Annotated in this window: 57 protein-coding genes, 2 tRNA genes and 1 pseudogene (1 of these 60 running past the window's edge); 16 read left to right on the top strand and 44 right to left on the bottom strand. The window is 63.3% G+C overall.

The genetic code is table 11. From position 1 onward, the window contains the following. The 5 genes from OEZ49_RS19055 to OEZ49_RS19035 all read right to left on the bottom strand — a co-directional run. On the bottom strand, positions 1-221 hold the start of the coding sequence (locus tag OEZ49_RS19055; protein ID WP_263389781.1) for a saccharopine dehydrogenase family protein. 886 nt of this gene lie to the left of the window's left edge; only the first 221 of its 1,107 coding nucleotides appear in the window; the start codon lies at positions 219-221; its stop codon lies beyond the left edge, outside the window. 114 nt (positions 222-335) lie between these two features. Continuing rightward, on the bottom strand, positions 336-764 hold the full coding sequence (locus OEZ49_RS19050; protein WP_263389780.1) for an Lrp/AsnC family transcriptional regulator: 429 nt from the start codon (positions 762-764) through the stop codon (positions 336-338). Between the two features lie 54 nt (positions 765-818). Continuing rightward, the gene (locus OEZ49_RS19045) at positions 819-1,802 is read right to left on the bottom strand and encodes a quinone oxidoreductase family protein (RefSeq protein WP_263389779.1); all 984 of its coding nucleotides are present in this window, start codon (positions 1,800-1,802) and stop codon (positions 819-821) included. Positions 1,803-1,882: 80 nt separating this feature from the next. Further along, on the bottom strand, positions 1,883-2,866 hold the full coding sequence (locus OEZ49_RS19040) for an NAD(P)H-quinone oxidoreductase (RefSeq protein ID WP_263389778.1): 984 nt from the start codon (positions 2,864-2,866) through the stop codon (positions 1,883-1,885). A gap of 63 nt (positions 2,867-2,929) precedes the next feature. After that, a complete protein-coding gene (locus tag OEZ49_RS19035; RefSeq protein WP_263389777.1) occupies positions 2,930-3,610 on the bottom strand; it encodes a COQ9 family protein in 681 nt (226 codons plus the stop codon). A gap of 109 nt (positions 3,611-3,719) precedes the next feature. On the opposite strand from OEZ49_RS19035, the gene rpsU reads away from it, so the two are divergent. Beyond that, positions 3,720-3,926 (top strand): 30S ribosomal protein S21, encoded by a 207-nt coding sequence (gene rpsU / locus OEZ49_RS19030; protein WP_008207378.1) that lies wholly within the window; start codon positions 3,720-3,722, stop codon positions 3,924-3,926. Between the two features lie 159 nt (positions 3,927-4,085). Here the strand turns inward: rpsU and OEZ49_RS19025 are convergent, their stop codons facing one another. Both OEZ49_RS19025 and OEZ49_RS19020 read right to left on the bottom strand, forming a co-directional pair. Next, a complete protein-coding gene (locus tag OEZ49_RS19025; protein WP_263389776.1) occupies positions 4,086-5,741 on the bottom strand; it encodes an AAA family ATPase in 1,656 nt (551 codons plus the stop codon). 122 nt (positions 5,742-5,863) lie between these two features. Then, positions 5,864-6,865, bottom strand: coding sequence for a DMT family transporter (locus OEZ49_RS19020; RefSeq protein WP_263389775.1), 1,002 nt, complete (start codon positions 6,863-6,865; stop codon positions 5,864-5,866). Positions 6,866-7,181: 316 nt separating this feature from the next. On the opposite strand from OEZ49_RS19020, the gene OEZ49_RS19015 reads away from it, so the two are divergent. After that, on the top strand, positions 7,182-8,378 hold the full coding sequence (locus tag OEZ49_RS19015) for a CAP domain-containing protein (RefSeq protein ID WP_263389774.1): 1,197 nt from the start codon (positions 7,182-7,184) through the stop codon (positions 8,376-8,378). Positions 8,379-8,399: 21 nt separating this feature from the next. On the opposite strand, the gene OEZ49_RS19010 is transcribed toward OEZ49_RS19015, so the two are convergent. Beyond that, entirely contained in the window at positions 8,400-9,557 is a 1,158-nt protein-coding gene (locus OEZ49_RS19010) for a cytochrome P450 (RefSeq protein WP_263389773.1), read from the bottom strand. 107 nt (positions 9,558-9,664) lie between these two features. Between OEZ49_RS19010 and OEZ49_RS19005 the strand changes: the two genes are divergently transcribed. Further along, positions 9,665-10,177 carry a MarR family winged helix-turn-helix transcriptional regulator gene (locus OEZ49_RS19005; RefSeq protein ID WP_263389772.1) on the top strand — a complete coding sequence of 171 codons (513 nt, stop codon included), beginning with the start codon at positions 9,665-9,667 and terminating at the stop codon, positions 10,175-10,177. A 79-nt stretch (positions 10,178-10,256) separates the two neighbouring features. Here the strand turns inward: OEZ49_RS19005 and OEZ49_RS19000 are convergent, their stop codons facing one another. The 3 genes from OEZ49_RS19000 to OEZ49_RS18990 form a co-directional block, all read right to left on the bottom strand. Continuing rightward, on the bottom strand, positions 10,257-11,120 hold the full coding sequence (locus OEZ49_RS19000) for a DUF302 domain-containing protein (RefSeq protein ID WP_263389771.1): 864 nt from the start codon (positions 11,118-11,120) through the stop codon (positions 10,257-10,259). Positions 11,121-11,244: 124 nt separating this feature from the next. Continuing rightward, positions 11,245-12,135: a polyphosphate kinase 2 gene (gene ppk2 / locus OEZ49_RS18995; protein ID WP_370462757.1), complete on the bottom strand. Its 891-nt coding sequence runs from the start codon at positions 12,133-12,135 to the stop codon at positions 11,245-11,247. Positions 12,136-12,325: 190 nt separating this feature from the next. Continuing rightward, complete coding sequence (locus OEZ49_RS18990; protein WP_164129702.1) at positions 12,326-12,784, bottom strand: Lrp/AsnC family transcriptional regulator; 459 nt, start codon at positions 12,782-12,784, stop codon at positions 12,326-12,328. Between the two features lie 139 nt (positions 12,785-12,923). Here OEZ49_RS18990 and ald point away from each other — a divergent pair, with 139 nt between their 5' ends. Beyond that, complete coding sequence (gene ald, locus OEZ49_RS18985; protein WP_263389770.1) at positions 12,924-14,048, top strand: alanine dehydrogenase; 1,125 nt, start codon at positions 12,924-12,926, stop codon at positions 14,046-14,048. Between the two features lie 81 nt (positions 14,049-14,129). Here ald and OEZ49_RS18980 read toward each other — a convergent pair. The 4 genes and pseudogenes from OEZ49_RS18980 to mscL all read right to left on the bottom strand — a co-directional run bounded on the left by OEZ49_RS18980 (position 14,130) and on the right by mscL (position 17,564). Further along, positions 14,130-15,750, bottom strand: a pseudogene (locus OEZ49_RS18980) (GMC family oxidoreductase). A 233-nt stretch (positions 15,751-15,983) separates the two neighbouring features. Beyond that, a tRNA-Met gene (locus OEZ49_RS18975) sits at positions 15,984-16,060 on the bottom strand. 186 nt (positions 16,061-16,246) lie between these two features. After that, positions 16,247-17,053, bottom strand: a complete 807-nt coding sequence (locus OEZ49_RS18970) for a mechanosensitive ion channel family protein (protein WP_263389769.1) — start codon at positions 17,051-17,053, stop codon at positions 16,247-16,249. 79 nt (positions 17,054-17,132) lie between these two features. After that, a complete protein-coding gene (gene mscL / locus OEZ49_RS18965; RefSeq protein WP_263389768.1) occupies positions 17,133-17,564 on the bottom strand; it encodes a large conductance mechanosensitive channel protein MscL in 432 nt (143 codons plus the stop codon). Positions 17,565-17,807: 243 nt separating this feature from the next. On the opposite strand from mscL, the gene OEZ49_RS18960 reads away from it, so the two are divergent. Further along, entirely contained in the window at positions 17,808-18,509 is a 702-nt protein-coding gene (locus OEZ49_RS18960) for a glutathione S-transferase family protein (protein ID WP_164129676.1), read from the top strand. 6 nt (positions 18,510-18,515) lie between these two features. On the opposite strand, the gene OEZ49_RS18955 is transcribed toward OEZ49_RS18960, so the two are convergent. The 3 genes from OEZ49_RS18955 to OEZ49_RS18945 all read right to left on the bottom strand — a co-directional run bounded on the left by OEZ49_RS18955 (position 18,516) and on the right by OEZ49_RS18945 (position 20,893). Continuing rightward, positions 18,516-19,673, bottom strand: coding sequence for an MFS transporter (locus tag OEZ49_RS18955; RefSeq protein ID WP_263389767.1), 1,158 nt, complete (start codon positions 19,671-19,673; stop codon positions 18,516-18,518). A gap of 73 nt (positions 19,674-19,746) precedes the next feature. After that, positions 19,747-20,196 (bottom strand): YtoQ family protein, encoded by a 450-nt coding sequence (locus OEZ49_RS18950; protein WP_263389766.1) that lies wholly within the window; start codon positions 20,194-20,196, stop codon positions 19,747-19,749. Positions 20,197-20,260: 64 nt separating this feature from the next. Continuing rightward, positions 20,261-20,893: a class I SAM-dependent methyltransferase gene (locus OEZ49_RS18945; RefSeq protein ID WP_263389765.1), complete on the bottom strand. Its 633-nt coding sequence runs from the start codon at positions 20,891-20,893 to the stop codon at positions 20,261-20,263. An 84-nt stretch (positions 20,894-20,977) separates the two neighbouring features. On the opposite strand from OEZ49_RS18945, the gene OEZ49_RS18940 reads away from it, so the two are divergent. Then, positions 20,978-21,874 carry a LysR family transcriptional regulator gene (locus tag OEZ49_RS18940; protein ID WP_263389764.1) on the top strand — a complete coding sequence of 299 codons (897 nt, stop codon included), beginning with the start codon at positions 20,978-20,980 and terminating at the stop codon, positions 21,872-21,874. Here OEZ49_RS18940 and OEZ49_RS18935 read toward each other — a convergent pair. From OEZ49_RS18935 to OEZ49_RS18915, 5 genes are all read right to left on the bottom strand, one after another. Then, the gene (locus OEZ49_RS18935) at positions 21,871-22,311 is read right to left on the bottom strand and encodes a GNAT family N-acetyltransferase (RefSeq protein WP_263389763.1); all 441 of its coding nucleotides are present in this window, start codon (positions 22,309-22,311) and stop codon (positions 21,871-21,873) included. The two genes, OEZ49_RS18940 and OEZ49_RS18935, sit on opposite strands and share 4 nt — an antisense overlap. Before the next feature lie 2 nt (positions 22,312-22,313). Next, a complete protein-coding gene (pheT, locus tag OEZ49_RS18930) occupies positions 22,314-24,710 on the bottom strand; it encodes a phenylalanine--tRNA ligase subunit beta (protein ID WP_263389762.1) in 2,397 nt (798 codons plus the stop codon). 322 nt (positions 24,711-25,032) lie between these two features. Continuing rightward, positions 25,033-25,395: a DUF2513 domain-containing protein gene (locus tag OEZ49_RS18925; RefSeq protein WP_263389761.1), complete on the bottom strand. Its 363-nt coding sequence runs from the start codon at positions 25,393-25,395 to the stop codon at positions 25,033-25,035. Next, a complete protein-coding gene (gene pheS, locus OEZ49_RS18920; RefSeq protein WP_164129663.1) occupies positions 25,392-26,465 on the bottom strand; it encodes a phenylalanine--tRNA ligase subunit alpha in 1,074 nt (357 codons plus the stop codon). Before pheS ends, OEZ49_RS18925 begins: the two co-directional genes overlap by 4 nt. 104 nt (positions 26,466-26,569) lie before the next feature. Further along, on the bottom strand, positions 26,570-27,286 hold the full coding sequence (locus OEZ49_RS18915) for an AraC family transcriptional regulator (RefSeq protein WP_263389760.1): 717 nt from the start codon (positions 27,284-27,286) through the stop codon (positions 26,570-26,572). Positions 27,287-27,408: 122 nt separating this feature from the next. Between OEZ49_RS18915 and OEZ49_RS18910 the strand changes: the two genes are divergently transcribed. Next, on the top strand, positions 27,409-28,011 hold the full coding sequence (locus OEZ49_RS18910; RefSeq protein ID WP_263389759.1) for a pyridoxamine 5'-phosphate oxidase family protein: 603 nt from the start codon (positions 27,409-27,411) through the stop codon (positions 28,009-28,011). 118 nt (positions 28,012-28,129) lie between these two features. Then, positions 28,130-29,302: an adenylate/guanylate cyclase domain-containing protein gene (locus OEZ49_RS18905; RefSeq protein WP_263389758.1), complete on the top strand. Its 1,173-nt coding sequence runs from the start codon at positions 28,130-28,132 to the stop codon at positions 29,300-29,302. Positions 29,303-29,433: 131 nt separating this feature from the next. Here OEZ49_RS18905 and rplT read toward each other — a convergent pair whose 3' ends face one another. The 5 genes from rplT to pyk all read right to left on the bottom strand — a co-directional run bounded on the left by rplT (position 29,434) and on the right by pyk (position 33,225). Continuing rightward, entirely contained in the window at positions 29,434-29,799 is a 366-nt protein-coding gene (rplT, locus tag OEZ49_RS18900) for a 50S ribosomal protein L20 (protein WP_011049278.1), read from the bottom strand. A 15-nt stretch (positions 29,800-29,814) separates the two neighbouring features. After that, positions 29,815-30,015 carry a 50S ribosomal protein L35 gene (gene rpmI / locus OEZ49_RS18895; protein WP_011049279.1) on the bottom strand — a complete coding sequence of 67 codons (201 nt, stop codon included), beginning with the start codon at positions 30,013-30,015 and terminating at the stop codon, positions 29,815-29,817. A 124-nt stretch (positions 30,016-30,139) separates the two neighbouring features. Next, positions 30,140-31,450, bottom strand: a complete 1,311-nt coding sequence (gene murA, locus OEZ49_RS18890) for a UDP-N-acetylglucosamine 1-carboxyvinyltransferase (protein WP_263389757.1) — start codon at positions 31,448-31,450, stop codon at positions 30,140-30,142. 75 nt (positions 31,451-31,525) lie between these two features. Beyond that, positions 31,526-31,750 carry a hypothetical protein gene (locus OEZ49_RS18885; protein ID WP_263389756.1) on the bottom strand — a complete coding sequence of 75 codons (225 nt, stop codon included), beginning with the start codon at positions 31,748-31,750 and terminating at the stop codon, positions 31,526-31,528. A 29-nt stretch (positions 31,751-31,779) separates the two neighbouring features. Continuing rightward, a complete protein-coding gene (gene pyk / locus OEZ49_RS18880; RefSeq protein WP_263389755.1) occupies positions 31,780-33,225 on the bottom strand; it encodes a pyruvate kinase in 1,446 nt (481 codons plus the stop codon). A gap of 117 nt (positions 33,226-33,342) precedes the next feature. Between pyk and OEZ49_RS18875 the strand changes: the two genes are divergently transcribed. Both OEZ49_RS18875 and OEZ49_RS18870 read left to right on the top strand, forming a co-directional pair. Next, entirely contained in the window at positions 33,343-34,080 is a 738-nt protein-coding gene (locus OEZ49_RS18875; RefSeq protein WP_263389754.1) for an N-formylglutamate amidohydrolase, read from the top strand. Between the two features lie 67 nt (positions 34,081-34,147). Beyond that, a complete protein-coding gene (locus OEZ49_RS18870) occupies positions 34,148-34,462 on the top strand; it encodes a DUF1244 domain-containing protein (protein ID WP_164129650.1) in 315 nt (104 codons plus the stop codon). Here the strand turns inward: OEZ49_RS18870 and OEZ49_RS18865 are convergent. The 6 genes from OEZ49_RS18865 to dgcN all read right to left on the bottom strand — a co-directional run bounded on the left by OEZ49_RS18865 (position 34,446) and on the right by dgcN (position 41,399). Beyond that, complete coding sequence (locus OEZ49_RS18865; protein ID WP_263389753.1) at positions 34,446-35,639, bottom strand: CaiB/BaiF CoA transferase family protein; 1,194 nt, start codon at positions 35,637-35,639, stop codon at positions 34,446-34,448. The two genes, OEZ49_RS18870 and OEZ49_RS18865, sit on opposite strands and share 17 nt — an antisense overlap. A gap of 152 nt (positions 35,640-35,791) precedes the next feature. Further along, entirely contained in the window at positions 35,792-37,540 is a 1,749-nt protein-coding gene (locus OEZ49_RS18860; RefSeq protein ID WP_263389752.1) for an adenylate/guanylate cyclase domain-containing protein, read from the bottom strand. A gap of 40 nt (positions 37,541-37,580) precedes the next feature. Then, entirely contained in the window at positions 37,581-38,441 is an 861-nt protein-coding gene (locus OEZ49_RS18855; RefSeq protein ID WP_263389751.1) for a D-amino-acid transaminase, read from the bottom strand. A 50-nt stretch (positions 38,442-38,491) separates the two neighbouring features. Beyond that, positions 38,492-39,340, bottom strand: a complete 849-nt coding sequence (locus tag OEZ49_RS18850) for a DUF6544 family protein (protein WP_263389750.1) — start codon at positions 39,338-39,340, stop codon at positions 38,492-38,494. Positions 39,341-39,352: 12 nt separating this feature from the next. Continuing rightward, a complete protein-coding gene (gene dgcA / locus OEZ49_RS18845) occupies positions 39,353-40,318 on the bottom strand; it encodes an N-acetyl-D-Glu racemase DgcA (protein ID WP_263389749.1) in 966 nt (321 codons plus the stop codon). Positions 40,319-40,397: 79 nt separating this feature from the next. Further along, positions 40,398-41,399, bottom strand: a complete 1,002-nt coding sequence (dgcN, locus tag OEZ49_RS18840) for an N-acetyltransferase DgcN (protein WP_263389748.1) — start codon at positions 41,397-41,399, stop codon at positions 40,398-40,400. A gap of 297 nt (positions 41,400-41,696) precedes the next feature. On the opposite strand from dgcN, the gene OEZ49_RS18835 reads away from it, so the two are divergent. Beyond that, on the top strand, positions 41,697-42,659 hold the full coding sequence (locus OEZ49_RS18835) for an L-malyl-CoA/beta-methylmalyl-CoA lyase (RefSeq protein ID WP_164129636.1): 963 nt from the start codon (positions 41,697-41,699) through the stop codon (positions 42,657-42,659). A 64-nt stretch (positions 42,660-42,723) separates the two neighbouring features. Next, entirely contained in the window at positions 42,724-43,344 is a 621-nt protein-coding gene (locus OEZ49_RS18830; RefSeq protein WP_263389747.1) for a hypothetical protein, read from the top strand. 14 nt (positions 43,345-43,358) lie between these two features. Here OEZ49_RS18830 and OEZ49_RS18825 read toward each other — a convergent pair whose 3' ends face one another. Then, entirely contained in the window at positions 43,359-43,940 is a 582-nt protein-coding gene (locus OEZ49_RS18825; protein WP_164129632.1) for a PA14 domain-containing protein, read from the bottom strand. A gap of 134 nt (positions 43,941-44,074) precedes the next feature. Further along, entirely contained in the window at positions 44,075-44,527 is a 453-nt protein-coding gene (locus OEZ49_RS18820; protein ID WP_263389746.1) for an Lrp/AsnC family transcriptional regulator, read from the bottom strand. Positions 44,528-44,599: 72 nt separating this feature from the next. Between OEZ49_RS18820 and OEZ49_RS18815 the strand changes: the two genes are divergently transcribed. Together OEZ49_RS18815 and OEZ49_RS18810 are read left to right on the top strand one after the other, a co-directional pair. Then, positions 44,600-45,196, top strand: a complete 597-nt coding sequence (locus OEZ49_RS18815) for a LysE family translocator (RefSeq protein ID WP_263389745.1) — start codon at positions 44,600-44,602, stop codon at positions 45,194-45,196. 88 nt (positions 45,197-45,284) lie between these two features. Continuing rightward, positions 45,285-46,247 carry an acetyl-CoA carboxylase carboxyltransferase subunit alpha gene (locus OEZ49_RS18810; protein WP_263389744.1) on the top strand — a complete coding sequence of 321 codons (963 nt, stop codon included), beginning with the start codon at positions 45,285-45,287 and terminating at the stop codon, positions 46,245-46,247. A gap of 94 nt (positions 46,248-46,341) precedes the next feature. Here OEZ49_RS18810 and OEZ49_RS18805 read toward each other — a convergent pair whose 3' ends face one another. The 7 genes from OEZ49_RS18805 to OEZ49_RS18775 all read right to left on the bottom strand — a co-directional run bounded on the left by OEZ49_RS18805 (position 46,342) and on the right by OEZ49_RS18775 (position 53,464). Next, the gene (locus OEZ49_RS18805; RefSeq protein WP_263389743.1) at positions 46,342-47,481 is read right to left on the bottom strand and encodes a lytic murein transglycosylase; all 1,140 of its coding nucleotides are present in this window, start codon (positions 47,479-47,481) and stop codon (positions 46,342-46,344) included. Positions 47,482-47,521: 40 nt separating this feature from the next. After that, on the bottom strand, positions 47,522-48,310 hold the full coding sequence (locus OEZ49_RS18800) for an ABC transporter permease (protein WP_164129622.1): 789 nt from the start codon (positions 48,308-48,310) through the stop codon (positions 47,522-47,524). Then, a complete protein-coding gene (locus OEZ49_RS18795; protein WP_263389742.1) occupies positions 48,303-49,070 on the bottom strand; it encodes an ABC transporter ATP-binding protein in 768 nt (255 codons plus the stop codon). The genes OEZ49_RS18800 and OEZ49_RS18795 overlap by 8 nt, the downstream gene beginning before the upstream one ends. Before the next feature lie 6 nt (positions 49,071-49,076). Then, positions 49,077-50,090 carry an ABC transporter substrate-binding protein gene (locus OEZ49_RS18790; RefSeq protein ID WP_263389741.1) on the bottom strand — a complete coding sequence of 338 codons (1,014 nt, stop codon included), beginning with the start codon at positions 50,088-50,090 and terminating at the stop codon, positions 49,077-49,079. Positions 50,091-50,159: 69 nt separating this feature from the next. Next, positions 50,160-50,813, bottom strand: coding sequence for a GntR family transcriptional regulator (locus OEZ49_RS18785; protein ID WP_164129616.1), 654 nt, complete (start codon positions 50,811-50,813; stop codon positions 50,160-50,162). Positions 50,814-50,857: 44 nt separating this feature from the next. After that, on the bottom strand, positions 50,858-52,720 hold the full coding sequence (locus OEZ49_RS18780) for an adenylate/guanylate cyclase domain-containing protein (protein ID WP_263389740.1): 1,863 nt from the start codon (positions 52,718-52,720) through the stop codon (positions 50,858-50,860). Between the two features lie 63 nt (positions 52,721-52,783). Next, on the bottom strand, positions 52,784-53,464 hold the full coding sequence (locus OEZ49_RS18775; protein ID WP_263389739.1) for a M48 family metallopeptidase: 681 nt from the start codon (positions 53,462-53,464) through the stop codon (positions 52,784-52,786). A 101-nt stretch (positions 53,465-53,565) separates the two neighbouring features. On the opposite strand from OEZ49_RS18775, the gene OEZ49_RS18770 reads away from it, so the two are divergent. Further along, complete coding sequence (locus tag OEZ49_RS18770; RefSeq protein ID WP_263389738.1) at positions 53,566-53,889, top strand: TIGR02300 family protein; 324 nt, start codon at positions 53,566-53,568, stop codon at positions 53,887-53,889. Positions 53,890-54,075: 186 nt separating this feature from the next. Then, positions 54,076-54,151: transfer RNA gene (locus OEZ49_RS18765), tRNA-Ala, on the top strand. A gap of 234 nt (positions 54,152-54,385) precedes the next feature. Here the strand turns inward: OEZ49_RS18765 and OEZ49_RS18760 are convergent. Further along, on the bottom strand, positions 54,386-54,617 hold a 232-nt coding region (locus OEZ49_RS18760; RefSeq protein ID WP_263389737.1), incomplete at its 5' end, for a hypothetical protein.

The following is a 54,617-nucleotide window of genomic DNA, read 5'->3' as shown; positions in this document are numbered from 1 at the left end:
GCTGCCGAAATGACCGCGTCGAAGCCTTTCAGCCCCTCGGCCAGCCCGGCCTCGTCCTTGGCGTCGATCTGCTTGGTGGGCACGCCCATCTTGTTGAGCACCGACAACGCCGCCAGATCGTGATCGGCCACGGTGACGGTATAGTTGGGCGAAGTCTTGAGCAAAGTGGCGATCATCTGGCCAATCTTCCCGGCCCCGACGACGCAAATATTCCAGCGCATGGCACGTCTCCTTGTTTGCGCAACAGGATGACGCTTTTGCTGTTCGATCTGTAGGGAGCAGAGTGTCGGAATGACTCCTCATTCCGTCAATTTGACGGCAAACCTAACTTTTTGTCAGATCCGGTCGATACGCCGCCCAAAGACGACAAAGGTGTTCGTCCGTTGAATCCCCGGAATCGCACCCAGTTCATCGACAAGGATATCGAGGTCCTCGATCCGCGGCGCCTCGGCCGACAGCAGCAGGTCGAACTCGCCATTGATCGACAGGCATAGCTTGATCTCGGGATAGGCCTCGAGCCGCTTGATGATGCGCGCGGTCTCCTTCTGCTGCACTTCCAGCAGCACCACGACCTGCACCTTGCTGTCATCCTGCGGCTCGCGCAGAACTACGGAATAGCCCGCGATCAAGCCGCGCGCCTCCATCCGGGCGATGCGTTCGTGCACGGTGGTGCGCGCCACACCCAGTCGCGCGGCGATCTTGGTCGTAGACTCGCGAGCATTGTGTTGCAGTGCCGCGACAATCTGGCGGTCGAGCTTGTCCATGTTTCTTCCTTGCCCCGCCACATGGGGCGGGTGCAAGAAAATACATACGCGACTTCATAGCTCCAGGATGGTCGACCCGGTGGTCTGCCGCGCCTCAAGCGCGCGGTGGGCATCGGCGATCTGTTCCAGCGGAAAGCGCTGGTCGATGCGGATCTTGACCTCGCCCCCAGTCACCTTGCCGAACAGCCGCCGTGCCATCGCCTGGCAAGCCGCATGGTCGGCGATATGGGTGAACAGCGTCGGGCGCGTGATCTTCAGGCTGCCTTTCTGCCCCAGAATACCGATGTTCACCGGCGGCACAGGCCCTGAGGCATTGCCGAAGGAAATCATCATGCCCAGAGGTTTCAAACAGTCGAGCGAGCCTTCGAACGTATCCGCGCCCACCGAATCCATCACCACATCGACGCCCTTGCCACCGGTCAGTTCGCGCACCTTTTCGGTAAAGTTCTCAGCGCGGTAGTTGATCACATGGGTCGCGCCATGTGCCTTGGCCAGTTCGCATTTCTCGTCGGACCCGGCGGTGCCGATCAGGGTGATGCCTTCGGATTTGGCCCATTGGCAGGCGATCAGGCCGACACCACCGGCAGCGGCATGAAACAGCACCGTATCGCCCCGGCTGAGTGGCGTCGTGCGATGGAACAGGTAGTCGACCGTCAACCCCTTGAGCATCATCGCCGCGCCTTCGTCGAAGCCGATCTCGTCGGGCAGCGGACAGACCTGTGCCGCCGGCATCACCCGCGCCTCAGTATAGGCACCTGGCGGGGCCGAGGCATAAGCAGCCCGGTCACCCACGTTCAAGTGCGTTACACCCTCGCCCACCGCCTCGACCACGCCCGAGGCTTCCATGCCCAGCGCATGCGGCAATTGCAGGGGATAAAGACCCGTGCGCTGATACACGTCGATGAAATTCAAACCACAGGCCTTGTGCCGGATCCGCACCTGCCCCGGTCCCGGCTCGCCCACGGGCCGGTCCTGCAATTGCAAAACCTCCGGGCCGCCGAATGTTTCGATCACTACGGTTCTTGCAGTTTCACTCATGTCTTTCCTCCCGCTTTGCGCATTACCTAGCAGGCAGAAGGACGTCGGCAAGGGCGCAGGCAGAAGGGAATGAGCCAGACTCAACCGACCCTGAGTACGATCTTGCCGATATGGCCCGAGCTTTCCATCCGAGCATGCGCAGATGCCGCATCCGCCAGGTCAAACTCGCTGTCCATCACCGGCGCGACCCGGCCTGCCTCGATCAGCGGCCAGACCGCCTCCAGCAGGTCCTGGGCGATCTGTGCCTTGGCCAGGTCGCTTTGCGGGCGGAGCGTACTGCCGGTTATCGTCAGGCGGCGCACCATCATCAGGGCAAAGTTCAGCTCGACCACCGGCCCTTGCAGGAACGCGATCTGTACCAGCCGCCCATCGTCGGCCAGAGCCTTGATATTGCGCGGAATATAGTCGCCGCCCACCATGTCGAGGATCAGGTCGGCGCCGCCTTCGGCCCGCAGGATCTTGACGAAATCCTCGCTGCGGTAGTTGATCGCGCGCTCGGCTCCCAGGTCCAGGCAAGCCTGGCATTTCTCGTCCGACCCGGCGGTGGTGAAGACCCGGGCGCCAAAGGCGTTGGCAAGCTGAATCGCGGTTGTCCCGATGCCGCTGGACCCGCCATGCACCAGAAAACGTTCACCGGCCTTAAGGCCACCGCGCGAAAACACGTTGGACCAGACGGTAAAGAAGGTTTCCGGCAGGCATGCCGCCTCGCGCAACCCCATACCCTGGGGCACCGGCAGACAATGCGCGGCGGGTGTGGCCACGAATTCGGCATAGCCGCCCCCGGGCAGCAGGGCGCAGACCATGTCGCCACGCGCCAGAGAATCGACACCGGGGCCGACCGCGACCACCTCGCCCGAACACTCCAACCCCGGCAGGTCGCTGGCACCAGGCGGCGGGTCATAGGCCCCCGCCCGTTGCAGCGCGTCGGGCCTGTTCACTCCGGCATAGGCGACCTTGATCACCACCTGCCCATGCCCTGGCACCGGCATCGGGCGGTTGGTGAGTTGCAGAACTTCCGGCCCGCCGGGCTTGCTGATTTCAACCGCGCGCATCTGCTCGGACATGGAACCTCCTCAGGTCGGTTTGATCGCGAAGACCTTGGCCGGCCCCGCAAGTTATCGTTTCGTTCACCCCAGCGATCCGGGCAGGTCACCATCACGACGGGGTGCGCGCAGCTGCCCGGCCAGCCAGTTGGGACCGGCAAGAAAGGGCTTCAGCAACGGGTTCTTCTGGATATCCGCCTTGAACTTCTCGAACTGCATCACGTTGTCGATGCGACGGTCCAGAAACTCCCATGTTGCCTGGTGATCCGGGCTTTCGTCCCCCAGCCAGTAGAGCACGGTGGAAGAGTAAACCGCTGAAAGCGTTGCTCTTTTCGTGTACCAATTGACATCTTCCGAGGTGTCGCCCAGTGCCGTCCAGATCGCGTCGCAGGTACCCCAGATCGCCTTGGCGCCGTCGGCCGCATAGGCGGGCAAGGCAAACAGGGTGGCGCCGCGGCGCACCGCCTCCTTATCCGTCACGGCCTCGAGTCGGAAGCGGACGGCGGTGGCGATCCGGTCGCGAAAGCGCAGCTCGGACAGGTCCTCGGCGGCGAGGCGGTCCAGCATCGCGGCATCGCCGCGCGCGTGATAGGCCAGCGCCAGATCGACCGCGCCGCGCGGGCAGAGCGCGCGGGCGTACCCGGCGTCCAAACCGGTGTCGGCTACCGCCGCGCGAAAGGTTTCGTCGGTCCAACCGTCAAAGGCCACATGGGTCAGGGCGGCGTCCAGCAGCCGGTCCTTGGCCTGTTCATAGGACATGGTCATGGCACATCTCCTTGTTTCACCCCCTATCTAGACAAGTTGTTCCCGCTTTGCTATACGCCGGGCTCCTGCAATTCCTTGCAACTCAACTTAGAAAGGTGGTGAAAACCACATGCAGGTTAGTGTTCGCGACAACAACGTCGATCAGGCGCTCCGCGCCCTGAAGAAGAAGCTGCAGCGCGAAGGCGTTTTCCGTGAAATGAAGCTGAAGCAGCATTTCGAGAAACCGTCCGAGAAAAAAGCGCGCGAGAAGGCTGAAGCGATCCGCCGTGCCCGCAAGCTGGCACGCAAGAAAGCACAGCGCGAAGGCATGCTCTGAGGCATTCGCTCTCGTCCGGCTTTGGATGACACTATTTGACGACCCCCGCGGCCCAGCCCCGGGGGTTTGTCGTTCGTGGGGGTTTTGACCGTTTTGTACGCGCTCCGGCAGGTGGATTGACCGTTTTGTACAAAGCCTTTTGATCAAAGCCCGGTAGATTCAAACCTCGAAAACCATCCCTTTTCGCGCAGGATCAGCGAACCACGACCGTGCTCGACCGAGGAAGCCCCAGACGTCTGCGTCCCCCGGTTTTACATAGTTCGCGTCATTGGGGTCAGAGCCCAAAGCGTCGAAGATGCTTCGAAGCCAACCATGCTTATCACGATCAACTTCGATGTTGGACAGCCAACTTTCCAACTCACCTTGGGACACAACAAGTAGCCCGTAATCCTCCACATCAGACAACAAAGCTTCGGCCGCGTCTTTCTCCCCACCAGACAACAGGGTCACACCGCCACGCTGCTTGTAGTTCTTCTGCTTGCCGTCTGTGCTGACACCTCGCAACAGCTCAAACACGCTCTGTCGGGCTGTCTCGAACGTCCGCCGTCTCACCTCTGGCACACCCACTGCCCGCATTTGTTTCGCCCAGTTTTCTCCGCCTTCCGCCAATACATCGAGGTCGACGATGCCGATAGTCGGTACCCCCATATGCCGCAAAGGTTCGACCAAACGGGGTACCGTCGACTTTTCATGAGCATTCAGGAACAGAGCGTTGTCGATACCGCGCGGATCCTTCGCGGAAAGAAGACGGTTGTTGATTTCCTGATAAAACGCTCTGTCAGCGTCCGCTTCGGTAACCACAACAGCCTGAGCAAACAATCCGGACAGAACATTGGCCGACCGCATCATCGGATCATTCATCAGGCGGCGCAGGGTGTCGTTGTCCAGCAATCGCGCAGTTGAAACCCCAGCATGATATTGCAGGCGCACAATGCGTATCGGCACACCGGATTCGACCGCGCCCATCAGAAAATCAGCGCTGTGTGTCGCGATGTAGACCTGTTTGTCACCGGCTTTTTCAGCAACTTGCCTGCCTAATGTGCGCGCGAGTGTCGGGTGAAGAAACGCCTCGGGTTCATCAATCAAGATGACTTTGAAGTCGCTGGCATGAAGCGCGCCGAGCATTCCAGTGTAAGCGTTGAAACCATCACTGGCATGTTCTGCCGGAAGTGCTGTCTTCAAGTAATCAATCAAGCTTTTGTTCAGAGAACGCTCGGTCTCGGCGTCGGGTGCAGCACTTGCAAACGCCAGTTTCAGCGTCCCGTACCGCGATACAGTGTCAATAACCGGGTAATAGTCGATACCTGCTTTGGCAGCTGTCTGGAAACCTTTTCGCCTGGTATCGTCAGTCAACAGCCTGGCGAGGGGGCCAGAGGGGGATTGCAAGTCCGCGCCTTCTTCAGCGGGCAACATCGCCAGTCTTTTTGCGCCATTCATCCAGACGCAAAGCGGTTCGCGAAAAACCCCACCCATGTATTCATTCCATTGACGTGGACTCATTTTTGAGAAATCCATTCGCGAGTAATGCCCTCTAGGAAAGAAGACTGTTTCTTCTTCTTCTTTCCCAGCTAATGCAGGATGATCATCAAGAATTTTGTTTTCAAAGGCATGAAGTCGCACCTTTTTCAATGCGGATTTCTTTAGCTCCTGAGGACTGTGGCCTGAACCGGAGAACGCATAGTGGATCGCTTCCAGTAAAGCTGTTTTCCCGCAGTTGTTTGGCCCGACAAAGAGTGTAACGCCGGCCTGGCCCTCCAAACGCAATGGCGCTGCGCCATCTACCGGCCCGCAATTCAATTCAACTGCTTCGATCACTTGCACCGCCTTCACAAGAAAAAGGTTTTTCGTCGTCAACGGTCGCAAAAGTAGATGCCATCGGCAAGCCTTCAATCATAGGCTTAGGCACGGCTTTGCGAGATGCTATGAACTGTTAGTCTTTACCGCTGCCGCATGACGCCCAGACCCCGGCGGCGGACGAGGCGGCGGCCGCGTATGGTTTCGCGGAACAGGATCAGGAGGCCCGAGCCGACGATCAGCGTCAGCCCGATCCAGGTGGACAGGCCCGGAAGCACCCCGAACACCACATAGCCCCACAGCACCGCCCAGGGCAGGTAGGTGTATTCGAACGGGGTGACGACGCTGGCCTCGGCCATGCGATAGGCCTGGCTGAGCGCGAAGAAGCCGATGCCCGAGGTGACCCCCAGCGCCGCCAGCGCCAGCCAGTCCATCGGCGCGGGCGCGATCCAGTCGCGGTAGAGAAAGGCCAGGCTGGGGTGCGGCGAGGCGGTTTCCAGCCCCGAGAATACAAGCCCCAGCACGGTGCCGCCGACGATATAGACCAGCAGGGTTACCAGCGTCATGGTGCCGCCATTGGTACGGCTGCCCAGACGCCGGGTGGCGATGATCGAGACCGCATAGAACAGCGCCGCAGCCAGTGCCAGCAACGCCGCCGGCTCGAACACCGCCGCCCCCGGTTGCACGATCACCAGTACGCCGACCATTCCGAGGAGCACCGCCAGCCAGCGCCAGATACCGATCCGCTCGCCCAGGAACACCGCCGCCAGCAAGGTGACGAAGATCGGGGTGGAGAAGGTGATGGCCGCCGTCTCGGCCAGACCAATGGCGGCCAGCGCCATGTAATAGACGAGATAGGACGAAAACGCCGCCACCGCGCGGGTCAGTTGCAACGGCCATGAACCGATCTTGAGCGGCCAGAGCGCGCCTTCGTACCGGGCCATGGCCAGCGCCACCGGCAGGGCGAAGACCGAACGCCAGAACACGATCTGATGCACCGCGAAATCGCTGCTGAGGCCTTTGATGATCACGTCCTGGATCGGAAAGATCGTGGTGGCAAGCAGCAGGAACAGGATGCCGGTCAAAGTGGTCGCGCCCTCGGGCTGATCCGCACCCGCGGAGATATTCGGATCGGCAGCGGTCATCTTGTTCTTCCCTTGGCACCTGCCGCATTTCGCCCCGGATCGAATCGGCGGTCTTGTCGGCGGGCGACAAGCGCGTCGCGAACCGGCCCGGAGAATGCGGGCAGGCTCCGAATTTCCGCCCAAAAGCCAGGCTGCTGCATGCGGCGATCCGCTGGCGGTGAAACGCTGGGCTTGGCCGTGCGCCTTCCCGCCCAAGCCGCCAGCGTCCTTTGGCAAGGCGGCGCCACGAATCCCTATCCACAGCCATCCCATCTTTGCCACTTTCCGGTCCCGCGCCATGACGAGGGCACTGAACGCAGCAACAGGATGTTTGAGAATGTCACAAGCAAGTAGTCTCGAAAGACAAATGCTGGATCTGATCAATGAAGAGCGTACGTCACGGGGGTTGAACCCGGTCCAGCTTGAACTCAGGTTGAACGATGCTTCGGAGGATCACAGTAGGTGGATGCTGGAGCGCGACGTGTTCTCGCATACCGGGGTCAACGGTAGCTCTCCGGGGGATCGTATCGAACAGACCGGGTTCAAGTTCGAAGGCAATTCGATCGCGGCCGAGAACATCGCCTGGCAAAGCGAACGCGGCGCGCCGGGCTTAGCGGATGATGTGAAGGACCTGCACGATGGCCTGATGAACAGCCCTGGGCACCGGGCCAATATCCTGAACCCCGATGTGACACTGGTGGGGATCGGGATCGAACGCGGCGAGTTCGAAGGGCATGACGCCGTGATGGTGACCCAGAACTTTGCCCGCACCGATGCGCAGGTGGAACTGGATACCGGGGTGCCCGTGCCCGAGCCGGTACCGACACCGGAACCGACCCCAACACCGGAACCCACACCTGAGCCAGAACCCACGCCGGAACCCGAACCGGCGCCGGAGCCAGAGCCGACGCCAGAACCTGAACCAACGCCAGAGCCGGAGCCAATGCCCGAGCCGGAGCCAATGCCCAAGCCCGGTGACCCATGCGGCGGCAGCGATGGTCCGGACCTGATCTTTACCGACAATCGCAGCGGTCAGATGCACGGCAATGGTGGCGACGACATCATGTTCGGGGGCCGTGGCGTGGATATCTTCTGGGGCGATGCCGGGAATGACATCCTGATCGGCGGCCGTGGCAAGGACCAGCTGTCTGGCGGGGATGGCAACGACCTCCTTGTCGGGGGGCGCGGCAAAGACATGCTTGACGGCGGCATGGGAGACGACCTTCTCCTTGGCGGACGCGGCAAGGATGTGCTGGATGGTGGCGAAGGCGACGATCTGATGCTGGGCGGCGCCGGCGCGGACACGTTCCTCTTCTCGACCGGCATGGATACCGTCTTTGACTTTGGTGGCCGGGGCGAGGCGGACCTGATCGGCCTTGGCATGGCAGATGGCATCGCCGATTTCGACGATCTCAGGGCCAACCACCTGAGCGAGGTGGACGGCGATGCGGTGATCACCGATGCGGCGGGCAACAGCTTGACCCTGGTTGGCGTTCAGATGGATATGCTGGACACGCAGGACTTCCTGTTCTGATTACCCAAGGTGCGGTGCCCGTCACCAGCGGACCGGCACGGTGAGCGGCCCCCGAAAGGCCCAGCCGCCGAACCGGGCCTCGCCGTCCAGGGCGAGGCCCGGGAACCGTTCGAAAAGGAGCGGCAGCGCCACCTCTCCGATCAGCGCCTTGGATGCCCAGGCTCCGGCGCAGAAATGCGGCCCGGCGCCGAAGGAGATCGCCGGTGCGATATCCTGATCCAGATCGAAGCGGTCGGGATTGGTGAAAACGCTCTCGTCGCGATTGCCCGATCCGAACATCAGGAATACCCGGTCCTCGGGTTCCAGCGTCACGCCCTGCACCGTGGCGCGCTGTACCACCCGGCGCGGCGACATGCCGATGGGCGAGATCCAGCGGGCATATTCCTCGAACCCGCGCAACCAGGGCACCGCGCCCGATTGCAGCCGTGCCAGCGCCTCCAGGTGGCTGAGCACCGCCCAGGCGGTGCCGGCGATGGCATCGCGCGGCTCGTTCTGGCCGCCGGAGATAGCGAGCTTGATATTGGCGCGGGTCTGCGCATCGCTCAGACCCGCGCGGCGCTGCACCGAGAGCAGCGAATGGTCGGGTGCGGCATCCAGCACCGGGATCATCGCGTCGATATGGGCATCGATCGAGGCGGTGCAGTCATGACAGCGCGCCTCGACCGCTGGATCGCCCGCGTAATTGGCGCAGCCGTCGATCATGCCCTGGCTCACACGGTCCATCTCGGCCGCCGCCATGTTGGTCAGCCCGGTGATCGCCTTGAGCGCCTCGGCCGAGACGGGCATGGCATAGTCGCGCACCAGATCGCAGGTGCCGCGCGGCGCCAGATCGTCGAGTACCCGCTCGGCGGCGGCGCGGAACTGTGCGGTCCAGACCTGTTTCACCGTCTTGGGCGAGACGGTGGGAAAGATCGCCTTGCGCTCGGCCATGTGCGCCCCGCCATCCTTGCGCATCATGTTCTGGCCCATCAGCACGGTCATCAGCCCCTGCGGCTGGTCCGAAGAGAACACCTCGACCCGCTTCTCCTGCTCGAAAATGTCGTCGCGCCGGGTGATCAGCGTCGCGCCCAGTTGCGGCACATAGGCAATGGGCGCCTCGGCCCGCATCCGTTTCAGATCGGGATAGGGATCGGCCCAGAAGGCACCCGGGTCGATGTCATAGATGGGTGCATCCGACATGGCGCGACTCCCTGTTGTCATGTCAACATGCAGGTCACTCTGCGCAAAGCCTGTTGTCGTGTCAACACATTCGCTCTAGGCTGCGGTGGCATCAGGATCAGGAGCCCATGACCATCGACCTTTCCGACGACCTGTTCCTTGTCCACCCCGACGGCACGGCTGACGGCCCCGCCGCCGCCACGCTCAGTTTTACCCGCTCGCCGACGGTCCTGCTCACCTTTGCCGGGAACCGGTTCACCCGGGCGGCAGCACGGCATTACCAGTCGGAATTCGGCATCGGTGCGATGGACTGGCGCATGCTGGTGATGCTGACGCGCGAGCCGGACAGCTCGGTCTCGCATGCCGCGCGCACCATCGGCATCGACAAGGCGGCGGTCAGCCGCTCTTTGCGACGTCTGGAAACGCTGGGGCTGGCTGCGGCCCGGGACGGCGACGAACGGCGCCGCCACTGGACCCTGACCGAGGCCGGGCGCCGGATGCATGGCCGCATCCTCGACAGCGCGCTGGAGCGCCAGCGCCGCCTGCTCAACGGCTTCACGCCAGAGGAAGTCGAGGCGTTCACCACCTATCTGCGCCGGATCCTCGACAATATCGAAACGCTGGGCGCCACCGATCCCTGAACCCACCCGTCCCTTCATTTCGCTCAAAATACTCCGGGGGGAGCGCCGCAGGCGCGGGGGGCAGCGCCCCCTGCCCGGCCTATTCCAGCGCCTTGGCAAAGGTCGCGGTCAACCGCTCGTCCAGCATCGCATGCGGCGGCGCCGAGGCGCCGTAGTGTAGTTCGGCCAGCGCCACGATGCTGTTGAACAGCACCACCGAACCGCCTGCGGGCGCGGCATGGACAAAGAGTTTCTGGTAGAACGCATCGACCCCGATTGACGGGAACTTGGCCATGGCCACGCCACCGGGCGCCGGGCCGCCAAAGAGCAGCAGCACCGCGGGCGGCAGATCGACGCCAAGCGCCGCCGCCTCGGCGGTGAAATCGATCTCGCCGAACCAGACCGTATCGGATTGCACCGCAACGATGGCGCGCAGGCGGGCAACGGTTTCGGGCACATCGTGGCGGCTTTGCAGCGCGAGAATGCCGTAGTCGGCGGCCAGACCTTGGGTCGGCACCGGCATCGGCGTGATCCCGTCCAGCCCGTCAAGCGCCGGGGCAAGCGCGGCATCAAAGGCGGCCAGCGCCTCGGCATCCTGGAGGCCATAGCGGCGTTTCAGGAAATCGGCGGATGTATAGACCACCTGCACCGCGTCCGCCCCGGCATAGGCCAGTGCCCGGAACGGCAGGTCAAGCCCGGCGCGGATGTCCTGCGCCAGCAGGGTCGTGTTGACCGCCGGGTCCGAGAAGATCTGCACCCGGGCGGGCGGCATCTCGACCCCTTCGGCGGCGGCCAGCCGGGCGTGGTCGATCGCGACAACCGGGGCAAGACCTGCGTCGGCCGCTGCGCTTACGATCTGGTCAAAGGCCGTATCGACCCCCTCTTGCAGCGGCGCGGTACTGGCCGGGGCCGCGAAGAATGCGATGGCCAAACCGGCCGCAGTCAGGAAACACCTGTGAAACATCTGTCTTCCACGTCGTTGCAAACTGGCAGGGGCGGCACCTCGGCACGGCCCCCGCCAGCTTACGGCGCGGGGCGTCAATCGGAAGAAAAAATTGCCTCCGGTCCACTCTCTTTGGAATAGCGGATCAGTAGACCTTGGGCACGTAGAGCTCGTCCGGCAGCACCCGGCGTTCGTAATCGGGGTTGTACCTGCGGTCCGGGAGCGTGACCTTTTCGTGCGGGATGTCGTGATAGGGAATCTTCGACAGAAGATGCTCGATACAGTTCAGCCGTTCGCGTTTCTTGTCGTTGCCCTCGACGATGTACCACGGCGCCTCGGGGATGTTGGTGCGCTCGAACATCGCCTCTTTGGCCTTGGTGTACTGTTCCCAGCGGATGCGGCTTTCCAGATCCATCGGCGACAGTTTCCACTGTTTCATCGGATCGTGGATGCGCATGAGGAACCGCATCTGCTGTTCCTCGTCGGTGATCGAGAACCAGTATTTCAGCAGGATGATGCCCGAGCGCACCAGCATGCGTTCAAACTCGGGAACGTCCTGAAAGAACTGTTCCACCTGATCGTCGGTGGCAAAGCCCATCACCCGTTCGACGCCCGCGCGATTGTACCAGGACCGGTCGAACAGCACGATCTCGCCCCCGGCGGGCAGATGCGGCACGTAGCGCTGGAAATACCACTGGCTCTGCTCGCGGCGCGAGGGCGCGGGCAGCGCCACGACACGGGCCACGCGCGGATTCAGCCGCTGGGTGATCCGCTTGATCACACCGCCCTTGCCGGCGCTGTCGCGCCCTTCCATCAGGATGCAGACCTTGGCGCCGGTATGTTCGACCCAGTCCTGGACCTTGATCAGTTCGGCCTGAAGCCTGAGCAGGTTGCGGAAATAGGTCTGCCGGTCCAGCATGTCGGGATGCTGGTCCTTGTAGATCTTGCGGATCTCCATCGAGAGCATCGGCTCGCTGAACTCGATTTCGATATCCTCGTCCAGCGAATCCTCAAGTTCGGCCTCGAGCCATTCCATCGACGGATCGTTGGTGTCATTGGTCAAAATGATTTCCTTTCGGCTGTCTAACAAATCTGACCCGTATGCGGGCTGAATGAAGATCTCATGTCACGGCTGCGGGCGTTTGTCGTTGCGGGAAATCAAACCGCGCGAACCGGGGCCTGCGATTGTAGATGGGAGATCCTGCGGCCGCTGCAAGGCACCCTCTTCAGACCGGCAGCGCCGTTGTCTTGAACACGGTCCGGAGCGCGAAAGAGCTTTGCATCTGTGCCACCCCGGGCAGGCGGGACAGGTACTGGCGGTGAATGCGGGCAAAATCCTCGGTGTTCTCGGCCACGACTTTCAGGATGTAATCGGCGGTACCCGCCATCAGGTGGCATTCCAGCACGTCCGGGATACGCGAAACCGCCTTTTCAAAGGCGTCGAGCAGCTCGTCGGCCTGGCCCTGAAGCGTGATTTCGACAAAAACCGTGGTCGGCAGCCCCATCTTGCGCGCATCCAGCAGGGCCACGTAGTCGCGGATGTAGCCGTCGGCCTCCAACCGCTGGACCCGCCGGTGGCAGGCAGAGGGGGAAAGGTTGGCCCGTTCCGACAGGTCCGCGTTGGACATCCGGCCCCGTGTTTGAAGGGCCGCGAGAATCTTTCGATCTGTCGCATCAAGGCTCATGCGCGCACATCCTTTGCGTATTGATGATTATAGTTCGAAGAATATCGCAAAAAACATGCAAATGACGAGTGGAGTTTCACAGAAATTGTTTACGGGACCTGCCAAAATATTAGGCAGATTGCGAATGGAGGACGCAAAAATGAAAATCGGTTGCCCCAAGGAAATCAAACCCCAGGAATTCCGGGTTGGCATGACCCCGAACGCGGCGCGCGAAGCGGTTGCGAACGGTCACGATGTCATCATCGAAACCAAGGCCGGTGCGGGCGCCGGGTTCGAGGATGCGGATTACATCGATGCCGGCGCGCGGGTCGTGGACACCGCCGAAGAGGTGTTTGCCACCGCTGACATGATCGTTAAGGTTAAGGAGCCCCAGGCTGTCGAGCGCAAGATGCTGCGCGAGAACCAGCTGCTGTTCACCTATCTGCACCTGGCGCCGGATCCGGACCAGACCCATGATCTGCTGGCCTCGGGCGCGACCTGCATCGCGTATGAGACCGTCACCGACCGCAACGGCGGTCTGCCGCTGTTGGCGCCGATGTCGGAAGTGGCCGGCAAGCTGGCACCGCAGGTTGGTGCCTGGACCCTGCAAAAGGCCAATGGCGGCCGCGGTGTTCTGATGGGCGGCGTGCCCGGCGTGAACCCGGCCCGCGTCGTGGTGATCGGCGGCGGCGTTGTCGGCACCCATGCGGCCCGCGTGGCTGCAGGCATGGGCGCGGATGTGACCGTGCTGGACATGTCGCTGCCGCGTCTGCGCTATCTCGACGACACGATGCGCGGCGAGTTCAAGACCTCTTACGCGTCCAAGGGTAACACCGCCGAGCTGGTGGCGCAGGCCGATATGGTGATCGGTGCGGTTCTGGTTCCGGGCGCGGCCGCGCCCAAGCTGATCAGCCGCGCGCAACTGTCGACCATGAAGCCCGGCGCGGCGCTGGTGGACGTGGCCATCGACCAGGGCGGCTGTTTCGAGACCTCGCGGGCGACCACCCATGCCGACCCGATCTACGAAGTGGACGGGATCATGCATTACTGCGTCGCCAACATGCCGGGCGCGGTTGCGCGCACCTCGACCATCGCACTGGGCAACGCCACCATGCCGTTCATGCTGGCGCTGGCCAACAAGGGCTGGAAACAGGCCTGCGCCGATGACGTTCACCTGCTGAATGGCCTGAACGTGCATGCCGGCAAGCTGACCTATTACGCTGTTGGCGAAGCGCTGGGCCTGGACGTGGTGTCGCCGCAACTGGTGGTCAAACAGGCGGCCTGATCCGACCTGCAAGACCCGAATTTTGGACCCTCGTCGGCAATGTCGGCGGGGGTTTTTTCTTTGCCTGGGGCGCCCTCGCGATCAGGCGGCGTGATCGGCCTTGATCATGTCGGCGCATTTCTCGCCGATCATGATCGAAGGCGCGTTAGCGTTGCCGGATACCAGAAGCGGCATGATCGAGGCATCGGCCACGCGCAGCCCGTAGAGCCCACGCACCCTGAGCCTGGGATCGACCACAGCCATGTCATCGACGCCCATCTTGCAGGTGCCAACCGGGTGATAGACGGTGTCGGCGCGGTTGCGGATGTGCTGTTCCCATTCGGCATCGGTTGTGGTGTCGTGCACGCCAAACAGTTCTTTGTGCCGGTATGGTGCCATCGCGGGCGCTTCGAGCACGGCGCGGGTCATCTTGGCGCCCTTGATCAGGGTTTGCAGATCGCGGTCATCGCTGAGGAATTTCGGGGCGATGCCGGGGTCAGCCATCGGGTCGCCCGAATGCAGGAAGACCTCGCCGCGCGAATGCGGGCGCAAGACGCAGACATGGCAGGAACAGCCATGGCCCAGGTGCAGTTTGCGCGCGTGATCGTCGACGATCGAGATCACGAAATGGGTCTGCACGTCGGGCCGGTCGAGGCTTGGGTCGGTCTTGAAGAAACTGCCCGCCTCGGCGATGGACGAGGCCACCATCGAGTTGCTGTCCTTGCGCCATTTCAGGATCTCGCCCACCAGCTTCCCCGTCGCCCGCAGACCGATGCCGATTTTGTCGGTATCGCGGGTCTTGTAGGCGAGGATGAAGTCGATGTGGTCCTGAAGGTTCTGGCCGACGCCGGGCAGGTCATGCACCATGTTGATCCCGTGCGGGGTGATGTCCTGCGCCCGACCAACCCCGGACAATTGCAGCAGTTGCGGCGACTGGAACGCGCCGCCGCAGAGGATCACCTGCTTGCCCGCAAGAACCTGTTTGTCCTGCTTGCCCTAACGATAGGCGACGCCTGTGGCGCGCTTGCCTTCGAACAGGATGCGGGTCGCGCGGGCCTTGGTGATGACGGTCAGGTTGGGGCGCTTGTCCATCACGGGATGCAGATAGGCGGCTGCCGCCGAACAGCGTTCGCCGTTCCTGTCGGGGGAATGAAAGATGCTGATCTGGTAGAGGCCCGCGCCTTCGTTATTGCCGGTGTTGAAGTCCTCGGTCCGGCGGATCTGCATCTGGTTGCTGGCGTCGATGAACGCCTTTGAGATCGGGCGGGGCGCCTTCTGGTTCGAGACGTGCAGCGGGCCGCTGTCGCCATGCATTGCGTCGGCACCGCGCACGTTGTTTTCGGCACGTCTGAAATAGGGCAGGACGCTGTCCCAATCCCAGCCGTCGTTACCCAGATCGGCCCAGCTGTCGTAGTCCTGTTTTTGGCCACGGATATAGAGCATTGCGTTGATCGCCGAGGAGCCGCCCAGCGGCCCTGCCGCGCGGCTGATAGCCCTGACGCCCGTTCAGACCGGGTTATGGCACCGTCTTGAAGGCCCAGTTGTTAATCTTGCCATAGCCCGGCAGCATCGCCACTACACCCAGCGGCGCGCGGATCAGGAAGTCGCAGCCACCGCCGCCCGCCTCGAGCAGGCAGACCTTGACCTTGGGATCCTCGCTGAGGCGCGATGCGAGCGTCGCGCCTGCGGAGCCGCCGCCCACGATTACGAAATCATAGCTCATTTTCTCGCTTCCACCCCGAGCGACCCGACGACAGGAAGAAGCGCAGATCTGCATGATCTGCTGTGATGCGGCGGATCGCATAGTGCGAGTTAGCAACGGATTCTGGACGTCTGTCCAGTTTATCCGACGCGGGCCTTGGGCGGAGGTGAAGAGATCGCGAAAACCGCCGGCGACGGATCGGCAGGTCTGATACTGCACGCTTGCGCGAAACGTGTTTCTGTGAGGAGGGAGGGTGGTAGCGTGAGGCGGACTTGAACCGCCGACCCCAGCATTATGAGTGCTGTGCTCTAACCAACTGAGCTATCACGCCGCAACCACGGGCGGTGACTACCCAAGCGCGGCGGCGGTGTCAAACGGATTCCGGGGCATGTCCGGCAAAATTTACCCGACCGGTTTTCGGGTGTCTCCGAGGGTCGGGGGCGCTGCCCCCACCGCCGCAAGCGGCGGTTCCCCCGGAGTATTTGAAGCGAAATGAAAAGCCTGCTCCACAGGGGGATCAGCCCTTTTTCTTGATCTCGACTGTGTGCGGATAGGGAATCGAAATGCCGCCCGCATCGAAAGCTTCCTTGATCTTGCGGGTCAGCTCGAACTTCAGTTCCCAATAGTCGTCGGCCTTGCACCAGAGCCGGGCGGTGAGATCGACGGAACTGTCGCCCAGATTGGTGACGCGGACCCAGGGCTCGGGGTCGGACAAAACCCGGGAATTGGCGCGCGCGGTCTTTTCTATGATCTTCATCGCCGTGCCGGCATCGTCGCCGTAGTCGATGCCGAACACCAGATCGACCCGGCGCGTGTCATGGGCGGAGAAGTTCATAATGATCGACCCCCAGGCCTTGCCGTTGGGCATGATGATCTGGACATTGTCCGGGGTGACCAGTTCGGTGGTGAAGAGGTTGAGGTCGCGCACCGTACCCGCGGTACCGCCGATATCGACATACTGGCCAAGCTTGTAGGGCCGGAAGATCACCAGCATGACCCCTGCGGCAAGATCGCTGAGTGTGCCCTGGAGCGCCAGCCCGATGGCCAGCGAGGCAGCGCCCAGGATAGCCACGATACTGGTGGCCTGAATGCCGAAGATGCCCAGGACCGCAACCAGCACCATGGCCAGGATGCCCCATTTGACGGTGCTGGCCAGGAAATTGCCCAGTGTCGGGTCGATATGAGGTGTCGCGTTGATCCGCCGTCGCACCATGCCGGCTACCGCTCCGGCGACGATCCAGCCAACGATGAGAACGACAAGCGCCTTGCCCGCGCTCAGAACCAGCGGCCAAAGCATATGGGCCTGATCCATGTATTCCTGCATTGTTTTCCCTCTGTAAGACTTTGGCCAAAAACTTGGGGCCGCCCTCGCCCGGAGAGCGGCCCCGAGGCTTGTGTGGTGATCAGCGCTTCAAAGCATCGCGGATTTCAAGCAGAACATCCAGTTCCGAGGGCCCTGCGGGGGCTGCGGGTTCAGCCGCCGCCTCTTCCTTGGCAGCCGCGTCCTTGGCCCGGTTCACTGCCTTGACCAGCAGGAACACCACCCAGGCAATGATCAGGAAATTGATCACCGCCATGAAGAAAGCACCGTAGGCAAATACCGAGGCGCCTGCTTCGCGCGCAGCAGCAAGCGAGTCGTAGGTGGTGCCATCGCTGCCCAGCACCGCGAAGTTGTTGGTGAAATCCGCCCCACCAGTAAACAGGCCGACGATCGGGTTGATCAGGTCGTCGACCAGCGATTTTACGATTGCCGTAAAGGCGGCACCGATGATGATGCCGACCGCCATGTCCATCACGTTGCCCTTGGCGATGAACGCCTTGAATTCCTTGAGCATGATCCGTTCCCCTGGATGTTCCATTCTTGTTGCAGACACTTTGGCCCAGCGCAGGATTAACTGCTGGCGCCCACAAATCACGGGGAAAAATCGCATTCCAGGTATAGCTTTTCCGTTTAGGCGGAAAACTGTGTTCGCCAGAGAACAACAGGTATGGAGCGGCGCACAGACCGGGGCCTTAAACCGGCGGAGCGGCGCCCCTAGCTTGAGGCAACGAGAATCCGGGATAAGGAGCCCCCTGCCATGTTCGATCTCAACGAATTCCCCGTAAGCCGCCGCTGGCCGTCGCAGAACCCTGACGTGTTGCAGCTTTACTCCTTTCCCACGCCGAACGGGATCAAGGTCTCGATTCTGCTCGAGGAGCTGGGCCTGCCTTATGAGGCGCATACCGTCACCCTGTCGGACGCGGATGTAAAAAGCCCCGAGTTCCTGTCGCTGAACCCCAACAACAAGATCCCCGCGATCATCGACCCGGACGGGCCGGACGGTCAGCCGCTGGCGCTGTTCGAAAGCGGCGCGATCCTGCTGTACCTGGCGGAGAAGACCGGGCGTTTCATCGGTGAGACCGCCGCAGACAAGGCGCGCGTCGTGCAGTGGCTGATGTTCCAGATGGGTGGGGTCGGGCCGATGTTCGGCCAGCTTGGGTTTTTCTACAAGTTTGCCGGAGCCGAGATCGAGGATCCGCGCCCGCGTGACCGCTATATCGCCGAGGCACGGCGGATTCTGGCGGTGCTTGACGGGCAGCTGGCGACACGGGACTGGATCGCGGGTGAATACTCGATCGCGGATATCGCCATCGCCCCCTGGCTGCGGGGGCTCGACTATTACGGCGCGCGCGAGGTTCTGGGCTGGGACGGTTTCCCGAATGTCGTGGCCTATCTCGACCGGTTCCTGGCGCGGCCTGCGGTGCAGCGCGGGTTGACGATCCCGGCGCGCGAGGGGTGATCCCAATCAGACCCGGCGCGACAGGGGTAGAAAGACAAATACGCCCAGTATCGCCAGCACGATGACAAAGGCGGCAAATTCGAAAGCGGCGGACACAGTTCCGGCGCTTTCGGCCCATTTGCCGCCCAGACCGGGCAGGATCGCGAAACAGGCGTAATAGACGGTGTAGAACAGGCCCATGCCGATGGCCCGTTGCTCGGGTTTCAGAACGCGGGCGGGCAGGCTGATCAATCCCGCGACCGGTATGCCCGACAAGAGACCGATCAAGGCCATGGTGATCAGCATCGGCGGGACGCGGGGAAACAGGAACAGGGCGAGACCAAAGAGGCTGAGGCCGGTCAACAACACCATCGCGGGCCGCCCGGTGCGATCTGTCAGCCAGCCGCCAAATGTACCGGTCACGACAACGGTCCAGGACACGATGCTGATCGACAGGCCCGCCAGTTCCAGCGACATCCCCCTGTCGACAAGCGATGTGGAACCAAAAGACAGCAAGGCGGCGAGGCTGGCGTTGAACGCGCCCCAAGAGAACCCGGCAACAAGCACCGCGCCAAGAATAGCACCCTGCGGCACGGCCCGGGCAGGCGTGCCTGTGGTGACGGGCTCTGTGTCGGGGCGGCGATAGAACAGGAAAAAGGCGGCCAGGGCCGTCGCGATCAGGCCGGTTTCGACCGCGAACGGCAGGGCAACGCCACCCTGGGCCGCCAGCCAGGGCTGTACCACAAGCGACAGGCCGATACCGGCAGGCCAGGAGTTGATGAAGATCACCATGGCGGTTGCGATCTGGCGATTGGCGAACCAGTCGAGCACCAGCTTGCTCATCAGGACGTTCATCAGGATGCCGCCGATACCGGCCATCAGCCGGGCGGCGCTGAACACGCTCAACGGCGGTTGCAGCGCCATGATCAACGACCCCGCCGTCATCAGCGCCAGTCCGAAGAGGATCACCCTTTCATCGCCGAACCGGCGGGCGATGCTGCCACCCGGCAAGGCCACCACCACGCCCGGCAGGAAATAGAGCCCCACGATCCAGCCGAGCCCGGCGATATCCAGCGTGTAGGAGTCAGACAACAACGGACCGATGCCACCGATGGTCGCGAACTGAAAGGCCATGGTGCAGCGCACCAGAAACAGCAGGATAAGAATACGCCAGTGCAACGCCATCGTTCCCCCTCCGACAGCAAATGCAACCAGCTTTAGTATAATCCGTTGTCCGTCAACGAAAATCGCGTGAGGGTCAGGCGGGCAAGGTCCCGGTCAGCACATAACGCAAGACGGCGACCACCTGCGCGGGCGTCTCGGTGACGGCGAGCGCAGCAGCGTGCACCTCTTTCAGCGCGTGCTGGTGTTCGGGCGGGCTGAGCACGATGATCGACTTGCCCAGCGCGGCGGCATAGCCCGCGTCAAAGGCTGCGTTCCACTGCTTGTACTTGTCGCCAAAGCGGACCACGACCACATCCGCCTCGGATATGCCCTTGCGGGTGCGGATGGCGTTGACCATGGCGCCCTTGTGATCGTGCCAGTACTTATTGGGTTCGGCACCAAGGATCGCCACACCGCAATCGTCGCTTGCGGCATGGTCGGTGACCGGGCTGGCAAAGCTGACATCCAGCCCCTTGGCACCCGCCACGATCTGTTCGCGCCAGTCGGTGTGAATCTCGCCCGAGAGGTAGATTTTGAGGGTCATCAGGGCCTCCTTTCCGCTGGCCCCGACCCTAGGGTCAGGGGCTGGCGGGGGCAACCCCGGCCGGTCAGCGGCGGCGGGCGACAAGGAAGCGGCGCGGGTCCTTGGCCGGAAAACGGTCCTGTTCGATCAGGTCGAACCCGGCGCGGATCACGGCCCGGTCCAACTGTTCCTCCGTCAGAAAGCGCACGGGTGGCGCCTTGCCCAAGAGTTGCATCACCGGCAGGGCCAGACGGATCGCGTAGAGCTTGAAACTGTTTCGACCGGTTCCGACACAGAAGGTTTTCGAGATGAAGAGCCCGCCGGGTTTAAGCCGGTCACGGATCGCGGCAAGGCTTGCATCCAGATCGTCGACCAGATGCAGCAGGTTGAAGGCGAGCACCGCATGGAACGGCCCCTCGGGCGGGTTTTCCGCCGCCGCCTCGACAAGGTACATGTTGGTCACGCCCTGTTCCGCCGCCTTGCGCCGCCCGACCGCCAGCATGGCCGGGGCGCTGTCACTGGCAACGATCTCGGCCACGTTCGGGGCCAGCCGCAAGGCAGTGGTGCCGGTGCCGCAGCCCAGTTCCAGAACCCGGTCGCCCGGGTTCAGGTGGGCCGCGGTGCGTTCGATCGTATAGTCATAAGATGCCATGTCCGCGATCGGGGTGCGGGCGTATTTCTCGGCGATCCGGTTCCAGAATGTGACGCTGTCAACCATGGGTGTCTCCTTTTGCCGGCAGAATAGATATGCGCAGAGCCATTAGAAATTGCCGAAATTCGCAGTTTGCTTATACAGGGATGCATGAGCGATCTGACCAAGCTGGACTGGAACCATATCTGCGCCTTTCTGAAAACCGCCGAGGCGGGGTCTCTGTCGGCTGCGGCGCGGCGGCTGGACCTGACACAGCCGACCCTCAGCCGCCAGGTGGCCGCGCTTGAGCAGGATCTGGGCGTTCTGCTGTTCGAACGGATCGGGCGGACACTGGTGCTGACCGAGGCGGGGGCCGACCTGCTGGAACATACGCGCGCCATGGGGGCGGCGGCGGACCGGGTGGCGCTGGCAGCCTCGGGCCAGGCGCAATCCATCGAGGGGCGCGTGCGGATCACCGCCAGCGACGTGATGTCGGCCTATGTGCTGCCCGAGGCGCTGCGCCGCATTCGCGCACAGGCGCCCCGGCTGGAGATCGAGGTCATCGCCGCCAACGATATCCGCGACCTGATGCGGCGCGAGGCCGATATTGCCATCCGCCATGTGCGCCCCGAGCAGCCCGACCTGATCGCCCGGCTGGTGCGCGAGGCAACGGCGCATTTCTATGCCGCCACCCGCTATCTCGACCGGCGCGGGCGGCCAGTGACCAAGGCTGATCTGGCGACGCATGATTTCATCGCCTTTGGCGATGTAACCGAGATGCTCGGCCATTTGACGCCGATTGGCCTGCCGCTGACGCGCGCGAACTTCCGCCTTGGCTCGCAAAGCGGGGTGGTGGCCTGGGATTACGTGCGGCAGGGTTTCGGCATCGCACCGATGGGCGATGATGTGGCCGCGTTGACCGAAGACGTGGAGCGGGTGTTACCAGAGATGGACCCGCTGGTATTCCCGGTCTGGCTGACCGCGCATCGCGAGGTACACACCAGCCGGCGCATCCGGCTGGTGTTCGATATATTGGCGGAATACCTGTCCGAGTCCGGCAAGGGTTAGAGCAAAAGCTCCAGGGTCACTTTAGACTGCGAGGTCGAACTGACCTGCCACCCCAAGTGCCGGTACATCGCCAGGTTGCCCGACATGGCCGGATGGGTGGCCAAGCACAAGCGATTGCAGCCCGCCCGTCGTGCCGTTTCGATGGCAAACCGGATCAGCGTCCCGCCAAGCCCGGTTCCACGCATGGCGGGGTCAACGCCGACATTGATCAGATGCGCTGACGGCGTCGCTGCTGAAAGGTTCAGAAAACCGGTCAGACCACCCTGCCCGCGCGTGACCCAGATCCGCCCCGCGGCGATTTCCGCATCCAGACCGGATGTCATGTCCGGCAATACCAATCCCTGTTGCGCATAGCGCCTGTAGGCGGCCTCGATCAAAAAGATCAGAGCCGCCTCGTCATCCGGAGCAGCTCTGGTCGGGGTTGGCAGTCCGGTCACGGTCAGCCGCGCAGGGTGCCGCCGGTGGCCTTGGCGACCTTTTCGACGATCTTGGCGCTTACGGCCTCGATATCCTTTTCCTTGAGCGTGGTCTCGGTCGGTTGCAGGCGCACGGTGATGGCGAGCGACTTCTTGCCCTCGCCCAGCGAACCGCCGATGAACTCGTCAAAGACGCGCACATCCTCGATCAGCGCCTTGTCGGCCCCGGCGGCGGCATTGACCAGTGTCAGCGCCTCGACGCCTGCGTCGACCACAAAGGCGAAATCGCGTTCCACCGCTTGCAGGTCGCGCAGCGCCAGCGCCTCGCGCGTGGTGCCCGATTTACGCGGCAGCGGCACCTCTTCGGGCCAGAGTACAAAGGCCACCGCCGGTCCCTTGACATCCATCGCCTGGAGCACGCGGGGGTGCAGCTCGCCAAAGATACCCAGCACCTTTTTCGGGCCCAGGCAGATGCGGCCATGACGGCCCGGATGCCACCAGCCATTGGCCCCGCGCAGGATCTGCACCTTGGCGGGCGCGCCCATCGCGGCCAGCACCGCTTCGGCATCGGCCTTGGCGTCATAGAGGTCGACGGCGCGCGCGGCGCCATGCACGTCCTTGGGTCCGGTACGGCCAACCAAGAGGCCCGCGATCTGCGCCCGCTGCTCACCCGGCTCGCCGCCATGGAACACCGGTCCTGCCTCGAACAGGGCCAGATCGGCGAAACCGCGCGCCTGGTTGCGGGCGGCGGCAGCCAACAGGCCCGGCAACAGGTCGGGGCGCATATGGCTCATTTCCGACGAGATCGGGTTTTCCAGCATGGTGGCGTCGGTGCCGCCGCCGAACAGGGCCGCGGCGGCCTGGTCGATGAAGGTGTAGCTGACGCATTCGTTGTACCCCAGCGAGGCCGCCGTGCGACGCGCCATCGACAGGCGGCGTTGTTGCGGGGTCATCACCGGTTTCGGCACGCCAGAGGTCAGACGCGGCAGAGGCTTGCCCACCAGCTTGGTCAGCGACGCGATACGGGCCACTTCCTCGACCAGATCGGCCTCGCCCTGCACATCGGGGCGCCAGCTGGGCACATGCGCCATGTTGCCTTCGAGCCGGAAGCCGAGGCGCGTCAGCGTCTGGCGCTGCTCGCTTTCGGGGATGTCCATGCCGACCAGCGACCGCACCCGCTCGGCGTCCAGCTTATAGGCGCGGGAATGATCGGGCTCTGCACCCGCGATCACCACATTGGATGCCTCGCCGCCGCAGATGTCGAGGATCATCTGGGTCGCGTGCTCCAGCCCTTCGAGCGTATAGGCCGGATCGACGCCGCGCTCAAAACGATAGCGCGCGTCCGAGTTGATTTTCAGCGCCCGGCCCGCCAGCGCGATCTGCACATTGTCCCAATAGGCGCTTTCGAGGAAGACGTTCACCGTCTCCTCGGTGCAGCCGGTGGCCTCGCCGCCCATGATACCGGCGATGCTCTCGGGCCCTTCGTCGTCCGAGATCACCATCATGCCGGGCTGGAAGGTGTATTCCTTCTCGTCCAGCGCCTTGAGCGTCTCGCCCCCCGCCGCGCGGTGGATGCGAAGGTTGCCCTTGACCTTGTCGGCGTCAAAGACGTGCAGCGGGCGGTTGTGGTCATAGGTCATATAGTTGGTGATATCGACCAGCGCCGAGATCGGGCGCAGGCCGATGGCGCGCAGCTGGTCCTGCAACCATTGCGGGCTGGGGCCGTTGCGAACGTCGCGGATCAGGCGGCCGGTGAACAGCGGGCAGCCGTCGCGTGTATCCTCGTCGATGGTGACCTTGATCGGGCAGTCGAAATCGCCCGGCACCGGCGCATAGGCGCGGGTTTTCAGCGTGCCAAGGCCGCGCGCGGCCAGGTCACGGGCGATGCCCGCCACGCCCAGCGCATCGGGGCGGTTGGGGGTGATCGCGATCTCGATCACCGGATCGACCTTGGCCGGGTCGTTTTCGGCCAGCCAGTCGATGAACAGCTCGCCCACCTCGCCCGAGGGCAGCTCGATGATGCCGTCATGTTCTTCGCTGAGTTCCAGTTCGCGTTCGGAACACATCATGCCGTGGCTTTCGACGCCCCGGATATTGCCGACCGAGAGGGTCACGTCGATGCCGGGCACATAGTCGCCCGGTTTCGCCAGCACCACGGTGATGCCTTCACGCGCGTTGGGGGCGCCACAGACGATCTGCTTCTCGCCCTCGTTGGTTTCCACCACGCAGACGCGCAGGCGATCAGCATCGGGGTGCTGGCTGGCCGATTTGACATGAGCCAGGGTGAAGCCCGCCAGCCGCGCGGCGGGGTTTTCGATGCCTTCGACCTCGAGCCCCAGATCGGTCAGCGCCTCGGCAATCTCGTCCACGCTGGCGGTGGTGTCGAGGTGGTCTTTCAGCCAGGAGAGGGTGAATTTCATAGTTCCAGTCCAGTCCTTGATACGAGGTCAGCCCGCCGCCGTTCCGGTACGCTGCTGCCAAGGTTCGTTTTGGGTCACAAGGGGCTTTAGCGGATTAGAGCAGGCGGGAAAAGAGTGCTTGGCGTCTTGTGGAGTGCCGCGCAAGCGCCAGACCGCGGGATGGCGATCCTTGGGTCGTGCGGGGCAGTTTATGCCAGCCAAGTCCGTATGACCGTCGAAGGGCGCGCTGGCGGCCCCATATCGCCAGCCCGTGCGGGCGGTCTGGCGATTGCGCGGCGGCCTGCGGCCTTGATTCCGCGCTGAATTTAGGCTCATCGTCCGCTCAAATGTCGATCCCGGTGTGTTGCGAAATCTTCTTCTTTGCAAATCCAACAGCAAGGCTCTTGAATATTTCCAGTGTTGCACTTCCTCCAGTTTCAGACACGGCCTTCTTGGTTTGCTCCCAAACACCTTTATCGCGAATAGCGCCTAAGTAGTCGTGCCCCTCCCAAGAGAGATGCACCTTCTTCTTTGCGGAACTACGAACTGCACCTACTTCATTAAGAAGATTTGCACCCAGCAGTAAGTCGATGTGATGACGCTTTTCAACGGAAAGGTTGTTGTATTCGTAGACCATAGACCTGCCATCGCTTTTTGCTTCAACTTCAAGAAGAATTTCGCGGATCAGGTCTAAGTCACGCTTCACCGACTAAGCCCCCCATGCAGGTTCGGCATGTCCAGCGCGGCAAAGCCGTAGTGACGGAGCCAGCGCAGGTCAGAATCGAAGAAGGCGCGCAGGTCGGGGATGCCGTATTTCAGCATCGCTAGACGGTCGATGCCGATGCCGAATGCAAAACCCTGATACACATCCGGGTCGATGCCACCGGCAGCGATTACCTTGGGGTGCACCATGCCGGAACCGAGGATCTCCAGCCAATCATCGCCTTCGCCGATCTTCAACTGACCGCCTTCCCAGGAACAGCGGATGTCGACCTCGGCCGAGGGTTCAGTGAAGGGAAAATGCGAGGCGCGGAAGCGCAGCTCGACATCGTCCACCTCGAAGAACGCCTTGACGAACTCCTCGAGCGTCCATTTCAGGTTCGCCATCGAGATGCCCTTGTCGATGGCCAGCCCCTCGACCTGGTGGAACATCGGGGTGTGGGTCTGGTCATAGTCGGCGCGGTACACACCGCCCGGGCAGATGACGCGGATGGGCGCGCCCTGCAACTCCATCGAGCGGATCTGCACCGGCGAGGTATGGGTGCGCAGCACATGCGGCGGGCGGTTGTCGCCCTCGGCGCGCGCCATATAGAACGTGTCCATCTCGGCCCGCGCCGGGTGGTGGCCGGGGATGTTGAGCGCGTCGAAATTGTACCAGTCGGTCTCGATCCGGGGTCCTTCGGCGACGGCGAAACCCATCTCGGCAAAGATCGCGGTCAGTTCCTCGCTGGCCTGGCTGATCGGGTGTAACGTGCCCTGACGGCGCGGCCGGGTGGGCAGCGTCACGTCGAGCCATTCGCTGCGCAAACGCTCGTCGAGCGCGGCATCGGCCAGCGCCGCCTTCTTGGCGGCCAGCGCCGAGTTGATCTCGTCTTTGAGCGCGTTCAGCGCCGGACCGGCGGTCTGGCGTTCCTCGGGTGTCATCTTGCCCAGTTCGCGCATCATCAGGGCGATCTCACCCTTTTTGCCCACGGCGGCGACACGGATCGCCTCGATCGCGGCCTCGTCGGCGGCCTCTGCGATCTGGCCCAGATATTTGGCTTTAAGATCGTCCATGACGGTCCCCTGAAATTGGTCCAGAACCTGCTATCGGCCAATGGGCGCGATTGCAAGACGGGCCGGGTGGTTTGACCCGGCTGTTACCGGGATAACGCGGCCAGTCAGGTGATGCGCCGCATCATCGCCGCCATGGTATAGGCATTTGCATAGCCCAGGTCGCGGGCGACGCGGGCGGCGGGCCTGCCCTGGGCCAGACCGCGCAACGCCGCCTGACAGCGCAACCGCTGTGCCCATTTGCCGAAACTCACGCCGGTTTCCATCTGGAAATGGCGGCTGAAGGTGCGGCGGCTCATCCCCGCCTCGGCCGCCCAGTCATCCAGGCTGCGCGGGCTGGCGGGCGTGGTGATCATCGCGTCGCAAACCCGGCGCAGGCGCGGGTCCGTGGGGTAAGGCAGCGCCAGGGGCGAGACCGGGGCGGCCAGCAGCTCGATCAGGATCAGCTGGCTCAGATGCAGTGCGCGGGGCGGCATCGGCCAGGGATTGCCCATCCCGCAAAGCGCGGCGATCAGCTGCGCCAGCAGCGGCGAGACCGTGACGAGGCGGCATTGGGCCAGCGCCTCTGCCCCCGGCAGATCCGCACGGACATAGAGCGATTGCAGACGTACCGCGCCAATCATGCGGGTCTCGTGCGGCTGTTCTGCCGGAACGATCAGCCCATAGCCAGGCGGGATGGCATAGGAGTTCGCCTCGGTCTCGGCCATCATCAGGCCCGAGATCGCGTAAAGCAACTGATGCCGGGGGTGCCGGTGCCAGGTCGAGACGTAGCCGACAGGATAGTCGCGCGCATAACCGACCACCTCGTGCGGCAGGGATTGCATGCGATCCGCCGAGGAGTCCCGAAGTTGGATCTGGTTGTCAGCTTGGCCCATTTGCAAAGATTTTGACCTCATTCCTTGAAAAGGACAAGATATCATAGAGGCAGACACAACAGGAGATGCCGATGCGCCCCATTACCGAAATGGCCGAGCTTGAAGGCCTTTATGACGCGGCGGTGCCCGCCTCGCTGACAAAGGTTCGCACCCGGCTAAGCCCGCTTTATCGCCAATGGATCGAGACAGCCCGGTTCTGCGTGGTGTCCACGGTCGGCCCCGAAGGCACCGATGCCAGCCCGCGCGGCGATGACGGTCCGGTGGTGCGCATTGTCGATGACACCACCCTGTGGCTGCCCGACTGGCGCGGCAACAACCGGATCGATTCCCTTCGCAACATCCTGCGCGACAACCGGGTCAGTCTGATGTTCATGGTGCCTGGCTGCCAGAACGTGGTGCGGGTGAACGGCACCGCTTTTCTGACCGCCGACACCCAGGCCCGCGCCAGTTTCGAGCGCAAGGGGCGCCAGCCTGCAACGGTCATCGTGGTCACGGTGGGAGAGCTTTACTTCCAATGCGCAAAGGCACTGATGCGCTCGGGCCTATGGACGAGCGGCGACGAGAGCGGGCTTGTGCCGACGGCGGGCCAGTTCCTGCGCGAACAGGACGCCGGTTTCGCCGCCGAGGAGTATGACGCGGGCTATGCCGAATATGCCAAGCCGCGGATGTGGTGAGAGGCGCGCGGCCAGCGGGGCAACACGGGTTACGACATCCGCGAGCCTGATGTCGACGTCATACTGTGCCGCGCCGATGAGGCTTTGCTTCAATCTCGCCGTGAGATAGTCAGAGGTGATGGAAGCGGCTGCCGCACTCAACAATTGGATGATGACGACCGGGCGCCGCTCGGGTGATCCGGTCGGAATTGTCTCGCATTTCTGCGCGACGCTGGTCGCTGCCGGTGTCCCGCTCTGGCGCGTGAACATAGGCCAACGCTTTGCCAATCCCTTGCTGATCGCCTGGGGCGTGGTTTGGACGCCGGACGGGACCGAGGTCTATGATGTGACACATGCGCGGATGCTGACCGACGGGTATATCGGCAGCGCGTTTGAATACATTCTGGAAAACCAGCGCCCCCTGCACAAAAGCCTGCGCGACCTGGACCCGGCGCGCGACCATGTCTCGTACCTGGAGTTCGCAGCCGAGGGCGGGACGGACTACTATGCAACCTTGCTCGACTATGGAGACGGTTCGCAGCACGGCTGCACCTTTGCGACGCGGGTCGAGGATGGGTTTTCACCCGAGCATCTGGCCCTGATCGAGGCGGTAAAGCCGGGACTGTCCTCGGCGCTGGAGCCGATCACCATGCGCAAGTCCACCCAGAGCCTGTTGCGCACATATCTGGGCGATGGCCCCTCCAAGGCGGTCTGGAACGGCGCCATCAAGCGCAGTGAACGCAGCACGCTTGAGGCCGTCATCATGTTTTCCGATCTACGGGGGTTCACGGCCTTTTCCGATACGCAAAGCGAGCAGGACGTATTCGACGCGCTAGACGGCTATTTCGAAGTGGTCGTGCAATCCGTTGAGGAAAACGGCGGTGATGTGCTCAAGTTCATGGGTGATGGTGTTCTGTCGGTCTTCCCGATCTCTGGTTCTGCGGAAACGGCCGAGCGATGCCGCCAATCCGCTCTGGCAGCGCAGGCTGTGCTTGCCGGGCTCGCCGTGTTGAACGGGCGGCGCGGCGCCGAGGGCAAGCGGGCGCTGGAAGTCGGCATCGGTCTGAATGCCGGTCAGGTCAGTTATGGCAATATCGGCAGCCAGGGCAGGCTGGATTTCACTGTGCTTGGCGGAGCGGTCAATGTCGCCAGCCGGGTCGAGGGATTGACCAAGACCGTCGGCGCCCCGGTTCTGGCCACGTCGTCGGTGGCGCGGCATGCAAGCGACCTGTTCGTTTCGCGGGGTCGGCATGCGGTACGCGGACTGAAGGATCCGGTTGAGATCTTCGGTCTTGTCGAAACCGCCTCTTGAGGCATGGCTACGCTTTCGCGGCTTGAAGGCCGGAACCGGCGGCCGCCGAGATGAGCCACCCTTCTCCGAAAACGAAAAGACCGCCCCGAGGGGCGGCCTTTCCTTCACTGTCTCTCGTCTGATGCGAGGTATCAGGCGGCCAGCGCGGCCTGGGCCTGGGCGACGATGGCGCCGAAGGCTTCGGGCTCGTGCACGGCCAGGTCGGCCAGGACCTTGCGGTCCACTTCAATGCCGGCCAGGTTCAGGCCGTTGATGAAGCGCGAATAGGTCAGCGCCTCGTCATGGCTGCGCACGGCGGCGTTGATCCGCTGGATCCACAGCGCGCGGAAGTTCCGCTTGCGCGCCTTGCGGTCACGGGTTGCATACTGGTTGGCCTTGTCGACGGCCTGGGTCGCCACCTTGAACGAGCTCTTGCGGCGGCCATAGTAACCTTTGGCAGCCTTGAGAACTTTCTTGTGACGGGCGTGGGTTACGGTTCCACCTTTAACGCGGGACATCTCTCAAATCTCCTCTTAGCGATCGTAGGGCATGTAGCCCTTGACGATCTTGGCGTCGGGGGCGGACAGGGTGGTGGTGCCACGGGCGTCGCGGATGAACTTGGTCGTGCGCTTGATCATGCCGTGGCGTTTGCCGGCCTGACCTGCCATGACTTTACCCGTTGCGGTCACCTTGAAGCGCTTCTTGGCGCTCGACTTGGTCTTCATCTTGGGCATTTCCGTCTCCTTTTTGGGTTCGGTTTGCGCGCGACTCGGCATGCCACACCGGCCGGTCGCGCGAATAGAGGCGCCGTTTACGCAGAAAGCGGGGGCGAGGCAAGCCCTTTTTGGCCGCAGGCCCTCAGTCGCGCGGCGGGTTGCGGGTGATCCGGGCGCCCAGCGCGTTCAGCCGCTCGTCGATCCGCTCGTATCCGCGTTCGATCTGCTGGGCGTTGTTGATGATCGAGGTGCCCTCGGCCCCCATGGCGGCGATCAGCATGGCCATGCCAGCCCGGATATCGGGGCTCTCCATCCGGGCAGCGCGCAGCTTTGCCGGGCCCGAGACCACAGCCCGATGCGGGTCGCACAGCACGATGCGGGCGCCCATGGCGATCAGCTTGTCGACGAAGAACATCCGCGATTCGAACATCTTCTCGAACATCAGGACCATGCCGTCACACTGGGTGGCGGTGACGATGGCGATAGACATGGTGTCGGCCGGAAAGGCGGGCCAGGGCTGGTCCTCGATCTTGGGCACGTGGCCGCCGAAATCGGGAACGATGCGCATCTCCTGGTTCGCCGGGATCAAGAGGTCGCCCCCCTCGGTGATGCAGCGGATGCCCAGGCGTTCGAACCCCATCAGGGTCGAGCGGAGATGCTCTACCCCCGCGCCCGCGATGCGCAGATCAGAGCGGGTGACGGCAGCGAGACCGATGAGTGAGCCTACCTCGATATGGTCCGGCCCGATCCGGTGTTCGACAGCGCCAAGGCTGTGACCGCCGTGAATGGTCATGCAGTTGGTGCCGATGCCTTCGATCTCGGCCCCCATGGCTATCAGGAAATGGGCCAGATCCTGCACATGCGGTTCGGATGCGCAGTTGCGCAGCACGGTGGTGCCGCGCGCAGCCACTGCGGCACAGAGCGCGTTTTCGGTACCCGTGACCGAGGGTTCATCGAGGAAGACATCAGCACCCACCAGATTGCGCGCGGTCAGCACATAGGCGTCGTTCAGTTCGATCTCGGCACCAAGCTGGCGCAGCGCCAGGAAGTGCGTGTCGATGCGGCGGCGTCCAATCACGTCGCCGCCCGGCGGCGGCAGGGTGATCTGACCGCAGCGTGCCAACATCGGGCCAGCCAGCAGGATTGAGGCGCGGATGCGCGAGCACAGATCGGGATCGAGTGCGGCCGGGCGCAATTCCCTGGCATGGATGCGCAGGGCATTACGGTCGGTCCACTCGGCCTCGGCCCCGACCGAGCGGATCAGGGTGACCAGCGCCTCGACATCGCGGATGCGGGGCACGTTGGTAAGGATCACCGGATGTTCGGTCAGCAGGGCTGCGGCGACGATGGGCAGCGCCGCGTTCTTGTTGCCCGACGGCGAGATCGTTCCGGACAGGCGCCGCCCGCCTTCGACGATGTATTCGATCCGCTCCTTTGGGTGCGATACAGCCATGCCTGATGCTCCTGCCTTGTTATTTGCCCGCCCTAGCAGGCGCGCCGCCAGGTGAAAAGACGCTCGGTGCTGATTTCAAGGTATCATCCGGGCAACAACGCCAAAGAAAACCTCGGGGATGTCGTCCAGCGCATAGCCACCTGGGCGCAAGCGACTGGCGTAGATCATCATGCCAGCGGAGACCACCATCGAAACCACCCCGAAAACCGGGCGGCGCCCTTCGCTATAGGCCGTTACCGCGGCCGGGATGGAAATGGCCGCAAGCACCAGACCTGCGACAAAGAGCGAGTCTGCGTCCATGATCCCTTCCTCCCTCGGTCAGCCTCAGGTTAACCCGGGTCGGTGTTGTAGATCAAACGCTCGTCACAGGGCGCGACACGCAGGATGTTGGTGGTTCCCGGCACGTTGAAGGGCACCCCCGCCGTCACCACGATCTGATCCTTTTCCGACGCGAACCCGCCTGCCCGCGCCGCGCGCGCGGCATTGACCACGGCGCCCTTGAACCGCTCCAGTTCCGGGGTGATCACGCAATGGCAACCCCAACTGAGGCAGAGCCTGCGGGCCGTGTCCAGAAGCGAAGTCATGGCGATGATCGGCACGCCCGGTCTTTCCCGCGCGGTCAGCAAAGCGGTGTTCCCCGATTGGGTGAAACAGCAGATTGCCTTGATATCGGTCTTTTCCGCGATCTCGCGGGCAGCAGCGACGATCCCGTCGGCGATGGTGCTGCCCTTGGCCGTGCGCGAGGCCGCGATGATCTGGGTATAGGTGGGGTCGGCCTCGACCTCGATGGCGACCTTGTCCATGGTCCGCACCGCCTCGATCGGATAGTGACCTGCGGCGGATTCGGCGCTGAGCATAATGGCGTCTGTACCCTCGTAAATGGCGGTGGCCACGTCCGACACCTCGGCCCGGGTGGGCATCGGGCTTTCGATCATGCTTTCCAGCATCTGGGTGGCCACGATAACCGGCTTTGCGGCGGCGCGGCAGCGGCGCACCAGCCGTTTCTGGATGGGCGGCACCGCCGCGACCGGCAGTTCCACCCCCAGGTCACCGCGCGCCACCATGATCCCGTCCGAGGCATCGAGGATGGCGTCAAACTCCTCGACCGCGGCGGGTTTCTCGATCTTCGACAGGATCGCGGCGCGTCCATCGGCCAGCGTGCGCGCCTCGAACACGTCGCGGGCGCGCTGCACAAAGCTGAGCGCCAGCCAGTCAACGCCGAGTTGGCAGGCAAATTCCAGGTCGTCGCGGTCCTTTTCCGACAGTGCCGCCAGCGGCAGCACGACGTCAGGCACGTTCACGCCCTTGCGGTTCGAAATGGTGCCGCCAGTGATGACGGTGCAATCGGCGAAGTCGGGGCCGCACTCCAGAACCTTGAGGCGGATCTTGCCGTCATTGACCAGCAGGTGTGACCCGGCCTCCAACGCCTGGAAAATCTCGGGATGGGGCAGACAGACACGCGCCGCATCGCCCGACGCCGGATCGAGGTCGAGCCGGAAGGCCGCGCCTTCGGCCAGATCCTCGGACCCATTCTCAAAGGTGCCGACCCGCAGCTTGGGGCCCTGAAGATCGGCCAGGATGGCAATCGGGCTATCGAGGTCCTTTTCCACCCGGCGGATGATCTCGTGCTTGGCGCGAATCTCGTCATGAGTGCCGTGGCTCATGTTCAGGCGGAACACGTCGGCGCCCGCCTCGTGCAGGGCACGGATCATCTCGTAAGTGTCCGACGCCGGTCCCAGCGTTGCCACGATCTTTACTTTTCTCAGGCGACGCATGCCCCACAACTCCTTTGCCTCAAAATTGTTACCGCAAACATACAGCAGGCCCGTTATGGCCCAATTCCCTTTTGCAGGCAACTGCCCTACACCTGCGACAAACTAGATGACAGGCCCATGACTTACACCCCGTTTTTTGTGCACGGCGAAGATCGCCCCTCCCGCTGGCTGATCACCTGCGATCATGCGACCAACCTCGTGCCCCCCGAAATCTGCGGCGGCGACCTGGGGCTGGCGCGCGAGGACATGGAGCGTCACATCGCCTATGACGTGGGTGCCTATGAGGTATCGCGCCATCTGGGCGAGCTGCTGGATGCTCCGGTGATCGCGGCCAATTTCTCGCGTCTGGTGATCGACCCGAACCGGGGCGAGGACGATCCGACCCTGCTGATGAAGCTCTATGACGGCTCGATCATTCCCGGCAACCGCCATGCGGACGCGGCCGAGCGGGAACGGCGGCTGAATATGTGTTACCGGCCCTATCACGATGCCCTTGCGCGGCTGGCCGCGCGGCCGGCCACAGTGATCGTTTCGATGCATTCGTTCACCCGGCAATTGCGCGGGCGCGACCCGCGCCCCTGGCACATCGGCATCCTGCATACTGAAGACGAGCGCCTGTCGCGCCCGCTGGTGGCACAGCTCAGGGCCGAGGATGACCTCTGCGTCGGCGTCAACGAGCCCTATTCCGGCGTCCTGCCGGGCGATGCCATCGACAAGCATTGCACCGCCTTCGGCCGCCCCAATGCCCTGATCGAGATCCGCAACGACCTGATCGGCGAGCATGACGGCCAACGCGCCTGGGCAGACCGGCTGGCGCCGATCCTGGAACGGGCACTGGTCGACAGCGGGCTTTGAACACGGGCGAGGTTGTCGCCGCCCGGTGCGGTTGCTACCTCTGCTGTATCAATCGAGGAGAGTTCCAATGGATCAGCAAACCGAGATCGAGATTCAGGCCGCTGCCTTTCGCCGCCTGCAACAGCACCTGATGCAGGACCGCACCGACGTGCAGAACATCGACCTGATGAACATGGCCGGGTTCTGCCGCAACTGCCTGGCGCGCTGGTACCAGGAGGCGGCCAATGCCAAGGGCATCGAGATGGGCAAGGAAGAGGCGCGCGAGATCTACTACGGCATGACCATGGCCGAGTGGAAGGCCAAGTATCAAACCGAGGCCAGCGCCGAGAAACAGGCAGCATTCGAAGTGGCGTTCAAGGAAAACGTCACCGACAAGGGCTGAACACGACGCCCTGCGCGGCGAGGCTGTCGAACTCTGCCTCGCCAATGCCCAACTCGCCCAGAACCGCCCGGCTATCCTGCCCATGGGCACGCGGTGGGCTGCTCAGTTCCGGCCCGCCGTGGTCATAGAGAAACCCGGCCACGGTAAAGGGCTGCCCGTCCCGCACCTGCACCACGCCACGTGTGGCGAATTGCGGCTCGTCCAGCGCCTGTTTCAGGTCACGGACCCGCGCCGTCGGAACGTGATGCGCGTTCAGCAACTCCTCCCATTCGGCCGCGGTGCGAGTTCTTAGCACCTTCGCTAGCAGTGAGGCGTCGCTGTCCCGCCGCGCTGCAATCTTGTCGCGCGGAGTGGCCTCGATTTCGGCCGCGGCCTCTGGCGCACCGACAGCCTGCATCAGGCCAGCCATCTGGGCATTGGTATAGGCACCGATCATCAGCGTGCCTTTGGCGGTTTCATAAGCCGCGTAACCGGCCAGATTGGGATCGCGGTTGCCAAAGGGACGCGGGGCGGCACCGCTGGACAGCGTGCCAAAGGTGCTGGAGTTCATCAGCATCAGCGCGCAATCGCTCATCGCCACGTCGATCCGCCGCCCCTGCCCGGTCTGCGCCCGGGCAAACAGCGCCGCCGATATCGCCAGCGCGGCCTGCGCACCGGTGCCATAGTCGATCACCGCCGGGCCAATGCGCACCGGCGGGCTGTCGGCCTCGCCATTGGCGGCCATCACACCGGTAAACGCCTGTATCACCACGTCATACGCGGGATGCGCTGCCTTGTCCCCGGTCGCGCCATAGCCTGAGATCGCGCAATAGATCAGATCCGGTTTCAGCACCGACAGACGACCGTACTCCAGACCCAGCGCCACGACCGCATGCGCGGTGTAGTTCTGCACCACCACGTCGGCCGTCTGTACGAGGCGGTCAAAGACTTCCCGCCCGGCGCCGGATTTCAGGTCCAGCGCAAGGGTCCGCTTGCCACCCCCTTGCGCCTGAAACACCAACCCCATGCCAGCGGCGTTCAGCGCCGGATCGGCGCCTTCGGCCCTTGTCATGTCAGGCCGGTCCACCGGCTCGATCTTGATCACTTCGGCCCCGAGCACCGCCAGTTGATAGGTGCAGAACGGGCCAGCGAACACATGGGTCAGATCAAGAACCCGGATACCCTCGAACGGTCGCATCGTGCCTCCACTGGTCTGCAACCAGCCTGTCGGTCCTGCAACGCGCCGGCATGGTCACCGGCGTCATTTCCGCGTCGTTTCCGGACCATATCGGCGCCTGCTGCCGCCGAAGCCTCGACTTCGGATCGGCAAGGCTTCTCGACCAGCGGTCGCTATTGCAACGCTACCGGACCTGCAATGTTCTGCGGATTGTCTGGCAAACCGGCCTGACGAAGGCGATCGACAAGGCATTCCATCCGGTCCTGGTTTTCGTACAGCTCCTGCGAACGGACATATTCGATGGACAGCGACGGGTCGTCGGTCAAGGCTTCGCCGATCAGAATCCGAGCCCGTTCGATATCACCCCGAGCGACCCGGGCTGCGGCCCGGTAACACCGGGTACGTCGGGTCTGAAACGGAAGGTCCAGCGCCGCGCGGTTGACTTCTTCGAACCGGCCCAGTGCGTAAAGCGCCGCGATCCGCTCTTCGACCACCCAGACCGGCAGGTACGGGTCCAGGCCCTCGGCCCGATCCAGCAAACCAAACGCCCGTTCGGGTTCGCCAGCGAAGGTGAAGAAGGCCGCGCAACGACCCACGATATAGGCGTCGTTCGGCGCCAGTTCCAAAGCCTTTTCATGATGGCGGCGGCTGCTCGCATAGTCGCGATGCCTCTTGATCAGAACGATACCCAGAATGCGGTGCAACTCGGGATCCGAAGGATCCAGTTCGAGCGCCCGCAGCAGCAGTTTCTCGGACTGGCCGAGGTCGAAATCGGGCAGGTAAGACCAGGCGCAAACCTCCATCGCCAAGGGGCGGGCAAACCCGGGATCGGCCTGTTGCGCCTTGCGGAACCAACTGATCGCCTGACGGGCATGGCTGTTGTAGATGCCGCTCAGCCGATGCTCTTCGAGGCCGCGCAGATAGAATTCGTAGGCGGACATGTTCTCGGGTCGCTTCTGTCGGGCCGCGCCGATTTCCGCATGATCGATACGGCCCGATACGGTTGCAGCGACCCGTGCGGCGATTTCTTCCATCGCATCCAGCAGTTCATTGAACGGACGCTGGATGCGTTCGCTCCAGATCAGTTCGCCGTTCCGGGTGCCGCTCAACTCGATCGACAGGCGGACCCGATCGCCAAACTTGCGAATGGTGCCCGACAGGACATAGCGCACGCCAAGACGCTGACCAACGACGATCGGGTCGTTGGTGTCAACCGCATGGCTTGCTGTGCGCGAACTGACAAAGAGAGGACGGATCAGGCTGAGTTCGTGAATCAGATCGTCGGTGAGACCATCGGCCAGAAAAGCCTGATCCTCGTCCGCGCCTGTTGTAACCCGAAAGGGCAGCACCGCCACCGAGTTCGGGCGCGGTGCAACGGCGGGTTCATCGCGGGTCGGTGCAATCTGATAGACATGGCGATCCGCACTTTGCGACACACGATAAACCTGTACAGGTTCGGCGATACCTTTCAGGTGGCGCGGTTCCAGCGTGTCGAACTTGCAGGGTGAAACCTTGACCACGTGGGTAAACAGCGTTTCCGAAACGTCTATGGCTCCAGGATCGGCCGTGGCCTGCAATCGTGCGGCCACGTTCACGCCTTCGCCCTTCAGATCGTCTCCATCCGCAACCACGTCGGCGACATGCAGACCAAACCGCATGTCTTCGGCTGTGTGTTCACCACCTCCACCGAGACGGGCACGGGTTTCGATGGCGGCGCGCAATGCGCTGACCGGGCTGCGGAACTCGGCCAGCACGGAATCGCCCGCCGTGTTGAAGACACGACCACCAGCCTGTTCGATACACTCCCGCGCTATGCCAAGCACAGAGGAGATACGCACAAGCGCACCTTCCTCGTCAGCCTGCAAAAACGCAGTCGACCCGACGAAATCGGCGATCAGGATGGCGGCAAGTCGACGTTCCATAGCACGATGATAGGGCTGCGCGCCGCTGATTCAAAGCGCCTTAGATCGCCGTCTTGCGCGCCTCGTCGATGTAGATCTCGCGCAGGCGGCGGGCGATGGGGCCAGGGGTACCATCGCCCAGCGCGACGCCGTCGATCTCGACCACCGGCATGACAAAGGCGCTGGCCGAAGTGGTGAACGCCTCGTCCGCCGCTTTTGCCTCGTCGATGGTGAACAGCCGCTCCTCGACCTCCATCTGTGCCTCTTTGGCCAGGCGCATCACCGCCTTGCGAGTGATGCCATGCAGGATGTTGTTGGACAGCGGCCGGGTCACGATCTTGCCTGCCTTGACGAAATAGGCGTTGTTCGAGGTGCCCTCGGTCACAAAACCGTCTTCGACCAGCCAGGCGTCGTCGCACCCGGCCTTCTTGGCCATCATCTTACCTATCGAGGGGTAAAGCAGCTGCACCGTCTTGATGTCGCGGCGCCCCCAGCGGATATCCTCGATCGAGATGATCTTGGCGCCTTTCTTGGCCGCCGGATTGTCGGCCAGGCCGGGCTTGTTCTGGGTGAACAACACCAGCGTCGGCGGGGTATCGGCCGAAGGGAACACAAAATCCCGGTCGCCATCCGATCCGCGGCTGACCTGGAGATAGACCAGCCCCTCGTCGATGCCGTTCAGTTCAACCAGCTTGCGGTGGATGTCCAGCAGCTCTTCCTTGGTGCAGGGTTCGGCCATGTCCAACTCGTCCAGCGAGCGTTTCAGGCGCACGGCGTGGCCCTCGAAATCGATCAGCTTGCCATCCAGAACGCTGGTCACCTCGTAAACCGCATCCGCCATCAGAAAGCCGCGGTCGAAGATGGAAACCTTGGCCTCGGTCTCGGGCAGGTATTCGCCATTAACGTAAACGGTACGGGTCATATGTGGCTCCTTTAGGACATGCCGCGTCTTGCGGCGATTAGGGGTCTGCGTCAAGTCCGGCCAAGCTGCGGAAAGTTCAGGTCGGTGACATCGACAACAAAAAACGGGAACCAGGCATCGGTTCCGAAGTGATTTCCGGCCTCGACATGGGTCGGGATGCGGATGCCGTGGAAGTTTCGGCCATTGGAAAGAAAGGCCCCGAACGGCTGTTCGCGCCAAACGCCTTCGGGGTTTGCATTGCTCCAGCGCGCAAAGGCGATTTGCACCGGCGCGCCTGCGGCATCCACGGTCAGGTCGATCGCTCGCTCTATCCCCAGATGCTCGATGGTCACGCGGGCCGTATTCTCGTCAAAGCCTGTCCAGGTGACGCCTTGGCGCGGCAGGACCGCGGCCGGTGTCCACATCACCGCCTCGGCGGCGTAGCGGCCAAAGGCCGAGCGACTATGATCGGGCGTGCCGCCATAGCGCGCGACCGGTACCAGCTCGGCCAGCCAGAACCGGGTCCAGCTGCCGGAATCCGAGCCCGACAACCGACGCAGGCCGCGCCCGGCCCGCATGGACCAGACAAAACCATGCGGGCTGGCAAGGGTCTGTCGGGCGGTCATCGGCATGTAGCCGGGGCGCGCCTTGTCCCCCATGCCGAACTGGCCCTGCATCTCTAACTCGGCAACCGTGAAGAGCTCCGCGCCGGGCGCAATAGCCCAGTGAAAAAACCGGCGTGCAGGCTCTGGCAAATCGGCCACGATCTGCGGGTCGAACCGTTCGGGCGCGTCGGGCTGAAAACGGGCAAGGCGCTGTGCCTCGCCCTCGTCCGCGCGCAGATCGCGGCGGCGCCACAGCGCAAGGGCAGCCAGACAGGCAAGACACGCGCCCGCCAGTCCGATGGCCCAGGCCGCCATTGCCCGCGCGCCTCAGCCCCAGAGGGCCGCACTGGGCGGATGCACGCCCGCCGCATCGAATTCAAGCGGAGTCTCGCGATCCTCGGCCAGCAACAGCGGACCGTCAAGATCGGTGACCAGCGCGCCCTGCGCCACCAGCGTCGCGGGCGCCATCGCCAGAGAAGAGCCGACCATGCAGCCCACCATGATGTCATAGCCCTCGGCCAAGGCGGCGCGGCGCAGTTCCAGCGCCTCGGTCAGCCCGCCGGTCTTGTCGAGCTTGATGTTGACCACGTCATACTTGCCCTTGAGCTTGGGCAGGCTGGCCCGGTCGTGACAGCTCTCGTCGGCACAGACGGGTACCGGGCGATTCATGCCGATTAGCGCCTCGTCCTGCCCGGCCGGCAGCGGTTGTTCGACCAGCGCCACGCCCAGCCGCACCAGATGCGGCGCCAGGTCGGCATAGACCTCGGCCGACCAGCCTTCGTTGGCGTCGATGATGATCTTGGCACCCGGCGCGCCCGCCCGCACCGCTTCCAGTCGCGGCATGTCGTCGGGGGTGCCCAGCTTGATCTTCAGCAAGGGACGGTGCGCGTTCTTCTGCGCCTGCGCCCGCATCGCCTCGGGCGTGTCGAGCGACAGGGTATAGGCAGTGATCTCGGGCCCCGGAACCGGCAGGCCCGCCATCTCCCACGCCCGCTTGCCCGCGCGCTTGCTCTCCAGATCCCAAAGCGCGCAGTCAACCGCGTTGCGTGCGGCCCCTGCGGGCAACAGATCCATCAGCGCGGCGCGAGTGATATCTGAGGGCAGCCCCGCGATCTGCGCTTCGACCGATTCCAGTGTTTCGTCATAACGGGCATAAGGAACGCATTCGCCCCAGCCCTGATGGGCGCCGTCGGACACCTGCACTGTCAAAACCTTGGCCTCGGTCCGCGACCCGCGCGAGATGGTGAACACCTGCGCCAGCCGGAATACGTCGCGCGTCACCTCGATCTGCATACCGCCCGTTCCTTTTTCACTTTGCCTCAAATACTCCCACCGGAGGCACCTGTCGTCGGCCTCCGGCGGGTCGTTCAGATCACACTGCGGCCAGCGCGTCCACCAGCTTGCCCGCGCCAAAGCGGAACGGATCGGTCGCGGGCAGACCCATGTCGGCTTCGACCTTGGCAAGATAGGCGCGTGCCTCTTCCTCGCCCATGTGCTGGGTGTTGACCGATACGCCGATCACCTGGCAGTCCGGGTTGCCGACCTTGGCCAGCGCCAGCGCGGTATCGCGCACCGCCTCCAGCGACGGCAGCTGATAGCCGGGCAGGCCGCGCATATGGGCGCGGGTCGGCTCATGGCACAGCACCAGCGCGTCGGGCTGGCCCCCATGCACCAGCGCCAGCGTCACGCCGGAGTAAGAGACGTGGAACAGGCTGCCCTGCCCTTCGATCAGGTCCCAGTGATCCTCGTCATTGTCCGGTGTCAGCCACTCGATGGACCCGGCCATGAAATCGGCGATCACCGCGTCCAAGGGCACGCCGTCGCCGGTGATCAGGATGCCGGTCTGACCGGTCGCGCGGAAGGTCGACTTCATGCCGCGTTCGCGCATCTCGGCATCCATCGCCAGCGCGGTGTACATCTTGCCCACCGAACAGTCGGTGCCCACGGCCAGGCAACGCTTGCCCTTGCGCTTGACGCCATTGGCGATCGGGTACTTGACCGAGGGGATGCGCACATCGTGCAGCTTGCGGCCACAGGCCTCGGCGACGGCAACCAGGTCGGGTTCGTCGCGCAGCAGGTTGTGCAGGCCCGAGGCCAGGTCGAACCCCTCTTCCAACGCCATGACCAGCACCTTTTTCCAGTCCTGGCTGATCACCCCGCCGCGGTTGGCAACGCCGATCACCAGCGTCTTCGCGCCAGCCTCGCGGGCCTCGACCAGGTCCATGTCGGTCAATCCCAGGTCGGCTTTGCAGCCTTCCATCCGGAATTGACCCACGGCGTTCTCGGGCCTCCAGTCCTTGATGCCCTGCGCCACCTTGGCGGCCAGTTGGTCGGGGGCATCGCCCAGAAACAGCAGATACGGGGTTTCAATCATTGCGGTGCACTCCTTTGATTCCGAGGTAGACTAATGGCCCCGGGCAACGAGCATCTTGCGTTCTCATCCGCCAGCCTTGGGCCGATTGGACGATTCTTGCGTGAAATGGCGAGAGTTCGCAAAATTCTTCGAAGTTTTCAAACTGATTAAACATTCATCAGCAATTCTCTCTGCAAGAGCGAAGATTTCGCGCACGCAATGCTGCGACTGCACAAAGGCGCTTGCGCAGGGGTGCGCAATTTAATACCTCATGGGGCAAAGAAATCGTAATTTCATTACCCCCGGAAAGGTCCAGCCATGAGTTTCCGCATCCAGCCCGCCGCGCCCGCGCGCCCCAATCGCTGCCAGTTGTTCGGGCCCGGCTCGAACACCAAGCTGTTTGCCAAGATGGCGGCCTCGGCGGCGGATGTGATCAACCTTGATCTCGAGGACTCGGTCGCACCCAGTGACAAGGAGTTTGCCCGCGCCAACGTGATCGAGGCGCTGAACACCGTGGATTGGGGCAACAAGCACATGTCGGTGCGGATCAACGGACTGGACACGCCCTATTGGTACCGCGACGTGGTCGACGTGCTGGAGCAGGCCGGCGACCGGCTGGACCAGATCATGATCCCCAAGGTGGGTTGCGCCGCCGATGTCTATGCCGTCGATGCGCTGGTCACAGCGATCGAGCGTGCAATGGGCCGGACCAAGCCGATCAGCCTGGAGGTGATCATCGAATCCGCCGCCGGTATCGCCCATGTCGAAGAAATCGCCGCTGCCAGCCCGCGTTTGCAGGCGATGAGCCTGGGCGCGGCGGATTTCGCCGCCTCTATGGGCATGCAGACCACCGGCATCGGCGGCACGCAGGAAGATTACTATATGCTGCGCGAGGGCGCGAAATACTGGTCCGACCCGTGGCACTGGGCGCAGGCCGCCATCGTCGCCGCATGCCGCACCCATGGCATCCTGCCGGTGGACGGGCCGTTTGGCGATTTCTCGGACGACGAGGGTTTCATCGCGCAGGCGCGCCGCTCGGCGACGCTGGGCATGGTCGGCAAATGGGCGATCCACCCCAAGCAGATCGCGCTGGCCAACCAGGTCTTTACCCCGTCGGACGCCAAGGTGACCGAGGCACGCGAAATCCTGGCCGCAATGGAAACCGCCAAGGCCAATGGTGAAGGCGCGACCGTCTACAAGGGCCGTCTGGTCGACATCGCCTCGATCAAGCAGGCCGAGGTCATCGTCCGCCAGGCCGAGATGATTGCCGCCAACGGCTGACGCACCGCAAATCCACTTGCAAAGGGCGTCCAAAGGGCGCCCTTTTTGGTTTGCAGAGGACCGCATGACAGACCTAACCCTGTTCCACACCGCCGAGGTGCATTGCCGCACCTTTGACGCACTCGCCGCGCGGATCGCACCCGATACGCGACTTACCCATGTGGTGCGGCCGGACTGGCTGGCGCGGGCGCAGGATGGTATCGGCAAGGATCTCGCCGCCGAGATCACCCACACAATCGGGGCCGCCCCCAGCAGCCTGTGCACCTGCACCACGATCGGCGCTGTCGCGGCAGAGACGGGCGCGATCCGGATCGACTGGCCGATGATGCAGACGGCGGCCCGCTGCGGTGGAGAGGTCTTGCTGGTGTTCTGCTTGGAAAGCACGGAGGTCCCGTCAGGCGAGCTCCTGCGTGAGGCGTTTCGACAGGAGGGCCGATCCCCGCGCTATCGCACATTGGCGCTGCCCGACCTCTGGCCGATCTTCACAGCGGGGGACAGCGACGGGTTTGCGCGCGCCATCGCCGCGCGGATCGAGGCCGAGCTGGCGCTTTGGCCTGACACCGCCTGTGTCGCGCTTGCGCAAGCCTCAATGGCAGGGGCCGCAGGGTTCACCCACGCGTCCATGCCGGTGCTGTCCTCGCCGGAGTTGGCGCTCAGGGCTGCGTTGGGCCTGCCTTTGGCATAGGCGGATGTGTCCGGTCAGTGACCGAACACATTGTTGGGCACCCATTTCATTCCCTTGCCCTTTTGCCCCCAGCGCATCATCAGGCACGAGGTATTGAGCCGGTTGAAATAGGTGATGTCGACCTTGTACCAGCCCGCCTGCGGCACCTCGACCTCGGACACGATGGTGCTGTCGCAAGTCTGACGACCGTCAAACAGGCCAACACGCTGACCGCCGATTCGCGCATCGATCCCGTCGTTGGTGAAAAAGTCGATCTCATAGACACCGGGCCGGTCGAACTTGATATAGCCTCGGATCGCCGCCGCGACGTTTTCGTCGCGATTCGATGTCAGTGTATTCTCGCCCTTGCTGGTGTCGCGATAATCGAGCCCCCGCAGCGCCTTGCCGCGTTGCGCCCCGGACTTCAACACGCTCCGCGCATCCGACAAGTATTTGATATGCTCGCCTTCCTTGGCATAGCCATAGCTCACCGACAGCCCGCCCTTGAGCCCGCCCGGCTGCGGATTGGCCGGTTGCAATTTGAGCGGCGCCGCCGACAGGGCGCTGGCAAGTGTCAGGCCAAGCCCAGCAATCGCGCCGATCCAGATGGATTTCATGTCATGGTCTCCCGGTTGTTCGAATGTCGCGCCGGTCTTGCCCGCCGTTTTCGCGCCACTAAATCGTGATCAGCCTAGGGTTCAATTTTTCGTGCCGCAAGGGGCGCGTGCATCCGGCCTTTCGCCTTGCGGGATCACGCCCGCATGTCCTTGGGCGATCCCATGACCACATAGGTGGTGATCGAGTTTACATGCGGCAGCGTGCCCAGCACGTCGGTATGAAAGGTTTTGTAACCGGGCAGATCGGTGCATTCGACCCGCAGCAGGTATTCGATGGTTCCAGTGATGTTGTGGCATTCCACCACTTCGCGCGCGCGCGCGACCGCGCGTTCAAAGGATTCCTGCGCCGCCTTGGTATGCTCGCTGAGGCCCACACCGATATAGGCGACAAACCCCAGCCCCAAAGCCGTGGGATTGAGCACCGCCCGATACCCGGCGATCACACCAGCGCGCTCCAGATCCTGCACCCGGCGAAGACAGGCCGAGGGTGACAGACCCACCTTCGACGCCAGGTCGAGATTGCTGATCCGGCCATCGCGAGTCAATTCACGCAATATCTTGCGGTTTATTTCGTCAATTCTGACCATTCATTGTTCAATTTGGTAAAATTTTCGCAACAACGCAATTTCATTTTGCGATTTCAGAAAGAGATTTTGCGTATGACCCATGACATCCTGATCGCGCTTGTCCTGTTTGCCTTCGTCTCCTCGATCACACCGGGGCCGAACAACCTTATGCTGATGGCTTCGGGGGCCAACTTCGGGTTCCGCCGCACCATCCCGCATATGCTGGGGATCGGGCTGGGATTTACCTTCATGGTGCTGATGGTCGGGGTTGGGCTGGTGCAGGTCTTTGACGCCTGGCCGCCCAGCTATACTGTGCTCAAGGCGTTCTCGGTGCTCTATCTGCTGTGGCTTGCATGGAAAATCGCCAATGCCGCACCGGCGCGGGCGGGCAACGCCGCCGGACGTCCGATGACTTTTTGGCAGGCCGCGGCTTTCCAGTGGGTCAACCCCAAAGCCTGGGCAATGGCGCTCACCGCGATCGCGGCCTATGCGCCGGGCCAGACCCTGCCGGCCGTGCTGCTGGTTGCCATGATTTTTGGCGCGGTCAACCTGCCCTCGGTCAGCACCTGGACGGTGCTGGGTCAGCAAATGGCGCGCATCCTGACCAACCCGCGCCGATTGACCATGTTCAACCGGTCCATGGCCCTTTTGCTGGTCGGCTCGCTCTATCCCGTACTTTTCCCCGGCTGACCGGAACGGCGCGCGCGCTGCACCTGCCGAGTTGCATCCGGCGCGCCCTGGGGTCATATAGCGTGAAACGCCGCGACGAGAGGGCACCATGACCCAGTACCTGGATTTCGAAAAACCGCTGGCCGAGATCGAAGGCAAGGCCGAGGAGCTGCGCGCCTTGGCCCGGGCAAATGCCGAGATGGACGTGGCCGAAGAGGCCGCCGCGCTGGATGCCAAGGCCACCAAATTGCTTGACGAGCTCTACAAGGACCTCACCCCGTGGCGCAAATGCCAGGTGGCCCGGCATCCTGACCGCCCGCATTGCCGCGATTACATCGAGAAACTGTTCACCGAGTACACACCGCTCGCCGGTGACCGCAATTTCGCCGACGACCTTGCGGTGATGGGCGGTCTGGCCCGGTTCAAGGACCGCCCGGTGATGGTGATCGGCCACGAAAAAGGCTCGGACACCAAGTCGCGCATCGCCCATAACTTTGGCATGGCCCGGCCCGAAGGGTACCGCAAGGCGGTCCGCCTAATGGAAATGGCAAGCCGCTTTGGCCTGCCGGTGGTGACCCTGATCGACACCGCCGGGGCCTATCCCGGCAAGGGCGCCGAGGAACGCGGCCAGTCCGAGGCAATCGCCCGCTCGACCGAAATGTGTCTCAAGATCGGCGTGCCGCTGGTCTCGGTGGTGATCGGCGAGGGCGGCTCGGGCGGGGCCGTGGCCTTTGCCACCGCCAACCGTGTGGCGATGCTCGAACACTCGATCTACTCGGTAATCTCGCCCGAAGGCTGCGCCTCGATCCTGTGGAAGAATGCTGAAAAGATGCGAGAGGCCGCCGTGGCGCTGCGCCTCACCGCACAGGATCTGCTGAAACTGGGCGTGATCGACCGGGTGATCGCGGAACCGCGCGGCGGCGCCCATCGCGACAAGCGCAAGGCCATGGATGCGGTGGGCGACGCCATTACCGCGATGCTCAAGGACCTCGACGGCAAGGACAGCGCCGCGCTGATCAAGGACCGCCGCCAGAAATTCCTGAACCTTGGATCCAAGGGGCTGGCCGCATAAGAAAAGGCGCTACGCGCGCCCTTTCATTTCGCCTGAAATACTCCGGGGGAGTCGCCCATCGGGCGACGGGGGCAGCGCCCCCGCCCCGTTCCGCCTAGCGCAGCATTCGCAGCAGCTCGGCCGAGGGTTCGCCGGTGACCGGCAGCCCCTTGGCGCGCTGATAGTCGGAAATCGCGGCCGTGCTCTTGCCGCCGATGACACCATCCGCGCCGCCGGTGTCGTACCCGGCCGCAGTCAGGCGGGTCTGCAACTCCTTGCGCTCCTCCAGCGTCAGGCCGGTCTCATCCGGCCCGAAAGAGGCCTTGAACGCTCCACCGCCCTTGAGCCGGTCCGACAGGTGGCCTACGCCGATGGCGTAGCTGTCCGAGTTGTTGTAGCGCTTGATCACGTTGAAATTCTTGAACACCGCGATTTTCGGCCCCGGCACCTGCGGTTGCAGCACGGCCAGCGGCGTGCCCGAATTGGCGGCGGCAGAGCCGACCTCGCCGCCCCAGGGCTGGCCGCGCACCCAGCCCGCATTGGCCAGATAGGCGGCGGTCGAGGCCAGCGCGTCGGTCGGGTCCTCGGACCAGATGTCGCGCCGCCCGTCGCCGGTGAAATCCACCGCATAGGCCAGGTACGAGGTCGGGATGAACTGCGTATGGCCCATCGCGCCCGCCCAGCTTCCGGTCATGTTGCGGGGTGACGTATCGCCGTTTTGCAGGATCTTCATCGCCGCGATCAGCTGTTTTTCGAAAAACGCGCCGCGCCGCCCGTCATAGGCCAGCGTCGACAGGGCCGACACGATCGGCACATCGCCGCGCCGGGTGCCATAGCGGCTCTCCAGCCCCCAGATGGCGGTCACAACCGCCTTGTCGACCCCGTAACGTTGCTCGATCCGGTTCAAGAGCGCGCCATGCCGGGCTAGCATCTGTTTGCCGGTGGCGATCCGCTCGTCCGAGGCAGCGATGGCCAGGTAATCCTCCAGCGAGCGTTTGAACTCGGTCTGGTTGCGGTCCCGCTCGATCACCTTGGGGATATAGCCGGCCCCGCGAAACGCGCTGTCGAGGGTTGAGGCGGAAATGCCCTGTGCCGAGGCCCGCCCCTTGAAAGAGGTGACCCAGGCGTTCCAGCCAGCGTTGGGCACGGTGGGCCAGTTTTCCGCCGGTGCGGCGGTAGGCGCGGTCGTGGCCCCGCCACAGGCCGAAAGCGTCAGCGCCCCCAAGCCGAAAGTAAATAAGCGACGATCAATCATGGTGAATCCTGCTCGTTTGTTTTGCGGCAGGATACCGCGATCAGCTGCGCCAGACCAGCAAGCGTTTCTCGATTTTGCCGATGGCCCAGCTGGTCAGCACGCCGAGGCAGGACAGAATGACCACACCGGCAAAAAGCCGCTCAAGATCATAAAGCGCGCCCGCTTGCAGGATATAGGCGCCGATCCCGTGTTCGGCGCCCAGCATCTCGGCTGCGACCAGCAGGATGATGCCGATGGCCAGCGACACCCGCAGCCCGGACAGGATGCCGGGCAGCGCGCCGGGCAGCACGATCTTGCGCACGATAGACCACCAGCCCAGGCCAAAGCTCTGCCCCATGCGAATGAGCCCCCGGTCGACATTGTCGACCGCGCCATAGGTGGCCACCACCGTGGGCGTGAATGTGCCCAGCGCGATGAGCGCGTATTTCGACCCTTCGTCGATGCCGAACCAGATCACGAACAGAGGCAGCAGGGCAATTTTCGGGATCGGGAAGATCGCCGCCACCAGCGGCACCAGCCCGGCCCGGATATAGGAAAAAAGCCCAATCATCACGCCCACACCGACGCCCGCGCTGATGCCCAGCACCGACCCCACCGCCAACCGGCTGAGTGACGGCAGAAGATGCGTCCAGAGCGCGCCGGACCGGGCCAGATCACCCAGTGTCGTGGCCACGTCCGAGGGGCGCGGCAGGGTCAGGTTGGAAATCCAGCCTGTCCGCGTGCCCCATTCGATCAGGAAGAGCAGCAGCAGAAACACCGCAATGCCGGTGCCGCGCCGCGCCTCGGGGCGGAAGCCGCCGCCGCGAAAGGGAACCCTGATCTCAGGCATCCAGCAACTCCAGATCGGCGGCCATCGCCTCGTCCCGCATCAGCGCCCAGAGATGGGCCTGAATCGCCTCCAGCCCCGCATCCCCTGCATGCCGTTCAGACAGCGGCCCCGGCACCTCGATCACTTCGCGCACGCGCCCCGGGCGACGCGACAGTACCGCGATGCGATGGCCCAGGCGCACCGCCTCGGCCAGGTTGTGGGTGACATAAACGCCGGTAAAGGGCTGCCGCTCCCACAGGGCCACCAGATCCTCCATCAACAGCTCGCGCGTCTGCGCGTCCAGCGCCGAAAGCGGCTCGTCCAGCAGCATCACCGCCGGATTGACCGCCAGCGCGCGGGCAATGGCGACCCGCTGTTTCATACCCCCCGACAATTGCCGGGGCAGCGCATCGTGGAAATCCGACAGCCGGGTGCGGGCCAGCACATCCTCGATGATCGCGCGCGCTTGGTCTCCCGGCAGGCGGTGATCTTCGAGCACCAAGGAGATATTGCCCGCCACGCTGCGCCAGGGCAGCAGGGCAAAATCCTGGAACACATAGGTCAGCGGGTTCAGACAGCCCTCGGGCGGGGTGCCGCCTTGCAGAACCTCGCCCCAATCGGGTTGTTCCAACCCACCCAGCATCCTCAGCAGCGTGGACTTGCCGCAGCCCGACGGACCGACCACGCACAGGATCTCGCCCGCCGGAATATGCAGCGAGACATCGTCCAGCACCACCATGTCGCCATAGCGATGGGTCAGACCGCGAACCGCAAGTTCCATGTGCCGTCAGATCATCGGCACATAAGAGCCGTCGACCAGCACCTCGGTGGTGATGCTGTCCTTGACCAAACCTTCGGACTTGAACCAGCCCAGCTGATCCTCGACCGAACCCATGTTCAGGGCTGAATCCTTGTTCAGGCGCATCGCGCCGTTGCGGATGGATTTCTCTGCCTTCTCGAAGGGCTGGTCGGCATAGACATATTTGTGCACCAGCTTGACCATCTCGACCCCGGCCTCGTCACCGGCGGTCTTGTCCACCAGGGCCGCGTTGAAATCCGCCGCCCCGCGCGAAAAGGCGCGCAGGAACGCCTCGGTCTGCGCCCGTTCACCGGATGCATTGGTGGCCGAGGTAAACACGGTGGTGACCTGATAATCAGGCAGGTAATCGGCAACCATGCCGATATGTTTCACGGCACCGCCTCCCGACAGCGCCTTGCCGATATGGGGCACGATGGTCCACGCATCGACCTGTCCCGATTTCATCGCGCCGATGATCGCCCCCACTTTTTGCAGCGGCGTGAACTTGACCGACGCCCCCTCGGCCGCCGCGATCTTGGCGCCCATATAGTGGAAAGACGAGCCCGGCTGTGTCACCGCAAAGCTACGCCCATCCAGCGCGGCGGCGCTGGTCAGCCCCGCGTCAAAAGCCGCGTTCGAGGCCAGGATCATTTGGCCGTCGATGCCCTTTTCCTCGCTCAGCGCGCCGCCGATGACCTTGGCCGCGCCTTTTTCGGCCAGGCTGATCAGGCCGCCGGTGATTGCGGTCACCGCATAATCGGCGTCACCGCTTGCGATTGCCACCGCCATCGGCTGGGCCGCCTCGAAGAACTTGAATTCGACGTCCAGCCCCTCGTCGGTGAAATAACCGCGTTCAAAAGCGACGAAGGACGCCGCGTGGCTGGTGAAGCGCAACGCGCCGACCGTCATCTTGGTATTGGCCAGGGCTGGCGTACCCAGCATCGGCAGGGTGGCGGCGCCACCGATCAGCCCCAGCGCACCGCGCCGTGAAAACGTGCTCATGATGTCTCTCCCCGTTGAATATGGCTCTCACCTTAAGACCAAGCCAAAGCCGCGCGCAACCGCGCGTCGTCACGTCACCAGCAGGCGCAGACCCTGGGTGACATCGGTCCGGACCGCCAGCCGCAGACCGGGTTCGTCCCCCGCCCTCAGCGCTGCGATGATCAGCTTGTGATACTGCGGCGGGTCGGTGCGGCGCAAGCGGCCATAAAGCGCCCGCATCGTCGGCCCCAGTTGCAGCCAGACGGTTTCCGCCATGGCCAGCATCGCCGGGGCCTGCGCCCGCAGGTAAAGCGTGCGGTGAAATTCCAGATTGGTGCGGATGTAACCCACGGCATCGCGTTTCGACACCATCTCGGCCACCGAGGTGTTGATGGTCTGAAGCCGGTCGATCAGCGCCATATGGGCGCGCGGCAGGGCGCGGCTGGCCAGCTCCACTTCCAAGAGCGCGCGCAGCGCTGCCAGTTCCTCTATCCGGTCGTTGCCAAGTTCCGGCGTCGAGACCCGCCCCGAACTGGACAGGAACAGCGCCCCTTCGGCCACCAGCCTGCGCACCGCCTCACGTGCAGGCGTCATCGAGACGTCGAACTCCTTGCCGATCCCGCGCAGGGTCAGCGCCTGACCCGGCGACATCTCGCCATGCATGATACGGGTGCGCAGGGTCCGATAGACCCGGTCATGGGCGGCGGCGGCAATGGTCTGTTCGGTCGGGCGTGGGCTTTGCATGGGACCATGTGATCACATCCACAAGCGGCGTCAACCCGACCCGATCATCCGGGCAGACCGGCACTCCGCAGCGCCTGTTCAAGGCGCATCAAGGTTTCGCCCTCGCGATAAGGGTAGATATCCGGCAGGTTCGCTACCCTGATCCCGGGTTGAAGCGCGAGCGCCTCGACCACTTCCCATTCGGCATCCTCGATCTGACCCATCTCGGCGAATATGGCACCCTGCAACAAGCGCTGACGCAACGCCTCGGGGTTTCTTTCCAGCGCCTCGGTGCTCCATTCCAAAGCGGCTTCGAGATTACCAAGGCTGAAATGCACCTCGGCGATTGCGTTCAGGTAGGGAAACGGCGCCCGCGGGTTCAGGCGCATGGCATATTCGAACCCGGCGAGCGCCCGTTCGGGATCGCCGGCATAGTGCCAGTTCCACGCCTGCATGCCAAAACCATCGGCGTAGTTCGGATCAAGCTCCACTGCTCGTGCGAAGGAGGCGTCGGCCTTTTCGAACTCGCGGCGGAACATGTGGACCAACCCGAGCGAGGCATGAACAGCGGGCAATTCCGGGTCGATGGCCACCGCCTGTCCCGCCAGCCGATAGGCGGTCTCAAGCGACTCGGCATTCATCGTCAGAGAAACACCTGTGCGATTGGTGTAGGTCGTTGCCAGGATGGCCTTGGCCAGCGCGAAGTCAGGGTCGATGGCCAGAGCGGACCACAGGAACTCTTGGGCGATCTGGCGCGATTCTTCATTGAACCGCCAGACTTCCTCCCACGCACGCAGGAACAGGTCATACGCTTTCAGATTGTCGGTATAGCGTTTCGACAACCGCCGCTGCTGGTCCTGCGTCAATTCGATCCTGAGCGCGTCGATGATCTGCGAGGCGACCTGATCCTGCAACGCGAACAGGTCGCTGAACTCGCGATCCAGACGCCCGGCCCAGAGTTGAAAACCGGTCGTCCCGTCGACCAGATTGGCATTGATACGCACATGATCGCCAGCGCGCTGCACGCTGCCCTCGACGACATAGCGGACACCCAGAACCTTGTGCACGGTCCGGGCATCCATCGGTTCTTGCCGGTCGCGAAACGAGAAGCTGGTGTTGCGGGCAATGACCAGCAGGCCGCCGATCTGGCTAAGGTCATTGATCAGATTGTCGGTCATCCCGTCGCTGAAATAGGTCTGCTCGGGATCGCCCGACAGGTTCTCAAAAGGCAGGACAACAAGCGAAGGCCGGTCTTCGGCAACCAGGGCACCGACCGGCGGCGGCGCATCGTCGGTCCAGAGACGCAGGTCGCCAACCAGCAAGGCATAGACCGCCCCGGCGACGACCACGCAAGCGGCCAAGGCAAGCGGCAGCCAGCGGCGGCGCCGGGGACTGCTGGCGGGCCGAACCGCCTCGGCTTGGCTATCATCGGCCGACAGGTGAAACACGGCCACCGGCTCGGCCACGTTCTTGACCATTTGCTTGCCGCCATCGACAAACCGGTATCCACCCCGGCTCCGGGCCTGTTCGTACACGCTGTGTGACACTGCGATGCCGCCCGGACGCGCCAGCCCCTCAATCCGCGAGGCAACGTTGACCCCGTCACCATAGATATCGTCTTCCTCGACGATGACCTCACCCAGATTGATGCCGATCCTGAGTTTCAGCGGATGGTTTCGCATCCCGGTCTGGATATCTCGGGCGCAATCCAGCGCGCCGGTCACGCTGGCAAACTCGGCCAACGCCCCATCGCCCAGCAGCTTGACCAGCCGTCCACCATGCCGCGACAGGGCCGGTTCGACATGGGAACGGCGCGCATCCAGCACCAGCGCCAGTGTCCCCGATTCATCCTCGCCCATCAGGCGGGTAAACCCGACGACATCCAGCATCATGATGGCGGCCAGCCGTCGCTGTTCCTGTCCGGTCATGCCATTCCCAACTGCCTTTACGATGGGACATCTTAGCAAGTCGCACGCCGCCGACCAACTGGCTTAGAACTGATAGCTGTGCAGCTCGGCCCCATTCTCACGCAGCCAGCGGCGCGGCGCCTCATAGGGACCATGGATGCGCGTCACCTCGACCCAGAACCGGGGCGAATGGTTCATCTCGGCCAGGTGCGCCACCTCGTGCGCGGCGACATAGCGCAACACCGAAGGCGGCGCCAGGATCAGGCGCCACGAGAACATCAGACCGCCATCGGCGGTACACGACCCCCACCGAGACCGCGTGTCGCGCAGGCTGATCCGGGCATAGGGACGCCCCAATTCGGCGGCATAGAAATCGCAGGCCGCCACCAGCCGGTCGCGCGCCATTTCCCGCAGGAACCGGTGCAAACGCGCCGCCAGCGCGGTTTCGGGGACCCGGATCGTGCCCGCCTGCCACAGAACACGTGCGCCTCCGGCTGCCTCGATTCGCGTGGGCACCCCCTCGATCGGGATCGTGCCCCCCAGAACCGGGACAGACCGATCAGGTTGCGCCGCCAGGTGTTCGCGGATCCAGTCTTCTTTGCTGCGGGCGAAATCGATCGCCTCGCGCTCGGCCACGCCACGCGGCAAGGTCAGCGTAACCCGCCCATCCAGCTGGGAAATCCGCAAACTGATGCGGCGCGCCCGCGCCGACCGTCTCAGCGTCAGCGGCACCGGAGGTGTGCCCGGAAGATGATGCTGCCCCATAAGCGCGCTCTCCTTGGCGTAAAGGCTTTGACACGCCCAACCTCATGTGGCACGAGGCCGGAATCGTCTTTGCGACTCACCAGATATCAAGGGGATTTCACATGCCCAAGGAAGAATGGGGTGTAAAGCGCGTCTGCCCGACCACCGGCAAGCGGTTTTATGACCTGAACAAGAACCCGATCGTCAGCCCCTATACGGGCGAGGTCGTGGAGTTGGATCTTGGCAAGGGCCGCATGATCGCGGCCGATGCCGAAGATGCCGCCTCGCGCAAGGCCCGTCAGAACACGGATGATGATGACATCGTGCTCGATGATGATGACGACAATGTCGACATGGACATCGACGACGATATCCTCGAGGACGATGACGACGAGGATAACGTCTCGCTCGATGACATCACCGACGTGTCCTCGGACGAGGAATAATCCGGGCTTCCGGAACGGCGAAAGGGCGGGTTCAAACCCGCCCTTTTCGTTTGTGCAGGAGGCGGATGTCTCGCCGGACCCGGGCGCCAAGATTTTCCGGAAAGAGTCATACTTTTGGCTTGCACTCTCCGGCGGCCTCTCTTAAACGACCCTCACCGCAGCGGCCGCATCGCCGCTGACCGGATCGGGGCCTTAGCTCAGTTGGGAGAGCGCTTGCATGGCATGCAAGAGGTCAGGGGTTCGACTCCCCTAGGCTCCACCAAAAAATCACATAAAATCAAGAATTTACGAAGCGCTCTCGGGGCGCATTTCGGGGTGCACCCCCGTGGGGGTGCGCTGGGGGTGCACTTCGGCCCACAGCATGGTCGATATGGGCAATCTTAGAGAGTGGCGGCTTATGTGTGACTGTCGGGCTTGCCGTGGTAGAATCACCACATCGCCCAAGCAACCGCCAGCCAACCGACCAACGCACCGCCGACGATCTGTGCAAGAAGAATCACTGCCCGTATCGGTGCGGACGGTGTGATGATGATGATAAGTTGAAAACGCAATTTACCCTTCCCGCCATATTGGCGTCTACCAGTTTGCAGTAAGGACAAAGAACCTTCCTTCGGTTGATGTCCGTCAAAGTATCAATCTGATCCTGTGTGTTGTTGATTTTTGCTGAGAAGTGACCCGGTAGCCCCATAATTTTCCACCGAGATTTGACCCATGTGAACACGCTGCCC

Source organism: Ruegeria marisflavi (assembly GCF_025673445.1).
GTDB lineage: Bacteria > Pseudomonadota > Alphaproteobacteria > Rhodobacterales > Rhodobacteraceae > Ruegeria_B > Ruegeria_B marisflavi.
This window is presented reverse-complemented; position numbering and strand designations above follow the sequence as displayed.

What these genes read in the sequence shown, in the direction of transcription:
- OEZ49_RS19050 (WP_263389780.1), bottom strand. Translation starts at nt 764, where the DNA reads ATGGACAAGCTCGACCGCCAGATTGTCGCGGCACTGCAACACAATGCT.
- OEZ49_RS19045 (WP_263389779.1), bottom strand. Translation starts at nt 1,802, where the DNA reads ATGAGTGAAACTGCAAGAACCGTAGTGATCGAAACATTCGGCGGCCCG.
- OEZ49_RS19040 (WP_263389778.1), bottom strand. Translation starts at nt 2,866, where the DNA reads ATGTCCGAGCAGATGCGCGCGGTTGAAATCAGCAAGCCCGGCGGGCCG.
- OEZ49_RS19035 (WP_263389777.1), bottom strand. Translation starts at nt 3,610, where the DNA reads ATGACCATGTCCTATGAACAGGCCAAGGACCGGCTGCTGGACGCCGCC.
- rpsU (WP_008207378.1), top strand. Translation starts at nt 3,720, where the DNA reads ATGCAGGTTAGTGTTCGCGACAACAACGTCGATCAGGCGCTCCGCGCC.
- OEZ49_RS19020 (WP_263389775.1), bottom strand. Translation starts at nt 6,865, where the DNA reads ATGACCGCTGCCGATCCGAATATCTCCGCGGGTGCGGATCAGCCCGAG.
- OEZ49_RS19015 (WP_263389774.1), top strand. Translation starts at nt 7,182, where the DNA reads ATGTCACAAGCAAGTAGTCTCGAAAGACAAATGCTGGATCTGATCAAT.
- OEZ49_RS19010 (WP_263389773.1), bottom strand. Translation starts at nt 9,557, where the DNA reads ATGTCGGATGCACCCATCTATGACATCGACCCGGGTGCCTTCTGGGCC.
- OEZ49_RS19005 (WP_263389772.1), top strand. Translation starts at nt 9,665, where the DNA reads ATGACCATCGACCTTTCCGACGACCTGTTCCTTGTCCACCCCGACGGC.
- OEZ49_RS19000 (WP_263389771.1), bottom strand. Translation starts at nt 11,120, where the DNA reads ATGTTTCACAGGTGTTTCCTGACTGCGGCCGGTTTGGCCATCGCATTC.
- ppk2 (WP_370462757.1), bottom strand. Translation starts at nt 12,135, where the DNA reads ATGGAATGGCTCGAGGCCGAACTTGAGGATTCGCTGGACGAGGATATC.
- OEZ49_RS18990 (WP_164129702.1), bottom strand. Translation starts at nt 12,784, where the DNA reads ATGAGCCTTGATGCGACAGATCGAAAGATTCTCGCGGCCCTTCAAACA.
- ald (WP_263389770.1), top strand. Translation starts at nt 12,924, where the DNA reads ATGAAAATCGGTTGCCCCAAGGAAATCAAACCCCAGGAATTCCGGGTT.
- OEZ49_RS18970 (WP_263389769.1), bottom strand. Translation starts at nt 17,053, where the DNA reads ATGCAGGAATACATGGATCAGGCCCATATGCTTTGGCCGCTGGTTCTG.
- mscL (WP_263389768.1), bottom strand. Translation starts at nt 17,564, where the DNA reads ATGCTCAAGGAATTCAAGGCGTTCATCGCCAAGGGCAACGTGATGGAC.
- OEZ49_RS18960 (WP_164129676.1), top strand. Translation starts at nt 17,808, where the DNA reads ATGTTCGATCTCAACGAATTCCCCGTAAGCCGCCGCTGGCCGTCGCAG.
- OEZ49_RS18955 (WP_263389767.1), bottom strand. Translation starts at nt 19,673, where the DNA reads ATGGCGTTGCACTGGCGTATTCTTATCCTGCTGTTTCTGGTGCGCTGC.
- OEZ49_RS18950 (WP_263389766.1), bottom strand. Translation starts at nt 20,196, where the DNA reads ATGACCCTCAAAATCTACCTCTCGGGCGAGATTCACACCGACTGGCGC.
- OEZ49_RS18945 (WP_263389765.1), bottom strand. Translation starts at nt 20,893, where the DNA reads ATGGTTGACAGCGTCACATTCTGGAACCGGATCGCCGAGAAATACGCC.
- OEZ49_RS18940 (WP_263389764.1), top strand. Translation starts at nt 20,978, where the DNA reads ATGAGCGATCTGACCAAGCTGGACTGGAACCATATCTGCGCCTTTCTG.
- pheT (WP_263389762.1), bottom strand. Translation starts at nt 24,710, where the DNA reads ATGAAATTCACCCTCTCCTGGCTGAAAGACCACCTCGACACCACCGCC.
- pheS (WP_164129663.1), bottom strand. Translation starts at nt 26,465, where the DNA reads ATGGACGATCTTAAAGCCAAATATCTGGGCCAGATCGCAGAGGCCGCC.
- OEZ49_RS18915 (WP_263389760.1), bottom strand. Translation starts at nt 27,286, where the DNA reads ATGCAATCCCTGCCGCACGAGGTGGTCGGTTATGCGCGCGACTATCCT.
- OEZ49_RS18910 (WP_263389759.1), top strand. Translation starts at nt 27,409, where the DNA reads ATGCGCCCCATTACCGAAATGGCCGAGCTTGAAGGCCTTTATGACGCG.
- OEZ49_RS18905 (WP_263389758.1), top strand. Translation starts at nt 28,130, where the DNA reads ATGGAAGCGGCTGCCGCACTCAACAATTGGATGATGACGACCGGGCGC.
- rplT (WP_011049278.1), bottom strand. Translation starts at nt 29,799, where the DNA reads ATGTCCCGCGTTAAAGGTGGAACCGTAACCCACGCCCGTCACAAGAAA.
- rpmI (WP_011049279.1), bottom strand. Translation starts at nt 30,015, where the DNA reads ATGCCCAAGATGAAGACCAAGTCGAGCGCCAAGAAGCGCTTCAAGGTG.
- murA (WP_263389757.1), bottom strand. Translation starts at nt 31,450, where the DNA reads ATGGCTGTATCGCACCCAAAGGAGCGGATCGAATACATCGTCGAAGGC.
- OEZ49_RS18885 (WP_263389756.1), bottom strand. Translation starts at nt 31,750, where the DNA reads ATGGACGCAGACTCGCTCTTTGTCGCAGGTCTGGTGCTTGCGGCCATT.
- pyk (WP_263389755.1), bottom strand. Translation starts at nt 33,225, where the DNA reads ATGCGTCGCCTGAGAAAAGTAAAGATCGTGGCAACGCTGGGACCGGCG.
- OEZ49_RS18875 (WP_263389754.1), top strand. Translation starts at nt 33,343, where the DNA reads ATGACTTACACCCCGTTTTTTGTGCACGGCGAAGATCGCCCCTCCCGC.
- OEZ49_RS18870 (WP_164129650.1), top strand. Translation starts at nt 34,148, where the DNA reads ATGGATCAGCAAACCGAGATCGAGATTCAGGCCGCTGCCTTTCGCCGC.
- OEZ49_RS18865 (WP_263389753.1), bottom strand. Translation starts at nt 35,639, where the DNA reads ATGCGACCGTTCGAGGGTATCCGGGTTCTTGATCTGACCCATGTGTTC.
- OEZ49_RS18860 (WP_263389752.1), bottom strand. Translation starts at nt 37,540, where the DNA reads ATGGAACGTCGACTTGCCGCCATCCTGATCGCCGATTTCGTCGGGTCG.
- OEZ49_RS18855 (WP_263389751.1), bottom strand. Translation starts at nt 38,441, where the DNA reads ATGACCCGTACCGTTTACGTTAATGGCGAATACCTGCCCGAGACCGAG.
- OEZ49_RS18850 (WP_263389750.1), bottom strand. Translation starts at nt 39,340, where the DNA reads ATGGCGGCCTGGGCCATCGGACTGGCGGGCGCGTGTCTTGCCTGTCTG.
- dgcA (WP_263389749.1), bottom strand. Translation starts at nt 40,318, where the DNA reads ATGCAGATCGAGGTGACGCGCGACGTATTCCGGCTGGCGCAGGTGTTC.
- dgcN (WP_263389748.1), bottom strand. Translation starts at nt 41,399, where the DNA reads ATGATTGAAACCCCGTATCTGCTGTTTCTGGGCGATGCCCCCGACCAA.
- OEZ49_RS18835 (WP_164129636.1), top strand. Translation starts at nt 41,697, where the DNA reads ATGAGTTTCCGCATCCAGCCCGCCGCGCCCGCGCGCCCCAATCGCTGC.
- OEZ49_RS18830 (WP_263389747.1), top strand. Translation starts at nt 42,724, where the DNA reads ATGACAGACCTAACCCTGTTCCACACCGCCGAGGTGCATTGCCGCACC.
- OEZ49_RS18825 (WP_164129632.1), bottom strand. Translation starts at nt 43,940, where the DNA reads ATGAAATCCATCTGGATCGGCGCGATTGCTGGGCTTGGCCTGACACTT.
- OEZ49_RS18820 (WP_263389746.1), bottom strand. Translation starts at nt 44,527, where the DNA reads ATGGTCAGAATTGACGAAATAAACCGCAAGATATTGCGTGAATTGACT.
- OEZ49_RS18815 (WP_263389745.1), top strand. Translation starts at nt 44,600, where the DNA reads ATGACCCATGACATCCTGATCGCGCTTGTCCTGTTTGCCTTCGTCTCC.
- OEZ49_RS18810 (WP_263389744.1), top strand. Translation starts at nt 45,285, where the DNA reads ATGACCCAGTACCTGGATTTCGAAAAACCGCTGGCCGAGATCGAAGGC.
- OEZ49_RS18805 (WP_263389743.1), bottom strand. Translation starts at nt 47,481, where the DNA reads ATGATTGATCGTCGCTTATTTACTTTCGGCTTGGGGGCGCTGACGCTT.
- OEZ49_RS18800 (WP_164129622.1), bottom strand. Translation starts at nt 48,310, where the DNA reads ATGCCTGAGATCAGGGTTCCCTTTCGCGGCGGCGGCTTCCGCCCCGAG.
- OEZ49_RS18795 (WP_263389742.1), bottom strand. Translation starts at nt 49,070, where the DNA reads ATGGAACTTGCGGTTCGCGGTCTGACCCATCGCTATGGCGACATGGTG.
- OEZ49_RS18790 (WP_263389741.1), bottom strand. Translation starts at nt 50,090, where the DNA reads ATGAGCACGTTTTCACGGCGCGGTGCGCTGGGGCTGATCGGTGGCGCC.
- OEZ49_RS18785 (WP_164129616.1), bottom strand. Translation starts at nt 50,813, where the DNA reads ATGCAAAGCCCACGCCCGACCGAACAGACCATTGCCGCCGCCGCCCAT.
- OEZ49_RS18780 (WP_263389740.1), bottom strand. Translation starts at nt 52,720, where the DNA reads ATGACCGGACAGGAACAGCGACGGCTGGCCGCCATCATGATGCTGGAT.
- OEZ49_RS18775 (WP_263389739.1), bottom strand. Translation starts at nt 53,464, where the DNA reads ATGGGGCAGCATCATCTTCCGGGCACACCTCCGGTGCCGCTGACGCTG.
- OEZ49_RS18770 (WP_263389738.1), top strand. Translation starts at nt 53,566, where the DNA reads ATGCCCAAGGAAGAATGGGGTGTAAAGCGCGTCTGCCCGACCACCGGC.